Source organism: Ruegeria sp. TM1040, from assembly GCF_000014065.1.
In the GTDB taxonomy this organism is placed as follows: domain Bacteria; phylum Pseudomonadota; class Alphaproteobacteria; order Rhodobacterales; family Rhodobacteraceae; genus Epibacterium.
In genome coordinates, this window is the sequence record NC_008043.1 from 180,001 (window position 1) to 237,671 (window position 57,671).

49 protein-coding genes and 1 riboswitch (2 of these 50 only partly in view) are annotated in these 57,671 nt (G+C 58.1%); of the genes, 25 read left to right on the top strand and 24 right to left on the bottom strand.

Annotated elements, in window-relative coordinates:
* On the bottom strand, positions 1 to 438 hold the 5' end (the start) of the coding sequence (locus TM1040_RS01370; RefSeq protein WP_011536808.1) for a LysR family transcriptional regulator. It extends 438 nt beyond the left edge of the window; the window shows 438 of its 876 coding nt (coding positions 1-438); it begins with the start codon at positions 436 to 438; its stop codon lies beyond the left edge, outside the window.
* Between the two features lie 96 nt (positions 439 to 534).
* Between TM1040_RS01370 and TM1040_RS01375 the strand changes: the two genes are divergently transcribed.
* Positions 535 to 816, top strand: a complete 282-nt coding sequence (locus tag TM1040_RS01375; RefSeq protein ID WP_011536809.1) for a DUF1330 domain-containing protein — start codon at positions 535 to 537, stop codon at positions 814 to 816.
* Between the two features lie 266 nt (positions 817 to 1,082).
* Here TM1040_RS01375 and fdhF read toward each other — a convergent pair whose 3' ends face one another.
* The 3 genes from fdhF to TM1040_RS01390 form a co-directional block, all read right to left on the bottom strand.
* Positions 1,083 to 3,857, bottom strand: a complete 2,775-nt coding sequence (gene fdhF, locus TM1040_RS01380; protein WP_011536810.1) for a formate dehydrogenase subunit alpha — start codon at positions 3,855 to 3,857, stop codon at positions 1,083 to 1,085.
* Positions 3,858 to 3,860: 3 nt separating this feature from the next.
* Positions 3,861 to 5,549, bottom strand: coding sequence for an NAD(P)H-dependent oxidoreductase subunit E (locus TM1040_RS01385; protein WP_011536811.1), 1,689 nt, complete (start codon positions 5,547 to 5,549; stop codon positions 3,861 to 3,863).
* A 113-nt stretch (positions 5,550 to 5,662) separates the two neighbouring features.
* On the bottom strand, positions 5,663 to 6,550 hold the full coding sequence (locus tag TM1040_RS01390) for a LysR family transcriptional regulator (RefSeq protein ID WP_044026442.1): 888 nt from the start codon (positions 6,548 to 6,550) through the stop codon (positions 5,663 to 5,665).
* A gap of 314 nt (positions 6,551 to 6,864) precedes the next feature.
* Between TM1040_RS01390 and TM1040_RS01395 the strand changes: the two genes are divergently transcribed.
* From TM1040_RS01395 to TM1040_RS01435, 9 genes are all read left to right on the top strand, one after another.
* The gene (locus tag TM1040_RS01395; RefSeq protein ID WP_011536813.1) at positions 6,865 to 7,434 is read left to right on the top strand and encodes a PDC sensor domain-containing protein; all 570 of its coding nucleotides are present in this window, start codon (positions 6,865 to 6,867) and stop codon (positions 7,432 to 7,434) included.
* A 41-nt stretch (positions 7,435 to 7,475) separates the two neighbouring features.
* Positions 7,476 to 9,320 (top strand): methyl-accepting chemotaxis protein, encoded by a 1,845-nt coding sequence (locus TM1040_RS01400; protein ID WP_011536814.1) that lies wholly within the window; start codon positions 7,476 to 7,478, stop codon positions 9,318 to 9,320.
* A 746-nt stretch (positions 9,321 to 10,066) separates the two neighbouring features.
* A complete protein-coding gene (gene dctP, locus TM1040_RS01405) occupies positions 10,067 to 11,065 on the top strand; it encodes a TRAP transporter substrate-binding protein DctP (RefSeq protein ID WP_011536815.1) in 999 nt (332 codons plus the stop codon).
* 156 nt (positions 11,066 to 11,221) lie between these two features.
* Complete coding sequence (locus TM1040_RS01410; protein ID WP_011536816.1) at positions 11,222 to 11,779, top strand: TRAP transporter small permease; 558 nt, start codon at positions 11,222 to 11,224, stop codon at positions 11,777 to 11,779.
* A complete protein-coding gene (locus TM1040_RS01415; RefSeq protein ID WP_011536817.1) occupies positions 11,776 to 13,065 on the top strand; it encodes a TRAP transporter large permease in 1,290 nt (429 codons plus the stop codon). Before TM1040_RS01410 ends, TM1040_RS01415 begins: the two co-directional genes overlap by 4 nt.
* A 284-nt stretch (positions 13,066 to 13,349) precedes the next feature.
* Positions 13,350 to 14,309: a dihydrodipicolinate synthase family protein gene (locus TM1040_RS01420; protein ID WP_011536818.1), complete on the top strand. Its 960-nt coding sequence runs from the start codon at positions 13,350 to 13,352 to the stop codon at positions 14,307 to 14,309.
* On the top strand, positions 14,300 to 15,226 hold the full coding sequence (locus TM1040_RS01425; protein WP_011536819.1) for a proline racemase family protein: 927 nt from the start codon (positions 14,300 to 14,302) through the stop codon (positions 15,224 to 15,226). The genes TM1040_RS01420 and TM1040_RS01425 overlap by 10 nt, the downstream gene beginning before the upstream one ends.
* A gap of 65 nt (positions 15,227 to 15,291) precedes the next feature.
* Complete coding sequence (locus TM1040_RS01430) at positions 15,292 to 16,530, top strand: NAD(P)/FAD-dependent oxidoreductase (protein ID WP_044026443.1); 1,239 nt, start codon at positions 15,292 to 15,294, stop codon at positions 16,528 to 16,530.
* A gap of 15 nt (positions 16,531 to 16,545) precedes the next feature.
* Positions 16,546 to 17,571, top strand: coding sequence for a trans-3-hydroxy-L-proline dehydratase (locus TM1040_RS01435; protein WP_011536821.1), 1,026 nt, complete (start codon positions 16,546 to 16,548; stop codon positions 17,569 to 17,571).
* Positions 17,572 to 17,963: 392 nt separating this feature from the next.
* On the opposite strand, the gene TM1040_RS01440 is transcribed toward TM1040_RS01435, so the two are convergent.
* The 7 genes from TM1040_RS01440 to TM1040_RS01470 are packed head-to-tail and all read right to left on the bottom strand — an operon-like array spanning position 17,964 to position 22,846.
* A complete protein-coding gene (locus TM1040_RS01440) occupies positions 17,964 to 18,293 on the bottom strand; it encodes a hypothetical protein (protein WP_011536822.1) in 330 nt (109 codons plus the stop codon).
* A 1-nt stretch (position 18,294) separates the two neighbouring features.
* A complete protein-coding gene (locus tag TM1040_RS01445; RefSeq protein ID WP_011536823.1) occupies positions 18,295 to 18,681 on the bottom strand; it encodes a response regulator in 387 nt (128 codons plus the stop codon).
* A 43-nt stretch (positions 18,682 to 18,724) separates the two neighbouring features.
* Positions 18,725 to 19,582 carry a CheR family methyltransferase gene (locus tag TM1040_RS01450; RefSeq protein ID WP_011536824.1) on the bottom strand — a complete coding sequence of 286 codons (858 nt, stop codon included), beginning with the start codon at positions 19,580 to 19,582 and terminating at the stop codon, positions 18,725 to 18,727.
* Entirely contained in the window at positions 19,579 to 20,067 is a 489-nt protein-coding gene (locus TM1040_RS01455) for a chemotaxis protein CheW (protein ID WP_005612856.1), read from the bottom strand. Before TM1040_RS01455 ends, TM1040_RS01450 begins: the two co-directional genes overlap by 4 nt.
* Positions 20,051 to 22,186 carry a chemotaxis protein CheA gene (locus TM1040_RS01460; protein ID WP_011536825.1) on the bottom strand — a complete coding sequence of 712 codons (2,136 nt, stop codon included), beginning with the start codon at positions 22,184 to 22,186 and terminating at the stop codon, positions 20,051 to 20,053. Before TM1040_RS01460 ends, TM1040_RS01455 begins: the two co-directional genes overlap by 17 nt.
* 1 nt (position 22,187) lies before the next feature.
* A complete protein-coding gene (locus TM1040_RS01465) occupies positions 22,188 to 22,562 on the bottom strand; it encodes a response regulator (protein ID WP_005612860.1) in 375 nt (124 codons plus the stop codon).
* Positions 22,559 to 22,846 carry an STAS domain-containing protein gene (locus TM1040_RS01470; RefSeq protein ID WP_005612862.1) on the bottom strand — a complete coding sequence of 96 codons (288 nt, stop codon included), beginning with the start codon at positions 22,844 to 22,846 and terminating at the stop codon, positions 22,559 to 22,561. The genes TM1040_RS01465 and TM1040_RS01470 overlap by 4 nt, the downstream gene beginning before the upstream one ends.
* 344 nt (positions 22,847 to 23,190) lie before the next feature.
* Between TM1040_RS01470 and TM1040_RS01475 the strand changes: the two genes are divergently transcribed.
* The 5 genes from TM1040_RS01475 (at position 23,191) to TM1040_RS01495 (ending at position 29,620) form a co-directional block, all read left to right on the top strand.
* Positions 23,191 to 25,539, top strand: a complete 2,349-nt coding sequence (locus tag TM1040_RS01475; protein WP_011536827.1) for a methyl-accepting chemotaxis protein — start codon at positions 23,191 to 23,193, stop codon at positions 25,537 to 25,539.
* Between the two features lie 159 nt (positions 25,540 to 25,698).
* Positions 25,699 to 26,634, top strand: a complete 936-nt coding sequence (locus TM1040_RS01480) for a CheB methylesterase domain-containing protein (RefSeq protein WP_011536828.1) — start codon at positions 25,699 to 25,701, stop codon at positions 26,632 to 26,634.
* A 26-nt stretch (positions 26,635 to 26,660) separates the two neighbouring features.
* On the top strand, positions 26,661 to 27,224 hold the full coding sequence (locus TM1040_RS01485; RefSeq protein ID WP_011536829.1) for a chemoreceptor glutamine deamidase CheD: 564 nt from the start codon (positions 26,661 to 26,663) through the stop codon (positions 27,222 to 27,224).
* A gap of 155 nt (positions 27,225 to 27,379) precedes the next feature.
* Positions 27,380 to 28,021, top strand: a complete 642-nt coding sequence (locus tag TM1040_RS01490) for a TetR/AcrR family transcriptional regulator (protein ID WP_011536830.1) — start codon at positions 27,380 to 27,382, stop codon at positions 28,019 to 28,021.
* A 27-nt stretch (positions 28,022 to 28,048) separates the two neighbouring features.
* Positions 28,049 to 29,620: a 5-guanidino-2-oxopentanoate decarboxylase gene (locus tag TM1040_RS01495; RefSeq protein ID WP_011536831.1), complete on the top strand. Its 1,572-nt coding sequence runs from the start codon at positions 28,049 to 28,051 to the stop codon at positions 29,618 to 29,620.
* 8 nt (positions 29,621 to 29,628) lie between these two features.
* Here the strand turns inward: TM1040_RS01495 and TM1040_RS01500 are convergent, their stop codons facing one another.
* From TM1040_RS01500 to TM1040_RS01525, 6 genes are all read right to left on the bottom strand, one after another.
* Positions 29,629 to 30,435 (bottom strand): carbohydrate ABC transporter permease, encoded by an 807-nt coding sequence (locus TM1040_RS01500; RefSeq protein ID WP_011536832.1) that lies wholly within the window; start codon positions 30,433 to 30,435, stop codon positions 29,629 to 29,631.
* Positions 30,432 to 31,307: a carbohydrate ABC transporter permease gene (locus TM1040_RS01505; RefSeq protein ID WP_011536833.1), complete on the bottom strand. Its 876-nt coding sequence runs from the start codon at positions 31,305 to 31,307 to the stop codon at positions 30,432 to 30,434. Before TM1040_RS01505 ends, TM1040_RS01500 begins: the two co-directional genes overlap by 4 nt.
* Before the next feature lie 60 nt (positions 31,308 to 31,367).
* The gene (locus TM1040_RS01510) at positions 31,368 to 32,645 is read right to left on the bottom strand and encodes an ABC transporter substrate-binding protein (RefSeq protein WP_011536834.1); all 1,278 of its coding nucleotides are present in this window, start codon (positions 32,643 to 32,645) and stop codon (positions 31,368 to 31,370) included.
* A 118-nt stretch (positions 32,646 to 32,763) separates the two neighbouring features.
* Positions 32,764 to 33,834: an ABC transporter ATP-binding protein gene (locus tag TM1040_RS01515; RefSeq protein WP_011536835.1), complete on the bottom strand. Its 1,071-nt coding sequence runs from the start codon at positions 33,832 to 33,834 to the stop codon at positions 32,764 to 32,766.
* A 229-nt stretch (positions 33,835 to 34,063) separates the two neighbouring features.
* Positions 34,064 to 35,131 (bottom strand): hybrid-cluster NAD(P)-dependent oxidoreductase, encoded by a 1,068-nt coding sequence (locus tag TM1040_RS01520; protein ID WP_011536836.1) that lies wholly within the window; start codon positions 35,129 to 35,131, stop codon positions 34,064 to 34,066.
* A gap of 5 nt (positions 35,132 to 35,136) precedes the next feature.
* Complete coding sequence (locus tag TM1040_RS01525; RefSeq protein WP_011536837.1) at positions 35,137 to 36,363, bottom strand: aromatic ring-hydroxylating oxygenase subunit alpha; 1,227 nt, start codon at positions 36,361 to 36,363, stop codon at positions 35,137 to 35,139.
* A gap of 133 nt (positions 36,364 to 36,496) precedes the next feature.
* Positions 36,497 to 36,700, bottom strand: a riboswitch (cobalamin riboswitch).
* A gap of 263 nt (positions 36,701 to 36,963) precedes the next feature.
* Between TM1040_RS01525 and TM1040_RS01530 the strand changes: the two genes are divergently transcribed.
* From TM1040_RS01530 to TM1040_RS01540, 3 genes are all read left to right on the top strand, one after another.
* Positions 36,964 to 37,980, top strand: coding sequence for a C4-dicarboxylate TRAP transporter substrate-binding protein (locus tag TM1040_RS01530; protein WP_011536838.1), 1,017 nt, complete (start codon positions 36,964 to 36,966; stop codon positions 37,978 to 37,980).
* Positions 37,981 to 38,069: 89 nt separating this feature from the next.
* A complete protein-coding gene (locus TM1040_RS01535) occupies positions 38,070 to 38,747 on the top strand; it encodes a TRAP transporter small permease subunit (RefSeq protein WP_011536839.1) in 678 nt (225 codons plus the stop codon).
* The gene (locus TM1040_RS01540; protein ID WP_011536840.1) at positions 38,740 to 40,140 is read left to right on the top strand and encodes a TRAP transporter large permease; all 1,401 of its coding nucleotides are present in this window, start codon (positions 38,740 to 38,742) and stop codon (positions 40,138 to 40,140) included. Before TM1040_RS01535 ends, TM1040_RS01540 begins: the two co-directional genes overlap by 8 nt.
* Positions 40,141 to 40,724: 584 nt before the next feature.
* Here the strand turns inward: TM1040_RS01540 and TM1040_RS01545 are convergent.
* From TM1040_RS01545 to TM1040_RS01560, 4 genes are all read right to left on the bottom strand, one after another.
* The gene (locus TM1040_RS01545; RefSeq protein WP_011536841.1) at positions 40,725 to 41,492 is read right to left on the bottom strand and encodes a substrate-binding periplasmic protein; all 768 of its coding nucleotides are present in this window, start codon (positions 41,490 to 41,492) and stop codon (positions 40,725 to 40,727) included.
* A gap of 143 nt (positions 41,493 to 41,635) precedes the next feature.
* Entirely contained in the window at positions 41,636 to 42,574 is a 939-nt protein-coding gene (locus TM1040_RS01550; RefSeq protein WP_011536842.1) for a hypothetical protein, read from the bottom strand.
* 9 nt (positions 42,575 to 42,583) lie between these two features.
* A complete protein-coding gene (locus tag TM1040_RS01555; protein ID WP_011536843.1) occupies positions 42,584 to 44,017 on the bottom strand; it encodes a VWA domain-containing protein in 1,434 nt (477 codons plus the stop codon).
* A gap of 3 nt (positions 44,018 to 44,020) precedes the next feature.
* Entirely contained in the window at positions 44,021 to 44,833 is an 813-nt protein-coding gene (locus TM1040_RS01560; protein WP_011536844.1) for a hypothetical protein, read from the bottom strand.
* Positions 44,834 to 44,961: 128 nt separating this feature from the next.
* Between TM1040_RS01560 and TM1040_RS01565 the strand changes: the two genes are divergently transcribed.
* The gene (locus TM1040_RS01565; RefSeq protein WP_011536845.1) at positions 44,962 to 46,599 is read left to right on the top strand and encodes an alpha/beta fold hydrolase; all 1,638 of its coding nucleotides are present in this window, start codon (positions 44,962 to 44,964) and stop codon (positions 46,597 to 46,599) included.
* Positions 46,600 to 46,644: 45 nt separating this feature from the next.
* On the opposite strand, the gene TM1040_RS01570 is transcribed toward TM1040_RS01565, so the two are convergent.
* Positions 46,645 to 47,544 (bottom strand): AraC family transcriptional regulator, encoded by a 900-nt coding sequence (locus TM1040_RS01570; RefSeq protein ID WP_011536846.1) that lies wholly within the window; start codon positions 47,542 to 47,544, stop codon positions 46,645 to 46,647.
* 314 nt (positions 47,545 to 47,858) lie between these two features.
* Here TM1040_RS01570 and TM1040_RS01575 point away from each other — a divergent pair, with 314 nt between their 5' ends.
* Both TM1040_RS01575 and TM1040_RS01580 read left to right on the top strand, forming a co-directional pair.
* Positions 47,859 to 48,323 carry a (2Fe-2S)-binding protein gene (locus TM1040_RS01575; protein WP_011536847.1) on the top strand — a complete coding sequence of 155 codons (465 nt, stop codon included), beginning with the start codon at positions 47,859 to 47,861 and terminating at the stop codon, positions 48,321 to 48,323.
* 5 nt (positions 48,324 to 48,328) lie between these two features.
* Positions 48,329 to 50,506 carry a xanthine dehydrogenase family protein molybdopterin-binding subunit gene (locus TM1040_RS01580; RefSeq protein WP_011536848.1) on the top strand — a complete coding sequence of 726 codons (2,178 nt, stop codon included), beginning with the start codon at positions 48,329 to 48,331 and terminating at the stop codon, positions 50,504 to 50,506.
* 244 nt (positions 50,507 to 50,750) lie between these two features.
* Here TM1040_RS01580 and TM1040_RS01585 read toward each other — a convergent pair whose 3' ends face one another.
* Positions 50,751 to 53,225 (bottom strand): ATP-binding protein, encoded by a 2,475-nt coding sequence (locus TM1040_RS01585; protein WP_011536849.1) that lies wholly within the window; start codon positions 53,223 to 53,225, stop codon positions 50,751 to 50,753.
* Entirely contained in the window at positions 53,222 to 53,956 is a 735-nt protein-coding gene (locus tag TM1040_RS01590) for a winged helix-turn-helix domain-containing protein (RefSeq protein WP_011536850.1), read from the bottom strand. Before TM1040_RS01590 ends, TM1040_RS01585 begins: the two co-directional genes overlap by 4 nt.
* A 243-nt stretch (positions 53,957 to 54,199) precedes the next feature.
* Between TM1040_RS01590 and phnD the strand changes: the two genes are divergently transcribed.
* The 4 genes from phnD to phnE (TM1040_RS01610) form a co-directional block, all read left to right on the top strand.
* A complete protein-coding gene (gene phnD / locus TM1040_RS01595) occupies positions 54,200 to 55,180 on the top strand; it encodes a phosphate/phosphite/phosphonate ABC transporter substrate-binding protein (RefSeq protein WP_011536851.1) in 981 nt (326 codons plus the stop codon).
* Positions 55,181 to 55,286: 106 nt separating this feature from the next.
* Positions 55,287 to 56,060 carry a phosphonate ABC transporter ATP-binding protein gene (gene phnC, locus TM1040_RS01600; RefSeq protein ID WP_011536852.1) on the top strand — a complete coding sequence of 258 codons (774 nt, stop codon included), beginning with the start codon at positions 55,287 to 55,289 and terminating at the stop codon, positions 56,058 to 56,060.
* Positions 56,057 to 56,863: a phosphonate ABC transporter, permease protein PhnE gene (gene phnE, locus TM1040_RS01605; protein ID WP_011536853.1), complete on the top strand. Its 807-nt coding sequence runs from the start codon at positions 56,057 to 56,059 to the stop codon at positions 56,861 to 56,863. The genes phnC and phnE (TM1040_RS01605) overlap by 4 nt, the downstream gene beginning before the upstream one ends.
* On the top strand, positions 56,860 to 57,671 hold the 5' portion of the coding sequence (gene phnE / locus TM1040_RS01610; protein ID WP_011536854.1) for a phosphonate ABC transporter, permease protein PhnE. Its footprint extends 19 nt past the window's final position; the window shows 812 of its 831 coding nt (coding positions 1-812); it begins with the start codon at positions 56,860 to 56,862; its stop codon lies beyond the right edge, outside the window. The genes phnE (TM1040_RS01605) and phnE (TM1040_RS01610) overlap by 4 nt, the downstream gene beginning before the upstream one ends.

Genomic DNA, 57,671 nt, shown 5'->3' on the forward strand with positions numbered 1-57,671 from the left:
GATCCGGATCGCCAAATCTGCCTCTCGTCTGTTCAGATCCAAGAGATCATTGCTGGCCTTCACCACAAGTTCGACCTCGGGGTAGAGGTCAATGAAGCGCTTCAAGACCGGGGCAAGCTGTGCCTGTATCAGGAGTTGCGGTGCAGTCAGGGTGAGACGCCCCGAGAGGGTCTGGTCCTTTCCAGTGACGCGCCGCAGCAACTGGTGTTCTTCCCTCTCCATACTCTCCGCAGCCACGGCCAAATCGCGCGCGAGCGGCATCGGCACATAGCCTTCGGGGTGGCGTTCAAACAAGGGTTGGCCCAATGCCTTCTCGGCGCGTGTCACCCTACGGGCAACGGTGGTGTAGGTCACACCCAGAGCGTCCCCTGCAGCAGCGAGTGTGCCACAGCGCACCAGAGCGAGAACCGTGCGCATATCATCCCAGTTTAACTGCATGCATGCGTTTTCGCATGACTCGAGTGCGAAAGCACGTGTTTTCGCATTTGCTCCCACGCCCCATGTTCTCCGTGTTCTACAAACAAGGAGACCAAAATGGTTTACGCCTATGCAAATATTATTGTCGCTAATGCTGACAGCCTCGCATCCTATCGCGAGAAAGCCGGAGATGCGCTCGCAAAACATGGAGGGCGGGTGGCGCAGGCAACGCCGCAACAGACCATTCTGGAGGGCGCGCGGGATGAAACCGGGCTTGGAGCGATCCTCGTGTTTGAAACAGTCGAAGGCGCAAAAGCCTGGATCAACGATCCCGCGCTCTCTGACGTGCATGCGCTTCGACGCGGCGCTGGACAAAGCACCATTACCCTGATGGCATAAACGCGTCAGGGTTGCGCATGTCTTCGATGCAGGTTCTGCCCTTGGGGGCGACACAAGCAGACATGGGCCGCTGCTTCGACCTAAAGCTGCAACACTGCATATGTGAAGATCTACGTCACCATCGATGCATGTGGCGGTTTCACTTGGCCCCATGGGCCGGCCACCCCTGCGCCTCGCCCATGTGCGTCCGTGCATCCCCACCAGAAAAAGCGGGCGCGGAGCCATAAGGTCCGCGCCCGCCATCATCAAAGATAAAGGGTGCACCGTCACTCGGCTGCGATCTGCCCTTCTGCCTTCTCAACCCGCACAGCCGAGAACTTGAACTCGGGGATCTTGCCGTAGGGATCGATTGCCGGGTTGGTCAGGATATTGGCCGCTGCCTCGACATAGGCAAAGGGCACAAAGACCATGTCTTCGGCCACCGCGCGGTCCGCACGAGCCATGATCTCGATCGAGCCGCGACGCGTGGACAGTCGAACCATCTCGCCCGGCTCAACCCCAAGGGTGCGCAGGGTACGCGGATGCAACGAACAGTTTGCCTCCGGCTCAACCGCATCCAACACAAGCGAGCGCCGCGTCATGGAGCCCGTATGCCAATGTTCGAGCTGACGCCCCGTGGTCATGATCATCGGGAAGTCCGCATCCGGGGCCTCATCCGGCGGGATCACCGAGGCAGGCGTAAATCTCGCCCGCCCCTCGGGGCGCGGGAAGCCATCGCCAAACACAATCGCCTGACCCGGGTCGGTCTCATGCAGCGAGGGATAGGTGATGGTCTCCACCTCCAGACGTTCCCAGGTGATATTGTCGAGCGACTTCATATTGAGTTTCATCTCGGCAAAAACCTCTGAAACATCACTATAGGCCCAAGGCAAACCGATCCGCTGTGCCAATTCTACGGTGATCTTCCAATCCTCGCGCGCCTCACCCGGAGGGGTGACGGCAGGCCGCACGCGCTGCACCTGACGGTTGGTATTGGACACCGTGCCGTTCTTTTCATAAAGGGTCGAGGCGGGCAGGATGATGTCGGCGAAATTCGCCGTCTCGGTCAGGAAAATATCCTGCACGATCATCAGGTCGAGCTTGGCAAAGGCCTCGCGCGCGTGATCGGCGTCAGGGTCGGACATGGCAGGGTTCTCGCCCTGAATGTACATGCCTTTGATATTGCCCGCATAAACCTGATCCACGATTTCTGTCACGGTGAGGCCCTTCTCATTGGAGAAATCGCCCCCACCCCAGACATCTGTAAAGCTGCGACGGACATCGTCAGAGGTGACAGTCTGGTAGTCCGGCAGGAACATCGGAATGAGACCCGCATCCGACGCACCCTGCACATTGTTCTGACCCCGCAAGGGGTGCAGGCCCGCACCGGGTTTACCGACATTGCCTGTCATCAAGGCCAGCGAGATCAGGCACCGCGAGTTGTCAGTGCCGTGAATGTGCTGGCTGACGCCCATGCCCCAGAAGATCATCCCCGCCTCGGCACCTGCAAAGGTCCGGGCCACACGGCGCAGCTGCTCTGGCTCGATGCCGCAGATTTCCGACATCTTTTCTGGCGTGAACTGGCGCAGGTGCTCTTTTTCAGCCTCCCAGTTTTCGGTCCAGCGGTGGATATACTGGCTGTCATAGAGCTCTTCTTCCACGATCACGTTCATGATCGCATTGAGCATCGACACATCGGCACCTGGACGGAACTGGAGCATCTCGTCCGCATATCGGCGCATGCCGACACCGCGCGGATCCATCACAATCAGCTTGCCACCGCGTTTGGTGAACTGCTTGAAATAGGTCGCAGCAACAGGGTGGTTCTCAATCGGGTTGGCGCCGATGATGATCGCTACATCCGCGTTCTCGATCTCGTTGAAGGTTGCGGTCACAGCCCCCGAGCCCACGTTCTCGATCAGTGCCGCCACAGAAGAGGCATGACACAGGCGGGTGCAGTGATCGACGTTGTTGTGCTTGAAGCCCTGACGAATAAACTTCTGGAAGAGATAGGCTTCTTCATTGGTGCATTTTGCCGACCCAAAACCTGCGACAGATTTGGGGTCTGCGTCCCGCAGCTTGATCAGACCTTTCGCGGCCAGATCCATCGCCTCATCCCAGCTTGCCTCGCGGAAGTGAGTCATCAGGTTCCCGGGATCGACATTCAGCCCTTTGTCCGGTGCATCCTCGCGACGGATCAGTGGTTTGGTGAGGCGGTGCGGATGGTGGATATAGTCAAAGCCGAAACGACCTTTCACGCAGAGACGGCCTTCGTTCGCGGGGCCATTGATGCCCTCGACATATTTGACCTTACCATCTTTCACCTTGAGCGAGACTTTGCAGCCGACCCCGCAGAAGGGGCAGACGCTTTCGGTTTCTGAATCAAAGTCCTTGCGATCGCCCACCTGGTTTTCATCCACCACGGTCGCGGGCATCAGTGCGCCCGTCGGGCAGGCCTGCACGCATTCGCCGCAGGCCACGCAGGAGGACTCGCCCATCGGGTCGGCAATATCAAAGGTCGGATAGGCATTGTGCCCCCGGCCCGCCATACCAATCACGTCGTTCACCTGCACTTCACGGCAGGCGCGCACGCAGAGCCCGCAAGAGATACAGGCATCAAGGTTTACGCTCATGGCGACATGGCTGTCATCCAAAAGCGGGATGTGCCCCTCTTCGAGCTTGGGAAAGCGCGACTCCGAAACCCCGTTCAACTCTGCCATATCCCACATATGCGAGGACTTATCATGCGCAACCTCCTGCGCGGGCTGATCCGCAACCAGCAGCTCCATCACCATCTTTCGCGCGTTTTCGGCGCGTGCATTGTTGGTGGTGACAACCATGCCCTCACTGGGCTCGCGAATGCAGGAGGCCGCAAGCGTGCGCTCGCCCTCGATCTCGACCATGCACGCGCGGCAATTGCCGTCGGGGCGATAGCCGGGCTGCGGCTTGTGGCAGAGATGCGGGATCTTGAGGCCGCGGCCATTGGCGACTTCCCAGATGGTCATGCCAGCGTCGGCGGTGACTTGCGCGCCGTCGAGCGTAAAGGTGATTTTATCGGACATCTCTCAGATCTCCTCGGGGAAGTGTTTCATTGTGAGGCGGATCGGGTTGGGCGCGGCTTGGCCCAGACCGCAGATGGAGGCATCCACCATGGTCTGACTGAGTTCCTCAAGAAGCGACTGATCCCATTTTTCGGCCTGCATCAGTTTCACGGCCTTTTCACAGCCCACCCGGCAGGGGGTGCATTGGCCACAGCTTTCATCCTCAAAGAACCGAAGCATATTGAGCGCCGCATCCCGCGCGGAATCCTGATCGGACAACACCACCACAGCGGCAGAGCCGATGAATGATCCATGTGGTTGTAGCGTGTCAAAATCGAGCGGAATATCATTCATATGTGCAGGCAACAAACCCGAAGACGGCCCGCCCGGCTGGTAGGCCTTGAACAAGTGGCCCTCGAGCATGCCACCCGCGGCTTCGATCACATCAAGGATGGTGGAGCCAGCAGGCAGCAGATGCACGCCCGGGTTCTGGACGCGACCGGAGACGGAATAGGACCTCAGCCCCTTGCGCCCGTTCTTCTCAACCGCGTTCAGACACTCTGGCCCTTCGCGATTGATTTTCGCGATCCAATACAACGTCTCGACATTGTGCACGAGGGTCGGCCGCCCAAAGATCCCCACTTGCGCCACAAAGGGCGGGCGGTGGCGCGGCTCGCCGCGTTTGCCCTCGATGGATTCGATCATCGCGGATTCTTCGCCGCAGATATAGGCCCCTGCCCCGCGACGCAGATCGATATAGCCTGCCTCCACGATGCCCGCTTCCTCGAGCGCGCGAATCTCGCGGCGCAGGATCTCCAGAACGGCCGGGTATTCGTCCCGCATATAGATGAAGGACCTCTCCGCCTCCACCGCCCAAGCCGCAATTAACATCCCCTCAAGGAAGAGATGTGGCGTGCGCTCAAGATAGTAGCGATCCTTGAAAGTCCCCGGCTCGCCTTCATCGCCATTCACGGCGAGATAGCGCGGCCCCTCATTGGCACGCACAAAACCCCATTTCTTGCCGGACGGGAAGCCTGCACCCCCAAGACCCCGCAGCCCTGCCGACAGAACTTTTTCTTGGACCGCTTCCCAATCGCCGCTCTCGCGCAGATCTTGCAAAACCGCATAGCCGCCCTCTGCGGCATAAGACTCATAGGTCTCGTAATCGGGGATGTGGGCGTGGGTGTCATCGCTCGCGATCGCTGTCTCGACCTTTGCCAGGGTGGCGTGGTCGATGTGGTTATGACCGATCTCGAGCACCGGCGCGGTATCGCACCGCCCCATGCAGGGAGCGCGCAAAACGCGGACCTGCGCGGGGTTCATACCGTCTTCCAGCGCCTTTTTCAGTTGCTCGGCGCCCGCAAGTTCGCAGGACAATGAATCACAGACCCGGATCGTCAGAGCAGGCGGCGGTGTCTCGCCTTCTTTGACCACATCGAAATGCGCATAAAAGCTGGCGACCTCGTAGATCTCCGCCTGACCGACCCGCATTTCCTCAGAGAGCGCGCGGATATGCGCTGCGGAAATATGGCCGAATTTGTCCTGAACCAGATGCAGGAACTCGATCAACAGATCGCGATCGCGGGGACGCGCGCCCAGAAGATCCAGGATCTCGGTATGCGCCTGATCGTCTAGCTGACGACCTTTTGGGGTTTTGCGCCCCTTGCCGCGTCCGGATTTCCAAACGCCAGATGTATTGTCCAGAGGTGCCATGGGTGTCTCCCGGTTCAGGTGCCGTAGGCCCGGGATCACACCCTCTACTTATTTGGTCAAATTCGAATGCGCGAAGGCGCAATCAGCGTTGCTTATGATGCAAACGCAGCGACCTAGAGTGGCCCCGCTGCGATCACAGCCTTGAGTGCCCGGATGGTCGTCAGTTCAGGCTGACGCTCGACAGAGGCCAGGCAAATCGGCCACGAGGGCTCGGGATCGACCAACCGCAATGTGCGTGTCCCTTGAAGTGGCCCCAAGGCTTCGACCAGGGCCTGAGGAAGGATGGTGGCCACCGACCCGGCCCGCGCCATCACCAGTGACGCCATAAAGCCACTGGACTCCGAAACGATCTCTGGTCGCAGATCGAGATCGGCAAAAATCCGGTCCAGAATACGCCGGTTCTGCATTTGCGGCTCCAGCAAACTCAACGGCAGCTGTGCCGCATTGCGCCACGACATCTGCGTCTCGTGTCCCGACAGCATCTGTTCGGAGGCAAAGACAACATAGGCCTCGTCGTAGAGATCCGTGACGCTCATGTCGTCGCGACCGACGCTGTCGCTGTAGGTCACCCCCACATCCAGCGTCCCATCATAGAGCCGCTGCTGAATGCTGAGCGAGGTGGTGACTTCGAGGCGCACGAAGACCCGAGGATGCGCCTGATGCATCCGATCCACAAGCTGCGCCGCGTAAGAGGTCGCCGTTGGCACAACCCCGATCACCAAAGTCCCGGTCACTTCGCCACGGGCGGCAGCAATTTCCTGATCAAGCGCCTTTGCGTCGTCGAGAATCCCACGCGCGCGCTCCACGATCATCTGGCCTTCCGCCGTGAGTCCCTGAAACCGATTGCCACGGCGCACAATCGAGAGTCCCAGCTTATCCTCGAGGCTGCGAATGCGCATCGAGAACGCGGGTTGCGACATATGGCACGCCTCAGCCGCCCTCGCGAAATGCTGGTGGCGCGCCAGGGCTGTTAACAATTGCAGATCTTTAAGTTCAATCATCCGCGCTTACTGGCCCTGTTTTGACTCGCACTGGCGATTTCAGAGGTCATAAATCACTCAAAATGTCACGTAATTTCGCATCCATAGACGCGCACATTGGCGCAGAAAATGCGCAAAGGCACAACCGACCGCTCAGGACAAGGGTACGTATCTCGTTGATACTATAGGTTAATCCCAACTGCCATTCTATCCTCGCGCTGCGACTGCCGAAGTGAGGCGCGCGCTTACGGTCAATTAATTGGCTGGTAAACTCTCTGCTTTACCCCATTAAACCATAATCTTCGCGGATGTCCCCGATATGAAGGAGTTAAATCGTGCGTCTCGTAACCACAGTTGCGGCCCTGCTCTTGGCCGTCCCGGCGATCGCTTCAGATGAGTTCACCCCGGCCCTTGAGGCCTACATGAACGATGAAATCATGAACTGGGCCAATGCCCCAGAGATCGTCGCGGCGATCAAGGCGCAAAATGATGCACACGCCGGCCTTACCCAGACTCAGATCGAGGAAATGGACCAGGCCTGGCGTGGTACGGTCGCTACGCCTCAGAATGACCCCATCGCACCAGTGCTCGAAAATCCGGTCGCAGACGCATTGCGCGCCCGTATCGATGCCTCCATGGGCGCCATGACGGAAATTTTCATCATGGATGAACACGGACTGAACGTAGCTGCCTCCGATGTCACCTCGGACATGTGGCAAGGGGACGAAGCAAAATTCCAGGACACCTATGGTAAGGGCGCAGGCAGCGTTCACATCAGCGGGGTCGAGCTCGATGAGTCCACACAGCGCTATCAGGGCCAAATCTCGGTCACGATTGTTGATCCGGAAACCGGATCTCCGATTGGCGCGATTACCGTGGGCGTTGACGCGGAAAGCCTTCTCTAAAGTCCAAACCTGACGGGTGCACTGAACGGATATGCAACACCATGGCGACCACTGAAATCAAATCTTCCGCCCTTAAGGGATGGTCCATTTTCACCAAGCTCAGCTTGTTGTTGGCAGCGGCAACGCTGGTGATCGTAACCTTCATCACCGTCGCAAACAAATTGATCATTGACCAAACCGTCCGGGAAGGTGTGCGTACCCTTGGTCAGAATGTCACCTATTCAGTCGCCTCGCGCAGCGGCGGGGCGATCCGTTTTGGCGATCAGGACAAGCTGCTCGCAGATTTGTCTTTGGTCATCGAAATGTCCGAAGGGCGCTCGCTGAACGGGATTGCGGTCAACGGGGACGGCAACCTGATTGCCTCCGCTGGCGACGCAGGTGAAGCGCAACTTGACCTGCTCTCCGAACTCGCTCTTGCGGCATTTGAGAGCAACGAGATGCAAGTGAGCGCCAATGGTGAAGCCTTTGCCGCTCCCGCCACCACCTCCAAAGGTGTCCCCGTTGGGGCGATTGCCATGACTTGGTCAAGCAAAGCAGCCATGATCGGCGCTCTTCAGCAACAAATGATTGCCTATGGCGCCGGTGCTGTGCTGTTTTTTGCGATGATGTTCATTGCCTCCATGGTCCTGCGCCGGATCGTCAGCGCTCCTTTGAAGGATCTCGGCACCAGCATCGTCGACATTGCCGCAGGGCAGTATGACAAGCCTGTCGAGTATCTGGAACGAGCGGATGAGGTGGGGCGCATCGCCCGAAATGTTGAAAACCTCAAGCAGCAGCTGGCCCTGGCACACGCCAAGGAAACAGAACGCGAAACCGCACAAGCCCATCAGAAACACGTCGTCGATGCCCTGAACAACGCGCTGAAAAGCATGTCTGACGGCGACCTTACCCAGGCGATTGATGATCCTTTTGCCGAGGAATACGAAACCCTGCGCCGCAACTTCAATACGACGCGAGCCACCATGGTCAGCATCATCGACTCCGTCATAGAGAGCAGCGAGCGCATTCGCTCAAGTGCGGAACAGATCAGCGTCTCGTCTGCTGACTTGTCTCAGCGCACCGAAAGCCAGGCTGCCACGCTTGAGGAAACCGCGGCCGCGATGGAAGAGCTCAACGGCAGCGTGCGCTCCGCAGCCGGTGGCGCGCGTGAAGTCGAAGGCATCATGGAAGAAACCCGTGCCACTGCCGAACAGAGCAGCAAGGTGGTTTCAGATGCAGTGGAAGCCATGTCCAACATTGAGGCCTCCTCGGTCAAGATCTCCAAGATTCTGACCATGATCGACGACATTGCATTCCAGACGAACCTCCTCGCGCTCAACGCAGGCGTCGAAGCCGCGCGCGCCGGCGAAGCAGGCCGTGGCTTTGCGGTTGTGGCCTCTGAGGTCCGCGCCCTCGCGCAACGGTCATCGGATGCCGCGCAAGAGATTAAGCACCTGATCGTCGAGAGCACGGAACAGGTTGGTGAAGGGGTGCGCCTTGTAGGCCGTACGGGTGAGGAGCTCGACAAGATCATCGGTCGTGTCGGGACGATCTCCGGTCACGTCAGCGGCATCGCAACCGGGGCAGAGGAACAGTCGACCACTTTGAACGAGATCAACACCGGCGTTTCGCAACTGGATCAGGTGACGCAACACAACGCGGCCATGGTTGAGGAAACGACCGCTGCGAGCCAGGTGTTGCGCAATGATGCCACGCAACTCGCGCGTGTCGTGGCGATCTTCAAGACCGGTGACACCAAGCGCAAATCCCAATCAGAACCTGAAGCCCCCACTGTGGCACAGGCAGATGTGTCGCATGCCTACGCGGCAGAAGAATCCCCCCAAGAGGCGCCCGCGGCAGACGCGCAGATTCTGCAGAAGAAAGCGGTGGGGTGGGAGGACTTCTAACCAAGCTGTATTTTGGCGAGGCGCGCGGCAATTGCACGCGCGCCCGGCTTTCCAAAATACACTCAGGCTCATCCCATCAAACTCTGCAATGACGGTGGAACAGGACCTCAAAGCGCCCCCGCAAAGGGGGCTTTTGCGTTCTGGGGTTGTCCTTTATCGCGCCCGGCGCCTCGAAGCCAACAGTCAAGTAAAAAACCAGCTGAAGCAGGTCAATCCTCAAAGAACCCGACCCTATCGAGCTCACTAACGCCTTCACAAAAGATCGATGCGCTCAGAGGTCAGGCGAGTGGGGCGAATCGAATACTTGCGTATCCAGTTGCCCGCTGGAACGCGCAAACCATTGTCTTTGCGATGTTAATCCCTGCATCAGGCTCACGCACAATCCAACAGCTCCAGCGTAGCCCGCGCGACATTGTATCGAATGAACCACCTGGCTTTGCTTCTCCTGCTTGCATCCGCGCCCCCGCTTTGTGGAGTACGGACCAATGAAATCAAAGCCTTAGTTGAATTTTCACATTTCTGAATTCGAAATACTGGATTTTGGATACTTTATAAGTATAAGACAAGCGGATGCCGGGAGGGAGGAGGCCGGGCGCAATGAAGATCTGGTTCTCAAGTTCCAATGCCGCACTTCGCGCTGCCAATGCCTGCGGGATGCGCCCTGAGGACTACCTAGAACCTGCCAAACCACATCCCCACCCCGCCGGACTTAAAAACCAAAGACCTCACAACATGGAGAACGAGGAATGAACGTGTTTTTGAAAGCCGTGGCCGTCGGCACGATGGCCCTCCACCTTGCCACGCCGGCCTTCGCCGACGACATCAAGCTGCGCTTTGCAGGCGTGTTCCCCATCGACCATCAAGGCACAAAGATGATGGAACAGGTCGCTGCAGAGGTGAACGCAGCGAATGTTGGTCTCGACATGACGGTTTTTCCCGCCAGCCAGCTCGGCTCCGGTGAAGCCCTGTTCGAAGACGTTGCGCGCGGCAACATCGATTTTGCATCGGCTTTCATTTACTCCGATACGGATCCCCGTCTGGAATTCCTGAACATGCCGTTCCTTGTCAGCAGCTATGATGACATGGACCGCGTCCTGCGCGACATGGATTCAGATTACAATCGCATCCTGCAGGACATTACCGCCGAATATGGTGTGCGCGTGATGGCCGCGAACCCCGAGGGCTTTGTCGGCATCGTGGCCTCCAAGGAGCCCGACAACTGGAACACCTTCGACGACAAAGGCATGAACATCCGCGTCTGGTCGTCAAACGCTGTAAAGGCCACCGTCGAGTCCCTCGGCTATCGTGCGACCACAATGGCATGGGGTGACATCTTCCCGGCGCTTCAGTCCGGCATCGTCGACGGCGCGATCTGCTGCACAAAAACCGCGACATACTCGATCTTTGCTAAATCCGACGTCGGCAGCCACTTCATCGAGTATAACTCTTTGCTGGAACAGACATTCTACTATGGCTCCGAGCGCACCCTCGCCAAGCTGAACGACGAGCAGCGCGACGTCATTCAAGCTGCGATGAGCAAAGCCTCGGCCGACTTCTTCGCCTACAACCGCGAAAACGACGCAGCCTTCGGTCAAAAGCTGATCGACAGCGGCTACACCATTTTGAAGCTCAACGACGAGGATCAACAGGCGATGGCCGAGTATGTGCGCAAAACCATCTGGCCGACAATGGAAAGCGCAGTCGGCAAAGACGTCATCGATCGCGTGCTGGCGGCTGTTCAATAATCACTTAATTCCGGGGCAGCCATTGCGGCTGCCCCGCTCTGCGATCGTGCAGGAACCAGTCACATGGCGTGCTGAGACGTAGAGTGGGAGAGATGCCCGCCTGCTGCAATCCAGCTTTGGCACCAGTCAACTTGCACGCAACAAGAGGGAGGGGAAATGACGCGTATTACGGATGAGTTGCCACGTGTCATCGGAGTACCGATGAACTGGGCAATGGTCTTGATGAAGTTTCTCGTCGTATTTTCCGGCGCGATGATGGCCTTGACCTTTGGCTTGGTCGTGGTGGTGAGATATGGATTTGGCGGCGATCTCTTCGCATATGAAGAATGGTTGCTAGCGATCAGCATCGTGGGCTTTTTTGCTGGGGCAGTCCTGGCCTCGGAACGCAAGCTGCACATCAACGCTGATATCCTCGAAGTCGTATTCAAAAGCCCCCGGCTGATCTGGTGGCGCGGGTTTGCGGTTCTTCTGATCGAACTCTTGGTCACGCTCTTCATCGTTTACGCCTGCTATGCGTCACTGGCGGATGACTTCTCCTTTCCACGCCTGCGCGCGACGCCCGCGTTGCGCATCCCATTTGTCTCCTGGCGCATTGCCATCATGATCGCCTTTGGCTTCATGGCAATGTTTTCGGCGGCTTATCTCTATGTGCACATCCGTAAAGGCCTCGGCCTCCCGCTCAAATCAGACCGTCAGGAGGAGGCGCCGTCATGATCATAATCGGAAGTCTCGTCATCGTGTGCGCCATGCTCCTATTGGGAGTCAGTGTCTTTGTGGCCTTTGGCGCGGTGTTGATGTTCATCGCGGTCTTTGGCGATCAGTCCATCACCGGCTATCTTCCAACCGGGGCGACGGGTCTGCGGTCATTGGTGTTGCTCGCCATTCCGCTCTTTATGATTGCAGGCGGCGTGATGGAGCGCGGGCGGATCGCAGCCCCCCTCGTGGCCATCGCAGAGATGTTTGTCGGCCACCTCAAGGGCGGACTGAGCGCGGCCGCCGTCATGGCCTGTGGCATCTTCGGCTCCATCGCGGGCAGTGCCAACTCAACGCTGACCTGCATTGGTGGCATCATGCTGCCGCATCTGAAAAAGGCGAACTACCCCGAAGGCAAATCCGCAGCGCTCCTTGTGGCGGCAAGCCCACTGGGCCTTCTGATCCCGCCAAGTGCCAACCACATCCTCTATGGCTGGGTGGCGCAACAGCACGTTTTGAAATGCTTTTTGTCGACGGTCATCCCGGCCTTCATCCTGATCACGCTGCTGATCATCACCAACCATTTCATGTTGCGCAAACATGACGACATCAAGCTCTCTGCCCCACCCTCCCCGTTTTTCCCGGCGCTCAGGGCCCAGGGACGTGTCGCCGGCCCGGCGCTGATGATGCCGATCATCATTCTTGGCGGTATCTACGGCGGGATCATGACGCCGACCGAGGCTGCGGGCATCGCCGTTGTCTATGCGATCCCGGTTGCGATCTACTTCTATCGCGGCTTGACGTGGAAGGGTTTGATCGAAACGTTTCAGAAGTCGGGGATCACGATTGGCGTCGTTATGATCATGATCTTCATGGTCCTCATAGTCTCTGACAACCTCATTGCACAGGGCGCACCGCAGATTGCGCAGCAGATGGTCTACTCGGTCTCTGACAATCCCATTGTGATCTTGCTGATGATCAATGTGGTCATGATCCTGATCGGGATGCTGATGGACGATATTTCGGGACTGCTGCTGTCGACACCAATCCTGTTGCCAATCGCGCAAAGCGTGGGCATGGATCCGATCCATTTTGCGGCCGTGATCGGCGTTAATCTGGGTATGGCCAATATCACGCCGCCGACCGCACCGCTGTTGTATCTGGGCGCTCAGGTCTCGGAGACGCCGGTTGCAAAGATGCTCATACCCACGCTGATGTTCATCATCTTTGCTTGGTTGCCGACCCTGATGCTCACGACCTTTGTGCCCTCGGTTGCACTTTGGCTGCCGGAACTCCTACTGGGCTAAACACACCACTCCTTCAGATTGCCGTTTACCCGAGAGCCGACGATTTCTGTCGGCTCTCGGGTGGTGCCCGCTGCCAGAACTTGGACGATAGAGAAAATTCCACACGGAGTTACAAAACAGATTGGATTTTGGATACAAAATGCGGTAAGTCAATTGTGCAAGGGCGCGGGCATGGGTTCGCCACCTTCAGGATATTCACGAGAGTTCAGACACTTGCATCGGTTTGGACTGGATTCTCAGGAGGGCAGCACCCCGCTTGCCCGTCAAAGCAAACAGGAGCACGCATGTCTCAAACTATCTTCTCGGGCACGATGCCCGCCCTCATGACCCCGTGTAAAGAAGACCGCACACCCGACTTTGATGCCTTGGTGAAAAAAGGCAAAGAGATGATCGAGGCGGGCATGTCCGCAGTGGTCTACTGCGGCTCGATGGGTGATTGGCCCCTCCTGAGCGACGAAGACCGGATGACCGGCGTTGAACGCCTGATCGAAGCTGGTGTGCCAACGGTTGTTGGAACCGGCGCGATCAACTCCAAATCCGCCGTCGCATTGGCTGCGCATGCGCAGAAATTTGGCGCAGCCGGTCTTATGGTGATCCCGCGTGTGCTTTCGCGCGGCACCTCGGTGACAGCACAAAAGAATCATTTCAAGGCAATCCTCACGGCGGCGCCGGACGTGCCTGCTATCATCTACAACAGCCCGGTCTACGGGTTTGCGACGCGCGCGGATCTGTTTTTTGCGCTGCGTGCAGAGCACCCCAACCTGATCGGCTTCAAAGAGTTCGGCGGCAAGGACGATCTGCGCTACGCAGCTGAGCATATTACCAGCCAGGACGACCAGGTGACCTTGATGGTCGGCGTCGATACCGAAGTCTATCATGGCTTTGTGAACTGTGGCGCAACCGGCTCTATCACCGGGATCGGCACCGCACTCCCCAAAGAAGCACTGCTGCTGGCCGCATTGTCGCAAAAAGCGGCCCAAGGCCATGCAGAGGCACGGATGCGCGCGCGCGAACTGGAAGAAGCCTTTGGCGTGTTGGCGAGCTTTGACGAAGGCACCGATCTGGTTCTTTACTACAAATATCTGTTGGTTCTGAACGGGGAGGACGAATACCGTCTGCACTTCAACGAAACCGATGAACTGACCGACGCGCAGCGCAACTATTGTGAGCAACAGTACAGCCTGTTCCGCGCCTGGTTTGCGGATTGGTCCAAACAAGGCGGGATTATCGCCGAATGCATGTAATCGACAGCCATACCGGCGGGATGCCCACACGGGTCATCCTTGACGGCAGCCCCGATCTTGGATCGGGGCCGCTTTGTGTGCGGGCAGAAACACTGTCGCGCGCGCATTCAGAGTTTTGCGACTCGGTCCTGCTCGAGCCGCGTGGCCAACCGGGCATGGTTGCCGCCCTATTGGTTGAACCCGTGGACCCCGAGTGTGTCACCGGGGTGATATATTTCGATGCCGACGCCGTGTTGGGCATGTGTGGGCATGGCACCATTGGGCTTGCCGTGACGCTTGCGCATTTGGGCCGGATCGACGTTGGCACACATAAGATCGAAACGCCTGCAGGGATCGTGACGGTCGAACTGCACGATGCAAACACCGTCTCTGTAACCAACATTGAGAGCCGCCGCATTCACCACGCGGTCTCTGTCGAGGTCAAAGGACACGGCAGTTTTACCGGCGACTTGGCCTATGGCGGCAATTGGTTCTTTATCTGCGATGCACCGATCGAAGTGTCGACCGGCAATATTGCAACGCTCACCGAACTGTCGATCGCGATCAGAGAGGCCTGCGTGCAAAACGGCGTCTGCGGCCCGGATGGCGAAGCCGTGGATCATGTGATCCTGCGTGGCGCCAGCCCGAATGCCAGCAGCTTCAGCCGCAACTTTGTGCTCTGCCCCGACAACGAATATGACCGATCGCCATGTGGGACCGGCAGCTCCGGCTTTGTGGCCTGCCTTGCCGCGTCAGGCCAATTGGCGGAAGGCACGGAGATTGTGCTCGAAAGCGTCATCGGAAGCGCCTACACGCTCTCCTACAGGAATGGCCCGACGGGCGGGGTGATCCCGCGCATCACTGGCCAGGCCTATGTCATGGCGGAGGCAACATTGCTGTTTGCAACACAAGACCCCTTCAAAGCCGGGATCACCTGACCGCCTCATACAAAGTCATGGGGCCACCCGGCCCCTTATCTGTACCATTTCAGAGAGCCGTACCCATGTCGCAGGATATTGTTGTTATTGGCGCCGGTATTATTGGCATCAGCATTGCTGCTGAGTTGGTCCAGCAAGGGCATCGCGTCCGGGTTCTGGATCGCAGCGGTGTGGCTGCGGAAACCTCCAAGGGCAACGCGGGTGCCTTTGCCTTTACGGATGTGATGCCGCTGGCCACGCCCGGCATCATGCGCAAAGCGCCAAAATGGCTGCTCGATCCGCTTGGCCCATTGTCGATCCCGCCCCGCTACGCGTTGAAAATCGCGCCATGGATGCTCCGGTTCTGGCGCGCCAGTTGGCGTGACCGTTTTGAGACCTCTGTCGCGGCACAAAGTGCCCTCATGGACCTGTCCAGATCCGCGCTGGAGCGACAGATTGCAACGCATGGCGCCGAACATCTTATTCAGCGCGATGGACAATTGCAGCTCTTTGAGGGGGAGACCCAATTTCGCGACAGCCTGCCCGGCTGGGAACTGCGCGGCCAGTATGGGATCAAATATGACCTTCTGCGCAGCCCCGAGGAAATTGCCGAAATTCAGCCGGGACTTGATCGTCGATTTACCCATGCAGGATTCACCCCCGATTGGATCAACACGACCGATCCTCAGATCTGGACAGAGCATCTGGCCCAGAGCGTTGTGAACGCGGGGGGCGAGATTGTGGATTGCGATATACAGTCCATCTCAACTGTCGGCGACAGGGTCCAGCTGACGCACGACGGCGGATCCCTTACTGCAGACAAAGTCATCGTCGCGGCTGGCGCTTGGTCCCACCATCTGGCGCGCACGCTGGGGGACCGGATCCCGCTTGAGACCGAGCGCGGATACAACACCACATTGCCCGCTGGGGCCTTCGACGTGCGAACTCATCTGACATTTGGCGCCCACGGCTTTGTGGTCAGCCGGATCAACGGCGGCGTCCGTGTTGGAGGCGCTGTTGAACTTGGCGGGTTGAAACTGCCACCCAATTATCGACGCGCCAAGATCCTGCTGGAGAAAGCCAAGCGCTTTCTGCCCGGCTTGGACACCGCGGGCGGGCGCCAATGGATGGGGTACCGCCCCTCGATTCCGGACACTCTTCCGGTGATCAGTCGCTCTCCGAAGTCTGACAATGTGATTTATGCCTTTGGTCATGGGCATTTGGGGCTGACACAATCCGCCGCCACCGCCGAGCTTGTGCGGGATTTGATCAACAAAAACAGCAGCCCGATCTCGCTTGATCCCTATCGGGCCAGCCGGTTCTAAACTAGGAAATACCTCATGCGCAGTTCCAAAACCATTCATGTCATCTCCGCTCATGCAGAAGGTGAAGTCGGGGATGTCATTGTTGGTGGCGTGCTGCCACCTCCGGGTGAAACGCTGTGGGAACAGCGCAATTTCATCGCCAATGACGAAACCTTGCGCAATTTTGTCCTGAATGAGCCACGCGGCGGCGTGTTTCGCCATGTGAATCTTTTGGTTCCCCCCAAACACCCAGAAGCCGTGGCGGCCTGGATCATTATGGAACCTGAAGATACGCCACCGATGTCGGGTTCAAATTCCATATGCGTTTCAACGGTTTTGCTCGACGGTGGGCTTGTGCCCATGCAGGAACCGGAAACCCATATGGTTCTGGAAGCCCCCGGCGGCCTCGTCAGAGTCCGGGCCGAGTGTCACGATGGCAAGGCAAGGCGCATTTTCGTGCAGAACCTACCGAGTTTTGCCGACAAGATCCAAGTGCCGCTCGACGTCAAAGGGCTTGGGACCATTACCGTCGACACAGCCTACGGAGGCGACAGTTTTGTGATCGTTGATGCCGAGGCTCTCGGATTCGAGATCACAGAGGTCGAAGCCAAGGACATCGCCAATCTCGGTGTGCGTATCACTGACGCAGCCAACGAACAGCTTGGGTTCTGCCACCCCGAAAATCCGGAATGGGATCACATTTCCTTCTGCGCGTTCTGCGGCCCGCTTCGTGAAACTGAAACAGGTTTCACCAGCAAATCTGCCGTCGCCATTCAACCTGGCAAAGTCGATCGCTCCCCTACCGGCACGGCAGTGTCAGCACGAATGGCGTTGATGTCTGCGCGCGGTCAGATGACGGCGGGCCAGAGCTTTGAAGCGGTTTCTATCATCGGGTCGAGTTTTACGGGCCAGATCTTGGACGTCACGCAGGTTGGCACGAAGCCGGCGATCATTCCAGAAATCAGCGGCCGCGGTTGGGTTACCGGCATACACCAACATATGCTCGACCCCGAAGATCCCTGGCCCGAAGGCTACCGGCTGTCTGACACCTGGGGAGCCTGAGGGATCCGCAGCAGACGCTTAGTTGGGGCAAATCACCACCAATTCGGCTAGGTTATTGGGAAAAGCGCCAGTCGCGACACTCCGTGACTGCGCTAAAGCCAAGGCATTGCGCACCCTTCTACTCTCATAATTTTCAACATTAAGGTCAACGAAGTGGCGCCGCCACTGCTGGGAGCGATCTGGGCGAAGCAAACGCGACCCCCCAATTGCAGGTATCCAAGTGATATCCGCTGGTAAGCCACTCCGCGCGTCAACCGCCAGGGCTCGCGCACCGGTCAGCACGCAATTGCGCGACCGCACTCTCATGACCCATGCAAAGCAATCGGCCCTGCAGCATCCCCCTTGGTACAACCCGGAGCATGCTGCAAGGCCGAAGAATCGAGAGCCGGACGTCAGAGCTCAAAGAGCTCCTGACGTTCCCGGAGTCTGTCTCGCAAAAGCTGAAGGGTCACCCCTTCGGTTGCGCGTTCGATATCCGTGCAATCCTCGGTCCCAACTTGCTCACGCAGTTTGTCGAAGAAAACGGACATACCACCAAGCGTCTGCGAAATAAGATCGAAGTCTTGCAGCTCTCTGATTTCAGCGCTTGTGGGCGGGGTTCGACGCTCGACGATCGTCAGCACGGTATCTTCAAGCTGCTGAAGCTGTTTCTGCAACTGGCGCATTTCACGCGCCGAGTTTGCATAAACAGTATCGAGCGGTTTGGAAGAACTTGTGCCCATCTCACAAACGCCCCACAACTTGCTCGATTGCCTGACGCATCGACGCAACGGTGAACGGTTTACGAATGATGTTGTTCAAACCAAGCTTTTTGCCAACCTCAATGACCTCCGGTGTGGGTTTGCCTGTCACCAGGATGAACCCAACGCGTTGGGTTGCAGCATTGCCGCGCACCGCCTGCAAAAGCCCGAGGCCATCCATGCCGGGCATATTGTAGTCCGAAAGGACCAAGTGCACGGGATTCGTCGCAAGCTTCTGGAACGCGGATTGTCCGTTGTTTTCGACGAGATAGTTCTTAACGCCGAGTTCATCGAGACACTGAGTAAGAATGCCTCGGCTGGTCGACATGTCATCGACAACCATCACGCGCAGAGAGTCTTTCAAGCTCATCGTTTTTTCCTTGTGTTCTCGTCTTGGCTAACCGTGAGTGAAACTAGCCTGGGGTATTGACGTATGTTGTGATGCCGACCGTTTTAAGATGTTGAGCTGCCGGGCCGGACATTCGTTCTGAGTGACCTATGAAGAGGTACCCGCCTGGATTGAGTGTGCGCTGGAACGCCTGCCACACTTTTTGTTGGGTTGGATTGTCGAAGTAGATTGCGACATTGCGACAAAAGATTGCATCGAACTTCCCTTTGAATGGGAACGGCTCAATGAGATTCAGCACACCGTAAGTGACCTTTTGGCGCAGATGCTGCGGCACGCGGCCCGTGCCCTGCTTCGATCCCGGTTCGAGCTTCATCTTGTATTGCTTTGGGATGCCCTCAAAATCCTCGAGCGGGTATTGGCCCTGCTCGGCGGTCTTCACCACAACCGGATCGATATCAGTGCCGAGGATCTTGATGTCGTAGCGATCCGCATCTGGACACATGTCATGCAGCACCGCTGCAATCGTGTAAGGCTCCTGTCCGATCGAACACCCGGCCGACCAGATGCGTACACGCCCACCTTTTTTAGCCTTTTCAAGCAAAGGCGGCAGAACATCGTTGCGCAGTGTTTCAAAGTGATGCGGCTCGCGAAAGAACTGCGTCACATTTGTGGTCAGTAGAGAAAGAAGTTCGCTTCTCTCCTGATCCGCATTAGGCCCATCGAGTTGCTTCAGATACTCTTTGAACACCTTGATGTTCTGCTTTCTCAGCTTCCGCGACAAACGAGAAGAAACCAGAGGTTTCTTGCTCGCAGACATCGCCAAGCCAAAGTGCTTGTACGCGAACTGCGCGATGGCCTCAAAGTCCTGATCAGACAGGATAATGCCATCGTCAAAGGGTTCGATTGGACCAGCAATACTCACGACAGGCCTTGCTCCGGTGCAGAAATTACAGCGTCGAGATTGATGATGCGGACCATGGTGTCATCATGAGAGATGATCCCCTGAATATACTCCATGGTGTATCGGCTATCGACGGGCGGTGTGTCCTGGATCTCTTCAGGATTGATAGAGATGATCTCGGATACGGATTCCGCCAACAAACCAACAGGCTTGCCATGCACGGCGACCACGATCACCACATTGCGCTCGCTGGCCTCGGTCTGTTGCAGACCGAACCGTGCGGAAAGATCATAGATCGGGATCACGGCGCCGCGCAGGTTCATCACGCCCAGAACATCCATCGGTGCATGGGGCAGAATGGTCACCGGCGCCCAGCGACGGATTTCCCGGATTTGGGTGATTTTCAGGCAGAAAGCCTGACCAGCAACCGTGAAGCTTACAAACTCGCTCTGCTGAGCATGTTTGACCTCCTGGTCGCCAATTTTAACTTCAGCTTGCGATTGCATTGCTCATTCTCCGATCTGAATCAAAGGTGGCCGATGTCGGCGAGGCGGCGATGATACTTTCTGAGTCCAAGATCATGGCGATCTTGCCATCGCCCAGGATCGTCGCCGCCGCGACGCCCGGGATATTCCCACAGACGCCATCGAGGCTTTTAATCACGACCTGTCGTTGGTCGTGAATGTCATCAACGGCAAGGGCGCTGCGTTGCCCTGTCTCCGTTTCAACCAACAGGTAAACACCGGGCGGCTTGTCGCCTTCGGGCTTACGCAATCCAAGCGCGCCTGCCACGTCGCAGATGGGAACAAAATTTCCGCGAATGGACAGCAGCGTGCCATCCGCACCTAGGCTGTTGATCATGTCATCACTGCCGCGCATCGTCTCGATGATCGAGGTGATCGGAACTACCATGGTCTGATCTGCGACCGACACCACCATGCCGTCCATGACCGCCAAGGTAAGCGGCAGGATGATGGTGAATGTGGAGCCCTTGCCAGGTGTGGACGAGACATTGATCCGGCCGCCAAGTGCTGTCACCGCGTTCTTGACCACGTCCATACCGACGCCACGTCCAGATAAGTTCGAGACTTCTTTGGCCGTCGAAAACCCCGGCAGGAACAGAAGGTTGTCGATCTCTGCATCCGTCAGGTCAGCATTTTCGGGGATAAGGCCCTTTTCGATCGCGATCTGCTTCACACGCGGGCGATTGATCCCGGCACCATTGTCCTTGATTTCGATGCAGACACTGCCCGAGCGATGCGACGCCGAGAGGCGAATTTCGCCGGTACGATTTTTGCCCGCTGCTTCGCGATCTTCGGGTTTCTCGATCCCGTGATCGACCGCATTGCGCAGAATATGAGTCAACGGATCAGAAAGCCGTTCGATGACCGTCTTATCGACTTCAGTGTTCTCACCTTCCGTGATCAGCTTGGCAGATTTTTCTGTCGCCGAAGACGCTTCTCGGACGATCCGAGCCATGCGCTGGAACAAGGGCTTCACCGGTTGCGCGCGAATTGACATCACACCTTCTTGGATGTCGCGTGCGAGGTTTTTGAACCCCTCCAACTCGGTCTCCACATCCCGAAGATCAGCCACATCCAGATTTGCAATCTGCTGCGCGAGCATCGAATGGTTAATGATAAGTTCGCCAACCGCGTTGATCAGCCGGTCCACCCGCTCCAGATCAACACGCAGGGTCGGCTTTGGTCCGCGTTGTTCTGACTTGTTGCTCTCTGGCTTGACAGTTTCGACCTTTTGCGTCGTTTCAGATGTTGCCATGGGAGTCGCCTCTGCAGGTGCCGGCACGTCAAAAGGGGCTGGCGTCTCGGGCTCGGCACTATCTCCGGGGACACCAAATGCGGCGTTCAGCGCAGCCAGGGCAGCGGCATCCTCCTCTTCGTCCTTGTCAGACGTTATCGAGAGTTCACACAAGCCTTCGACAAACTCGAATACTGCTTCAACCGCAGATTTCGGTTCTGTCGTGGTCAGGGTCAGGTTCCATGCAAGATAGCTGTCGTCCATCGCCATTGCATCAAACCCGGGAAGTTCCGTGTCATCCAGAACAACCTCAAGCGGTCCAAGTTCCGAGAGAGCCTGAAACAGGAAGAACGGCTCGTTGCCTGTCCCAAACATTTCCTTGAGGGGCCGGAAACGGATCTCGTAGGTTTTTTCCTCTTCCATCGCCAGCGGCAATGGAACCGAAGGCCCACCAAGCCCCATGGGCTCAAAGGTGAGTTCCTCTTCTTCCTCATCCAGGTATTCTTCCAGACCCGCGATCAGGACATCGTTGTGTTCCTCGTCCACACTGCCGCCATCCCGCGACACGGAGACCAGGTCAGAGAGATGGTCGCTGCAGCGCAAGAGCAGCTGAATGAGCTTGGTGTCGAGTTGCAGCTTGTTGGACCGCACTTCGTCAAAGACGGTTTCGAACTTGTGTGCAAATGCAACCAGGTCATCGAGGCCAAACGCACCGGCACCACCTTTGATCGAATGCACAGCCCGGAAGACGGCATTGACAACTTCGGGATCGTGATCGCCTCCTTCGATAGCGGTCAGACCCTCATCCATTGCCTCAAGGAGCTCTTCGCACTCCTCAAAGAATGTATCTTGAATCGACCCCGACATCTTATGCGACCGCTCCTGTAACGCGCTTGAGCGCGAAGATCAGGGATTGGTCATCAAAGGGTTTGGTGATCCAACCGGTTGCGCCGGCATCACGGGCACGCGCTTTCATCTCGGGCGCGCTCTCGGTCGTCAGAACAAGGATCGGAACCTTGGAGTTGATACCGTCGCCGCGCAACTCCTCGATCACACCAAAGCCGTCGAGATTGGGCATGTTGATGTCTGTAATCACAACGTCGGGGGCAACGTCGTCGTACATGTCAACGCCCTCACGCCCATCTACCGCGCAGTGATATTCGAAACCGGCCTCTTCCAGCGTTGCTGCCAGCAGGTTTCGGATCGTCCGGGAGTCGTCGATTGCCAGAACTTTGGTTTTCATACTGTTTCCTCGTCTTCAAATCGGTTGGGTTCCAAACCCAGAAGGGTGAGGGATTTTCGGCACCCCTCGTTGACGTTAGTGACCGAGAAACCCAAGCCCTCGGAGCGCCACTGTTGTTCTGCTCCCAAAAGCAGTTGCAGGCAGCGTGACGGCATTACCGCAACCTTGCTGCAATCGACCTCAACAGCCTTGTCACGTGAGGCGTTGAGAAATGCGACCAGTGGGTCTAGATCCGCGAATGCATTGGGCAAATCCAGAGTATGCTTTTGCGTTTCGGTGGTCATTTTCGCGATTCGCACCCCCGTTTAAGGCGATTGATATTGGTTCGATGAGGGCAGTATTAGCTTCAGGGCCTTAACATTTGATTTCCGCCATTCAGCCGGACACACCAAATTTTGAAAAAGCCGCCAGCGCGCGAATTGAAGGGAATGTGCGCCCCTCTAGAGTCACAGTATGATAGCTGCGCGGATTGACCTCCTCGCGCGCTTCTAACGCTATAGGATCTGCCAAAGGCAAATCTGCTCGCATCAAATCTTCACGCGTAAGGGGCAAATTAACCCCTGATGAGAGAGACATATTCCCAAGTCTATTCGCGCATCAGGCTTGGTGCGTTCCTTTGGAGTTCCTTATGATCGCACTCTCTCAGCTAAAGATACGCTACAAATTACCCGCGTTTCTTGTGGGTTTCGCGCTGCTGGCCAGCGCGATTCTGGTGACGGTGAGCACCGTGAACTATCAACGCAACGCATGGATAACAGTAGAGAATCGCTTCGAATCGATCGCTGCGGATCGCGCTTCAGTTCTCGAGGCGCTTTTCCAGACCATGCGCGCGGATGTCGAAGTGCTTGCCGAGCTGCCCTCCACCGCAACCGCGGCACAGCGGATCTCTGCGGCGTGGAGCGGGGTGAGCGATTCTCCGGCTGAGACGCTGCGCCAGATGTACATTTCTGAAAACCCGCACCCCCCACATGAACGCTTCATGATGGAACGCGCGCAAAAGACGATTCCCTACAACATCCACCACGCGAACTTTCACCCCTCCTTCCGGTCGCTGCTGATTTCCAAGGGATACAGCGACGCCTATCTGGTGAATATCGCGGGGGACGTCATCTATAGCGTCGCCAAGCAGGACGACTATGGCAGCAACCTCTTGTCCGGCCCGCATCAGACCAGCAATCTCGCCGCGACATTTAAGCGGATCATGACCGCGGCACCCGAAGAGGTCCTCTTTTCGGATTTTGAGCACTTTGCGCCGCGAGATGACACGCCGATGGCGTTTGTCGGCACCCAGATCGTCGCCAGCAGTGGTCAGCTGGTTGGTGTCTTTATCCTACAGATCCCTGACACGCTCGTGAGCGAGATTATCTCGCCCGCAGAGGGCTTGGGAGTGAGTACCGAGGTGTTTGTTGTCGGAACAGACGGCAAGGCACGGTCGCAATCCAGATTCGACGACGGACACAACGTTCTGGAGGATCTGGCATTCTCTCTGCAAGAGCGGGCGGCGACCGAACCACAGATCTTTGACAGCAATGCCACAGGCATTCGCGGCAAACCCGTCGTTGCCATGGCACGTCAACTGCCGATTGAAGAAAAAGTGTGGATTCTCGCCGTCGAGCAGGACCGCGACGAGGTTCTGGCACCGGTTCGTGGAGACCGGATGCTCTTGATCCTGACATCGCTTGCAAGCGCTCTTGTTATGACAGGGATTGGCTGGTGGTTTGCCCGCAGTTTCCTCAAGCCTATCGACGGACTTTGCGCGCGCATGAGTGAGATCAGCGAAGGCCAACTTGATGCTCCTATTCCCGAAGCGGATCGCGCAGATGAATTTGGCCACATGGGGCAAATTCTGCGCACCATGCAGGGCGATCTACAGCGCGCCAAAGATGCCGATGCCCACAGGCAACACCTGCAAGAGCAACAAGCTGAAGTCGTGCGTCACATCAGTGAGGGGCTTGTGCAGGTTGCAAACGGAAATCTCGCACATCGCATCACCGAACCTTTTGATGCGGACTACGAAAAACTCAGATCAGACTTCAACTCCGCGCTAACGGAATTGAGCGACGTGGTCAGCCAGGTCACCGAGACGGCGGATGGAATTCGCTCCGGCGCTGACGAAATCAGTCAAGCATCAGATGACCTGTCGTCGCGCACGGAATCCCAGGCCGCGACCCTTGAAGAAACGGTTGCTGCTCTGGATGAGCTGACGGCAAGCGTGAAGTCAGCCGCTGAAGGCGCGCGAAACGTCGAAGACATCGTGAAGCAGGCGCGCGGCGAGGCTGAAAAGAGCGACGAGGTCGTGCGCAATGCCGTGGATGCGATGACGAAGATCGAGACATCTTCCGCCAAGATCTCCCAGATCATTTCGGTGATCGACGATATTTCCTTCCAGACGAACTTGCTTGCCCTGAACGCCGGTGTTGAAGCTGCACGGGCCGGAGAAGCAGGTCGCGGGTTTGCAGTGGTCGCGTCAGAAGTGCGCGGTCTTGCGCAGAGATCCTCTCAGGCCGCACTCGAAATCAAGAACCTGATTTCAGAGTCGACACAGCAAGTGGGCGAAGGCGTCGAACTCGTTGACGCGGCGGGAGACTCCCTGAGATCCATCGCGGAGCGGGTGTCGCATATCTCGAGCTTGGTTTCGGAAATCGCCCAAGGCGCGACAGATCAATCCGCCGGATTGAGCGAAATCAACGACGGTATGACCCAGCTTGACCAAGTGACGCAGAAAAATGCCGCCATGGTCGAAGAGTCAACAGCCGCCAGCCACCTCTTGAAATCAGATGCCAACAAACTGGCCGAGCTGGTTTCCCACTTTGAGACGGGCCAAGCCTCTGCGCCAAAGCGCGCGCAACCGGCCGATGACCGCAGGCCCGAAACGCCGCGAGCCTCGGCTCATGGCGAAGACATCGCCTTTGATCCTCCACCGCCCATTGCCACATCGACAGGGTCCGCTGCGCGAGACCTTTGGCAAGACTTTTGAATGAGCAGGCGAAAACGCAGCTCGCAGTAGAGTCTCTCCTCTTCGCCAAATACGAACTTCCCGGTCTTCCGGCACAAACAGACGGATAAGAAATTGTCTTCATTGAGCGTTTTGATAGTCACAACGGATCGCAACTTTGCTCGGACACTGCAGAGCCAGATGGAAGCTGCTTACCCGGGGTTGCAAGTGTTGTTGGCGAATAATCTGATGATGGCCTACAATCAGGCCGAGGCAGGCCAGCCGAGTTTTGCCTTTGTGGAAGATGGCTTTACCAAGCTGCCAGAGTTCGAGATGATGCTGGCGTTGTTTTCTGCACTCGACGTACGTTGGGTCTCGGTCATGGATGACCAAAACTCGACACCTGCACGCCGCTCTTCGCCGCTGTTGAATGTTGGCGCGGGTATCTTCGAACTGACAAAATCCGACAGCCCGCGCCAGTTCATCCAGTACTTTGACATGATGATCAAAGCACCGCGCCGCAACGCTCCAAGAGCAGCAGCAAACAAGCCTCCGGTCGGCAGAGATGACTTCAAGAAGGTCATCCTGATTGGATCCTCCACTGGCGGGGTTGAGGCGCTGCGGAATGTTCTGGTGGGGTTCCCGATAAACTGCCCACCGACCTTGATTGTCCAGCACACAGGGAAAAGCTTTGGCACCGGTCTGGTGTCGCTTCTGGATCGGATCTGTCCGGCCAAGGTGGTGGCGGCGGACGACAATATCACTTTGCAGAGTGGACACGTCTACATTGCGGCTGGCCAACCTCGACACATGGGCGTCACGCCGCGCAAACCTTTCAAAATTCGAATGAAAGAAGGGCCAAACATTTCGGGTCACACCCCATCGGTTGACGCGTTGTTTTCGTCCGCCGTGCCATTTGCGCGAGATGTTGTTGCCGCAATATTAACTGGTATGGGGCAAGATGGGGCCAAGGGCATGTTGGACCTGCGCAAAGCGGGGGCCACAACCTTCGCCCAAGACGAGAAAACCGCCGTGGTCTACGGAATGCCGCGGGTTGCCTGGGAAATTGGCGCTGCTCAAAAACAAGTTCCCCTGGCCAGGATGGCCAACGCAATTCTGCAAGCATCCAAGACTTAAGACGAGACATCTGGAAGGAAGCCGCTTTGTCGAACGTTTTTCAAAATACGAGTACTGTCACCGTTCTCCAGGGTGACTACAAGGTTACGACAGATCCAAAGGTGGTGTTCTCGACCGTTTTGGGCTCCTGTATTGCGGCTTGCATCTATGATGAACAGGTCGGTGTTGGGGGGATGAACCACTTCCTGCTGGCCTCTTCCGCAGGCTCAGGCGGGGTGAGCGCTAGATATGGTGTGCACGCCATGGAGCTGTTGATCAACGGCATCATGAAGAAAGGAGCTCTGCGCTCCAACCTCAAGGCCAAGGTTTTTGGCGGGGCCAAAATGTCCGCGAACCTCTCGGATATTGGGGCGAACAACGCAGATTTTGTGCAAAGGTTTTTGCGGGATGAAGGCATTCCCGTAATCTCGTCTTCGGTTGGCGGCACCTCGGCGAGACGCGTGCGCTTTCACGCCTGTTCTGGTGCTGCGCAGCAGACACATGTGGCAGATGACAGACGTCTGGGTGAAGAGGAGCGCGCAGCCGTTGCACGGACGCAGGCGGCTCCTGCACGCAAACCCGCAGCCGCAGACAATGTGACGCTGTTCTAACGCCGCCGCGCGCGATTGCGCAAACGACTTCAACCAGCCCCTTGGGTGCTTCGTCACCCAAGGGGTCTTTTGCGTCCGCTCTCTGGGCCCACATTCTGATTTCACTTGACCTACAACCAGTATTGTACAAGTGTACAGCAACGGAGTGAGAGCAGATGACGAAGACCGACCCCCAAAAACCCAAATTTCGCCGAGAGAACCCCGAACAGCGGCGCGAGCAGTTGATTGAGGCGACGCTTCGTGTGATCGCGCGCAAGGGTGTCATGGGGGCAACCGTGCGTGAAATCTCGGCCGAAGCCGGTGTAGCCTTCAGCCTGATCCGCCATCACTTCAACACAAAAGAAGATCTCATGTATGCCGCATATGCGCATCACATGCAGCGGATGGCTCAACTATCGCTTGCGTCAGCCGGAGATTCCGATCGCTCGCCCATCGACAGGATGCGCCAGTGTATCCACGACACGTTGTCTTTGCCTGTCACCAAAAGCGAGAGCCTCCAGATCTGGGCTGGTTTCATTCAGATGGTGCCCCATGACGCGCGCATGAAGCAGATCCACATCGACACTTATCTGGGGTTTCGGGCCACGTTGGAGACCCTAATCAAAGACGCGCTGCAGGCGGCGGACTCGCATTCAACACCCGACCAGATCGAGGCCAAGGCGATTGCCTGCAACGCGGTTCTGGACGGCCTCTGGCTCGAAGGCTCGATGCTCCCCGACATGTTGCCCCCCGCACAACTGATCGAAATCGCCGAGACAACGATCATGGGCATTATCGGCCCGCATTCAGACACTTAAACACACTCTTAAAATCAGGACGCCCCTATGCGAACAGTCGGACACGCCTTGGCACAAACCCTTGTTGAGCAGGGCACCGAGATCATCTTTGGCATCCCCGGCGTGCACACCATCGAGCTCTATCGTGGCATCGAAGGCGCAGGTATCCGTCATATCACACCGCGTCATGAACAGGGTGCGGGATTTATGGCAGACGGATATGCCCGTATCGCTGGCAAGCCCGGCGTTGTCTTCGTGATCACCGGACCGGGTTTGATCAACACGTTGACCCCGATGGCGCAGGCCCGCGCGGACAGCATTCCAATGATCGTGGTCACCGGCGTCAACCGGCGCGACAGTCTTGGCAAGGGTCTCGGCCTCTTGCATGAGTTGCCAGATCAACTGGGTCTGTCGCAAACGATATCCAAACATGCCGAGCAAGTCGAAGACGCATCGGCGCTCGAAGGGGTGATGGCCCGCGTGTTTGGCGCTCTTCAAGGGCGCCCTGCCCCGGTCCACGTCGAAGTGCCGACGGACGTCATGACCCTACCGGCGTCCGAAACGGTGACGATCCCGGATCCAGAGCCAAAGGCTGCAAGCGATCTGACTCCGATCCTGGATGCCCTGGCCCGATGCGAGAGTCCTGTGATCCTCGCGGGGGGCGGCTGCCGCACGCAGAACCTTGCGCTCTTGAAACTGGCACAAAGGCTCGATGCGCCCGTCGTCCAGACCGTGAATGCGCGTGGCCTGATGCATGCACATCCCCTGACGGTTCCAGCCAGTCCGTCCCTTCAATCGGTGCGAGATCTCATTGCGGAAGCGGATTGTGTTCTGGCTCTTGGAACCGAAATGGGGCCAACCGACTACGACATGTATGCGACCGGGACCTATCCGGAGATGAGCAACCTTCTGCGGATCGACATTTGTGACGATCAACTCTCGCGCCATGAGGCTGCCTGCAGGCTCACCGGGGATCTGAACGAAATTCTACCCGTTCTGGCCGAACAATCCCCGGGAAAATCAAATGCGCGTGGATCTGAGCGTGCAGAAAAGGCGCGCCTTGCGGCGCGCGCCGAAATCGAAGCGCTGACACCCGGGTATGCGCGTTTCGTATCGCAGATCGAGACGCTGAGGGATGCTTGTCCAGACGCTATTTTTGTCGGGGATTCCACGCAAGCGGTCTATGCGGCCAACCTCTATTATGACCACAACCGCCCCGGAGGCTGGTTCAACGGCGCGACTGGTTTTGGGGCCCTCGGCTACGCAATCCCCGCCGCGATTGGCGCCGCTCTTGCCGATCCATCGGCACCGGTGGTCGCGCTGATGGGCGACGGCGGTGCGCAGTTCACGCTGCCAGAGCTTGGCGTTGCCCGCGATGAAAACCTGCCCATCCTGTTTGTCGTCTGGAACAACAATGCGTTCCTGGAAATCTCGAACGCAATGGAGGCCGCAGGAATCTCTCCGACAGGCTGCCACCCTTCTGCACCTGATTTTGAGGCAGCTGCCGCCGCATACCGGCTCGATTTTCGGCGGATCGCACCAGAGCAACTTCAGAACGCGTTGTCCGAGATCCTCCCACTCAATGGTCCGATGCTGCTCGAGATCGATATGACGGGCTAGGCCGCGCCCTACTTGATCCCGGCGCGCATGAAGCTTTGCACAAATTGGCGCTGAAAAAGCAAAAACGCGAGGAGAAGCGGGCCTGACGTCATGAGCGTGGCCGCGTTGATGACGCTCCATTCCACACCGGAGTCGATGGCGGAAAAGATGCTCAATCCCACGGTCACTGGCCGGGTCTCAACCGAGTTCGTAATTATGAGCGGCCAGAGGAAGTTGTTCCAATGGTGGCTCACCGACACCAGGCCATAGGCAAGATAAGTCGGGATCGCCAAGGGCATATAGACCTTGATCAGGATCCCCAGCGTGGACATCCCCTCGATCTGCGCCGCTTCTTCCAGCTCTTTTGGGACAGACATAAAAGTCTGGCGAAGAAGGAAAATACCAAATCCCGAGGCGATGTATGGCAGGGCAATCGCGGGGATCGTATCGACAAGATCGAGAAACCGGATCGCCTTGTAATTCTCCACGATGAGAATATCGGGCATGATCAGAAGCTGCATCAGCACAAGCGCAAACAAGACATTGCGGCCCGGAAACTGATAGCGGGCAAAGGCATAGGCGGCCAAGGTACACAGAACGATCTGCCCAAATAGGATGACCGTCACCAACACGAAGGTGTTGAGAAAATAGCGCCCAAAGGGAGCAGCATTCCAGGCTTTGGCGAAATTTTCCAACGAGAGGGGCGCAAAGAGATCAAAGCGTGCTTCATAAGCCGCCGGATGGATTGCAGTCCAAACCGCATAGGCAAGCGGCAAGATCCAGACCAAGGCCAGAAGCCAGGCTCCAAGCGTGTTTAGCAAACGATCTGCGCTCATCTGTAGTGAACCTTGCGATCAAAGAGAAAGAACTGCCCAATCGCAAGCACGATCAGGAACACCAGCAACACCACCGTGAGCGTCGCAGCATAGGCCGTGTCCCAGAACCGAAAGGCGACCTCATAGATGTAAAACAGCAAGAGCGAGGAGGCATTGTCCGGCCCGCCCCCGGTGAGGATGAAAATATGGTCCACCATCCGAAAGGAGTTCACCACCGCGTTGATCGACACAAACAGCGTGGTCGGCATCAGAAGCGGCAACGTGATGCGACGAAAAATCGTCCAGCTTCCGGCGCCCTCGACCCGAGCGGCCTCGACCAATGTGGTGGGGATGGTTTGCAGTGCCGCAAGGTAGAAAATCATGAAGAACCCGGCTTCTTTCCAGATGGTGACAACCATCACTCCCCAAAGCGCTGAATTTGCCGAGCCGAGAATATTGGTCTGCGCAAAGCCAAAGGCGCCACCGATCTGGTCAATGAGGCCAAAACCGGGGGTGTAGAAGAACATCCAGATATTTGCGACGGCAATCATGGGCAGCACGGTCGGAGTAAAATAGGCCATCCGCACAAAGCCCCGTCCGACCATCTGCCGATTGACCCAAAGCGCCATTAGAAGCGCTATCACCACCGACAGCGGGATCGTTCCAGCAGCATAAATCGCGTTATTCCAAAGGACTTTCCAGAAAACTGGATCGGCGATCAGCGTCTCGTAGTTTTCAAGCCCTGCCCATTTGGCCGGGCGCCGCCCGCGAGGCGTCGTGAAAAAACTGCTCCACAAGGTAGTGAGCGCAGGCAGATGGGTAAAGGCAATGAGAAACACAAGCCCCGGAAACAGCAGGAGCCATGCATGTATCCAGCTTCTTGTTTGCAGCATCAGGGCGTCTCCAGAAATGAGGCGCGCCACCCGAGGTGGGGCCGCGCGCCGATCGTAAACTTAACGGTAGTCCTGAAGGATCGCGTCTGCCTTCGCCTGCGCTTCTTTCAAGGCTTCTTCGGCGGTTTTCTGACCGGTGATCGCAGCGGCAAGCGCATCGTTGAAAATGCGGGTCACACGCTGATTTTCATAGGTCGAAAGCTCCGCAACCGCGTGCTCAAGCTGATCACGAGCAACGAGAACCGGGGGAAATTCAGCAGCGTAGGCTTTCATCGCTTCGCTCTCCCAGGTTTCGGGACGCGGGGCGACATAGCCCGTGGCGATGGTCCATTTGGCCGACTGTTCCGGGGCGGAGATCCATTTGACAAAATCAAATGCGGCCTTTGCCTGGGCGTCCGATGCGCCTTTGAAGAGGTAGAAATTGCCACCGCCGGTCGGCGCTCCGCGACGTTTGTTGGCGGGCAGCATCGCGACACCAAAGTCAAAAGGCGCATTGTTGCGAACATTCGTCAGGTTGCCAGTCGAGGTCCACATCATCGCGGTCTGGCCTTCAAAGAACGCTTTGGGCGTTGCGCCCCATTCGATGATGCCGGGGGCCATCACTTCATGCGTTTTGGACAGATCCACCAGATAGTCGAGCGCTTCCACAACCTTGGGATCATCGAAATTCACCTCATTGCCATCGGCATTGGCAAGGATGGCGTCATTCTCGGTGGTCAGCCCCTGGAACAACCAATACGGAAACCCCGAAGATGGGATGCGCACACCCCATTGGGTCACATTGCCCGCGTCGTCTTTGAGCGTAAGCTTCTTACCCATCTCGACCATCTCGTCCCAGGTCGCCGGGGGCGTTTCAGGATCGAGACCGGCGGCTTCAAAGGCCTCTTTGTTCCAATAGAGAACAGGAGTCGAGCGTTGGAACGGAATACCGTAAGTCTTTCCACCAGTTTGGGAATTTTCCATAAACGCGGGGTAGAAGGAGTCGAGCCAGGCCTTGTCCTCTGCGCTGGTGGCAAAGTCATCGAACGGCAGGATGAGGTCTTCGTCCAGGAGGGTGAACATATCAACCGACAGGATCACCGACAGCTGCGGCGCGTTTCCGCCCCGCGCAGCGGTCAGAGCCTTGGCGACCGTGTCCTGATAGGAACCCGCGTAGATCGCTTCGATGTTCACACCCTCGTTCTCGGCCACATATTGCGCGGTCAGCTCTTCGATGGTGTCGGCCGCAGCTCCGCCAACGGCCACCGGGAAATAGAATTCCAGGTCCACATCCGCTGCGGCCGGGGCCGCAGCAAAGGCAAGGGCAGCAGCGGCCGCCTTGAATTTCGTCATCAGCATGGTGTTTCTCCGTCGCTATCACAGCCAGCTTTGTACCGGCATTGAACGCTCCTCTGGAAAAGTCGGGAGCCAATAGTAAGCCGCGCCAGCGCGGGGGATCCGCACATCGGACCACGGCTCATGAGTGAATCTCCTGCAGACGCGCGATCAGGCCTGGATCTTCCAGACGCGCGTTCCGTGTCAGGTCAAAGGCATGGATCTGCTCGGGCGGAACCGCCAATCTCAGCGTCTCGCCGGGGGTAAGACCGCGTGTGCCGGGCAGCTTGGCCAAAATGTCGCCGCCTGCGCAGGTCAGCTCTACCAGAGTGTCCGCGCCGAGGAATTCCGCACCTTTGACCTCCGCGAGGATCGGGCCTTGGGCGGATTCCGTGAGTGCTTCGGGTCGCACCCCGATCCGAAGACTCTCGGGCGCGGCCTCAAGCGCCGCCCCAAAGGCTGCAGGAGACAGAAGATTCATCGGCGGGTTACCGATAAACCGCGCCGCAAAGGGCGTCGCGGGACGGTTGTAGATCTCTTCCGGGGCGGCGACTTGCTCAATCTGGCCTTTGTTCATCAAGACCACGCGATCAGCCATGGTGATCGCCTCGGTCTGATCGTGGGTCACATAGACCATCGTGAAACCGAGCGCGAGCTGCAGACGGCGGATTTCACGCCGCATCTCGTCGCGCAATCGGGCGTCCAGATTGGAGAGAGGCTCATCCATCAGGCAAACCGGGCGCTGCGAGATCACAGCCCGCCCCAGGGCCACCCGTTGCTGCTGGCCTCCTGAAAGCGCCGCAGGTTTACGTCCGAGATAGGGGCCAAGTTCGAGAAGGTCGGCCACATCCTTCAGACGGCGCTGACGCTCGCGTCGCGGCAGCCCTGCAACTTTCAGACCAAAAACAATGTTTTCCGCAACGGTAAGGTGGGGAAACAAGGCATAGGACTGAAACACCATGGAAATGCCACGCTGCGCAGGGCTCATCTGGGTCACATCGCGGTTCCCGATCCGAACCTGCCCCGTCGTCACCGCCTCAAGGCCTGCTATGATGCGAAGCGTCGTGGATTTGCCACATCCCGACGGACCCAGCACCGCAGTGAATGATCCCGCAGGAACGTCAAGGCTGAGACCTTCGAGCAAGACAGTCTCGCCCCAAACCTTGCGCACCTGCTCGAGTGCGATGGCCTGCCCCTGTGCAGTCGCAGTCATGGGCGACCTCCTGCATGACGAACGCCAGGCATATGGGCGTCAGAAGAGCAAAATACTCCGAGGTGTCTCTGGCGAATGGATGAATCGTTTAGTTTCATATGAACCTGATAAGCACTTCATATGAATGTAATGCGACAACTCGTCCAGGATCTCATACGCGCCCGACACAATGGAAAACGCCGCGCCCAACATGGGACGCGGCGTTTTGCCTCGTGCCTTGCGCGAGGCCTTATATGTCGACTGCGACTTTGCCGATCGGGTTGGAGCAGCAGGCGAGGATATAGCCCGCATCGATGTCATCATCCGAGATGCCCCCGTTGTGGACCATATGCACCTCGCCCGATGTTTTCTTCACCTTGCAGGTGCCACAGACACCAAAAGTGCAGCCTGAGGGGATATTGAGCCCATTTGCGCGCGCCGCCGCCAAAATGGTGTCGGTCTCCGCGACCTTTGCGGTCACGCCCGAGGCTGCAAAGGTTACCTCCGCCTTGGTGTCATCATCAGGCACCACGTCGTCAAAGTCCGGCTGTTCGGCAGAGGTTTCGACCGGCGCATGGAAGCTCTCCTGATGGTAGTTATCCATGTCAAAGCCAAGACCCGCCAGTGCGTCGCGCACCGCCTGCATGAAAGGCTCCGGCCCGCAGCAATAGACCTCGCGCTCCAGATAGTCAGGCGCCATGAGGCCCAGCATCAGCTGGTTGAACATGCCCTGATAGCCGGTCCAGGGGCGATAGGGATCCGGTTCCTCGACCACGAACTTCAGATCCAACCCTTCGGAACGGCTCGCCATTTGCTCGAGCCGCTGGCGGAATATGATCTCGGAGGGCCGTTTGGCGCAGTTCACAAACACAATATCAAGATTGTCGCCATCATCCCACATATTCGTGGTCATCGACATCATCGGCGTGATGCCAGAGCCCGCCGAGATAAACAGGAATTTCTTCGCCATGCTTCCTGCGTTGGTGAAGAGTCCCGCAGGGCCAAGCGCCTTGATGCGGCTGCCAGGGCGCAGGTTGTCCAGCATCCAGCGGGTGCCGATGCTGTCGGCTTGCGCCTTGGCGGTAATGGTGATCGTCCGCGGCCGCGAGGGCGAAGAGGAGATCGTGTAGGTTCGGTGCAATGGCCCACCTGGCACCGGAATTTCCAAGGTCATGAACTGGCCTGCGTCATACTCAAACAGGGCCCCCGAGGGCGCCTTGAAGGTAAAAGATGCCGTGTTGTCCATTTCGGGAATGATGGAGACGCATTCCAGCATCTCCGCATCAGTCCAGACGGTACGTTCGCTGTTTCTGGGCATCAGGGTCACTCCGCTGCGACGGCGTGTGGGCCGCTGTTGCGTTTGAGGGTAGAGAGATACCACTCCACAAATTGCAGGACGCCGCTCTCTTGGGTCGGGGAATAGGGCCCCGGTTCATAGGCCGGCGAGTTGATCCCCATCTGGTTGAACTCCACAACCTCGCGGTCTTCGTCATTGGTGGCAATCCAAACCTCGGTGAGCCGCTGTAGATCGTAATCCACACCTTCAACCGCGTCTTTGTGAACCAGCCATTTTGTCGTCACCTCGGTTTCCGTGGGGCTGATGGGCGTGACCCGGAACACGATCGAATGGTCCGACAGGAAGTGGTTCCAAGTGGTCGGGTAGTGGAACTTGAGCAACGAGCCCGCATCCGCAAAGGCTGCACGGCCCAGCCAGCGACGCACGGCGGTCTTGCCGTCCATCGTGTAGCTCTCAGCGCCTTCTTTCAGGGGCATGCGCGCGACACGGAACTGGCCATCACCGCTGAGGTGGAACCCCGAAGGCATCCCAGCCTGCTCACAGCGGTCGAAATGAGCCTGCAAATTGCTCGGGGTCTCGCCACCTTCGATGCCCGTCACGGAGGGATCATCCGGGAAGGTCCGGCAGAGCGCGGGGTGATTGCCGCCGCAGTGGTAGCACTCGCGGTTGTTCTCCCAGACCAGCTTCCAGTTGCCGCGCTCCACGATGGAGCTTTCATGGGCGACCTTGGCGTTCGAGAGGTCATGAACCTCCAGATAGGGGCGGGCGACCTCGGCAAACCGTTCAAAATCCGGGGCCTCATCGGCGAGACAAATATAGATCAACCCAGCAAGCTCACGGCAGTGGACCGTCTTGAGCCCATGTCTGCTCGGCTCGAAATCAGGCCCCATATCACGCGCCCACAGCAGACGACCGTCCAGTTCATAAGTCCACTGGTGATAGGGGCAGACGAGCTTAGGGTTGTTGCCTTTCTTCGCCTTGCAGATCACCGAGCCACGGTGACGACAAGCATTGTGGAAAGCCCGAATGACATTGTCTGCACCGCGCACGATGATCACATTGTAGTTGCCAACCTGATGGGTGACGTAGCTCCCTGGCTTGTCCAGCTCGCAGGCGGGAATGGCAAAAAGCCATTCTTTGTAAAAGATCTCCTGAAGATCGGTCTGAAACACCTCGGCATCGGTATAAAACGCCTGATCAAGTGCATGTCCTGCGCGGTGGTTAGCGATCAGCGTGTTGATATTGCTGTGCATTTCCTGGCTCCGTGACAAAGTTCACACGTGTGAACCTTCGCCCTGTTGGTAGAGTGCAAACGGCAATGGGATCCCGTGAGGCCGCGAGGGAGGTGCCCGCGTCCTTTTCAAGATGCCCAAACCGCCGCCCGCGGTTGACGATATCTGCCGAGGCTGGTTTCCGGGCTCTGGGGGTGACCTGCTGGTCGGAGCGCAACGCCTTCCCGGGTCCTCCTCCCAGTGGCAGATGTTACGCCCGCGAATCCCATGACCGTTGCGGGGGCAGCGCCGGAATCGCACCGGCTTCCCAATTCTCCGTCCGGAAAGCCCGGACAGCACCTCGTAGGGCAGAGTTGTATCGAGATTTGCCGCGCCCGATCTCCAATTTGCGACGTTGTTTATTGAGTTCGAGACAAGCCCGCCTCACATCCGCAAAAACATGCATGGATTGCGCAGCCTCTTGAACCTTTGGCCCATCGACGCATTTCTAAGACGCAGGCCGGAGCGCGCTCATCGGAGCTTTGCCAAACCAGCGCGAAGTTTGGGGTTGGCAAATCCACTCAATTTGGTGATCCTGCCGCACATAAACAAATACGGTAAAATCCGACTGGGGAGGAAAATATGAAAAAATTCTTGGGACTTACCGCTGTTGCATCCGTGAGCTTTGCCTTTGCGGCAGAAGCCATGGCCACAGAGTGGAATGTCTCGGTTTGGGGCAAACGCCGCGCCTTTACCGAGCACGTCGAAAAGCTCGCTGAACTGGTGTCCGAGAAAACCGACGGCGAATTCACCATGAACATCAGCTATGGTGGACTGTCCAAAAACCGCGAGAACCTCGACGGGATCTCGATTGGCGCGTTTGAGATGGCGCAGTTCTGCGCCGGCTATCACCGCGACAAAAACCGCGTGATTACCGTTCTTGAATTGCCCTTCCTGGGCATTTCCAACCTCGAAGAGGAGGTTGCGGTCTCTAGCGCGGTCTACAACCACCCGGCCGCAGCCGAGGAAATGGCGCAGTGGAACGCAAAGCTGCTCATGACCTCGCCGATGCCGCAATACAATATCGTCGGCACCGGTGATGTGCGTGATGATCTGGCGGAATTTGAAGGCATGCGCGTGCGGGCAACCGGCGGTATCGGCGAAGCCTTCAAGGCTGTTGGCGCCGTTCCGACCTCCGTCACCGCGACCGAGGCCTATCAGGCGATGGAATCCGGTGTGGTCGACACCGTAGCGTTCGCACAACATGCGCATCTGAGCTTTGGCACCATCAACCGCGCTGACTGGTGGACCGCTAACCTCAACCCCGGCACCGTGAACTGCCCGGTTGTGGTCAATATTGACGCTTACGAAAGCCTCTCTGACGCCGAGCGCGAAGCGCTGGACAGCTCGGTTGCCGAAGCGCTGGATCACTACCTGGCGAACTACGGCGAGCTGCTGAAGAAGTGGGATAGTGTTCTCGAGGAAAAAGGCGTCGAAAAGGTCGAGATTTCGGAAGAGGTGCTCGCAGAATTCCGCTCTACTGCGGCTGAGCCGATCCGCGACGCTTGGATCAAGGATATGGAAGCACAGGGCCTGCCGGGTCAGGAGCTCTATGATCTAGTTCAGAAAACGCTCGCAGATCACCGCAACGGCAGCTGATCTGAACGCAATGGCCTATGGCCTATGGCCCGGACCAATTGGTCCGGGCTTCTGCGTATCTCACCAATAATCACATATCGGGGAAAGCTATGGCAGGTTCATCAACCGTGCTCAGCGATGCCAGCATTTTGTCAAAGCTGGATCGGGCCCTTTTGCCTATTGAGCGCGTCACAGCAATTCTGAGCGGTCTTGCGGCCTTTTCACTCATGTTCCTGGCCGCATATTCCGTGGCCGGCCGTCAGTTGGATCGGACATTTCTGGCGCCATTTTTCGACAAGATCGGCCTGATGGACGGCCCCCTGCCCGGCTATGTGGATTATATCGAAGCACTGATGCCCTTGATCGCCATCTTGGGCGTCTCCTATGTGCAACGCGAAGGTTCCCACATCCGCATGGACATCCTCGTGGGGCGGCTAAAGGGTCGCGCGCTTTGGCTTTTTGAATTCATCACCGTGTTCTGCATGCTGGTGCTGGTGATCGCCTTGGTCTGGGGCTCCTGGGCCCATTTCGACCGTTCGTTTGATTGCGCCCGCCCGCTGTGTTCGCGCGACAGCTCGATCGACATCGGCCTGCCGATCTGGCCATCCAAGCTGGTGGTGCCGGTTGCCTTGGCCGTGCTTTCAGCGCGGCTCCTGCTGCAGATGACGGCTTATGCCCGCGCCTTCGTTCTGGGACTCCAGAGCCCTGCGGCCGTACCGCTCATCCAATCCGTCGCCGAGCAAGCCGCTGCTGAGGCGGAGCAACTCAAGGAGGTCGGCAATGACTGATATCGAAATCGGCCTCTGGGTCACCGCCGGAATGATGGTGCTTGTTGTGCTGGGCATGCGGGTTGCGTTTGCCGCCGGACTTGCGGGCTTTGTGGGTCTTGTGTGGCTTCGGTGGAACGGCTTTGACTATAACCCGGAGCGTTTCTGGAAAGCTGTTGAAATCAGTGTAAAAATTGCGGGCCAAGTACCGCACTCCAAGGTTTCGAGTCAGGCGCTCAGCCTCATCCCGACCTTTATTTTAATTGGATACCTCGCCTACTACGCCCGCCTCACCACGGCACTGTTTGAGGCCGCAAAGCGCTGGGTTGCCTGGGTGCCCGGGGGCCTTGCGGTATCCACCGTTTTTGCCACCGCAGGGTTTGCCGCCGTTTCGGGCGCATCGGTTGCAACCGCTGCGGTCTTTGCCCGGATCGGCATCCCGGAAATGCTGGCGGTTGGCTACAACAAGCGTTTTGCAGCCGGGGTGGTCGCCGCAGGCGGCACCCTCGCCTCTCTGATCCCGCCCTCCGCCATTCTCGTGATCTATGCAATCATTGTGGAGCAGGACGTGGGCAAGCTCTTGCTGGCCGGCTTTGTGCCCGGTGCGTTTTCGGCCGTGGTCTATGCGGGCTTGATCATCGCCATCGCGATGATCTTCAAGACGGTCGGCCCACCAGTCACGGGCTTCACCTGGCGCGAACGCCTGGTGTCCTTGCCACCTGCCCTGCCGATTTTTGCGGTTGTCGTGATCATCATCTTCTTTGTCTACAACCCGTTTGGCGAAGCCTGGGGGACACCAACCGAGGGCGGTGCTGTCGGCGCCTTCATCGTCTTTCTCGTCGCGCTAATGCGCGGGATGCGGATGCGCGAACTGCTGGATGCGCTGCTTGAGACTGCCAAACTCACGATTATGATCTTCACCATCATCTGGGGTGTTTTGATCTACGTGCGCTTTCTGGGCTTTGCAGATTTGCCTTCGGCCTTCGCCGACTGGATCTCGACCCTCTCGGCCTCGCCCATGCTGATCCTAATCTGTATTCTGCTTGCCTATGCGGTTCTTGGGATGTTCATGGACGCCATCGGCATGCTTCTTCTGACGCTGCCTGTTGTCTACCCGGCCGTCATGGCGTTGAACGGAGGCGAGATGGTCTCGGCAGCGGATTCTGCCTTCGGCATGTCCGGCCCAATGTGCGCGATCTGGTTTGGCATCCTGGTGGTCAAGATGGCGGAGTTCTGTCTGATCACGCCCCCAATCGGGCTGAATTGCTTTGTTGTAGCGGGGGTACGAGACGATTTGTCAGTACAAGACGTGTTCCGCGGCGTGATCCCGTTCTTCATCGCAGACGCTGTGACAATCGCGCTCTTGGTGGCCTTTCCTACCATTGTCTTGTGGCTCCCAAGCTTGGCAGGCTAGGGACTAGGTCCCACTACAGGCAAATAATCTGCGCCCTCAGTGCGAAAACGGATGGAGTGTCCTTTGCACTGGGGGCGCGGCAGATTTGACCCGACGCCATTCAGGATGCGAGGTCCGTTCCGGTCGTCGTGTAAAACCCGGTTTCGACGTCAGGCGACAATATGAACTATTTTCGCATTGCCCTTGCGCGATGCTCACCGCCCGCCGACGCGATCATCAGGATAGATAAAAGACCCTTCATCGATGTGTCTTCGATTGCACCCACCCGGATGGAGCCAATGATATAGCGTGAAGCGCTCAACGAATTCTGACTGCGCGATGCGCAGCAGGATTTACGGCCACTTTCCTTGGGCAAGAGTAGCTTCTGCACACATGAGAACAAATTTAGATACTAGCAGCAAGTAGACCCTGCGGCAGGAAGAACTGCCACCACGGCGTGCATTCGAACTTCACGATTTTATACGTCGCCCAAGGCTATATCCGCTGCACGCACCAAGTCGAAGCGTCTTAAGAAAGGCACCAGGGCACAACGCAATGCTGTGATCAAACGGGGTAGAGAGTATCACTCCCTACCCCAATTGAGATCAGTTCGCAGGAATGCCTGCCTCTGAATTCAGGGCGGTTTTGACTGCTTCCAGCTCGCCAGAAGCTTGCAACGCGTCGTAGGCAGCCTGCAATCTCGCGGCGATATCGGCGCCTCCTTCAATCTCTGAGGAGACTTGCAGATAGGCCAGTGTCTCGGTCACGGGCATCTCGCTCGCGGCAAACTGTGAGACGTCTTCCGGCGAGAAATTCTGGTTCAGCATGTCCCAGCCAACCAACTCATCAATGACAAACGCATCAATGCGACCGCCGAGGAGCTTCTTGAAGTTCGAGATGTCATTTGGCGCGGTTTGGATGTTGTAGGTTCCGTTCTCACCCAAGGCCCAAAACTCTTCGGAATAGGGATAGCCCAGCGTGGCGCCAAAGGTTCGGCCCGCCAAATCGCCAAGGCTGGTCCATTCCGGCAATGGCTTGTCCTTGCGATAGAAGAACACGATCCGCTCGCTGGAGACCGGCCCCACTTCGATCAGGCCGCTCTGATCCGCCAGATCGCTCCAATAACTTGCGGCGTGGCGCTGGCCCGCGCGGGTAAGCTCGAGACCGCGGTTCCACGGCATGTACTCAAACGCGATTTCGATCCCGGCATCTTCTGCCAGACGTGCGACCAACCCGTTGACCACGCCCCCATTGGGCAGGGCTTCTCCAGTCATTGGCGCATATTCGCCCGTGGCGATTCGGATCGGGTCGGCGAACCCTGCAGGCGCGAGAGCCATGAGAACAAAAGAGAGGGCGGTGAGCGTGCGTTTCATCAGGCTACTCCATAAGACAAGGTCGATAGGAGGGAACCGTTGCATTGAAAATCCGAAATTTGCGTTTACGCGCTGCCAGTTGGATCTGGTCTTTTTCAGTGCATTTGAATCGAGCCCTACGCCGTTAGACTCGGCAGTTGGGCTTAGGAGGAGGCATCCTTTCCCTCTTGCAACATCCGCGCCAGTGCGGGGAGCTTGTCGTCTGGGACTTCGTCCTTATGCACGACAAACAGATAGAGACTTGTAAAGTATAGGCTTTTGGCCAAGACCGTTGCCGAAGCGATCACGGCAGACAGAATAAAACTCAGTGCCAGCAGCGACAATGTGGGCAGCGTATTGACCGGGATCTCGCCAAAATGTGCCAGAAACGCATCCGGCAGGCTGGTCGCGAATTGATAGCCCACGGCACCACCGCCAAAGAGCCCCAGTACGACGCCCCCCGCAAACAGGGATTGCGCAACGCCGCCAGCGAGATCAATGCCAATCACACCAACAAGCGTCTCAGGCACATGACTGCGCAGCTCTTTCAACCGTGCGACCAAGGTTTTGACGCCCGCTCGTTCCACAACGATGGCGGAGATACCGAAATTGGACACCAAATCCCAGACTTCGGCCACCACAAAGACGACTATCGCCACCAGAAAACCGAGAAACCCACTCTGCTTGCTCTCTGATGCACGGCGCAAAAGATAAGAGACAAAACCGATGAACAGCAGGGAAAAAAGATTTCCCAAGAGCGTTTTGACGATGGCAAATCTGTTGATGTGGCCCTCAATCAGCGTATCTCGCGCCATCTGACTCATGGCCGCTTGCAAAAATGTCTGGAGTATCATTTCCACCGGCAAATAGATGATGAACACCAGCATCAACGGAAAGAGCCTCTCCCAATCCTGGGTCACAAACCCGAGATAAAGGATCACCAGCGCCAGAAGTCCACGTCCAGCCTTGAGAACGAACAGACATAGAAACGGAACAAACACCTGCAAATCGGACCCCAGTACCGACAATGACGCCCGTATCATCGCACCAATACGCCCTGTTCTCGCCCCGAAGAGGGCGAGGATTTTGCTTATGAATTTCATGGTGTCCCCTCAGTCGACGATGATCGGCTGAGCGGTCACGATGCGGTCGCCTTCGGCATAGAAGAAGCGCAACTCATAGGCACCGGCCTCCTCTGGCGCGGTCAGGCGGGTCAGGTGGCTTTCGGTATGCGCATAGCTGACGAGATGCGGCAGGTCGTCTCCGGCCCTGGCAAGCGCGATATAATCCGCAGGGTTTGGCGCGATCCCGTTCCACAACACGGCAAAGTCCTGGCCTGCAGCCACTTGACTTGGCGCTTTCAGCGACAAATCCGGATCTGACAATGTGATCGAGGTGCGATCAAGCACGGTCCATGGATCGGTCGTGGCAACAAAAACGATCTCGTAGTCGCCCGGCTGCGATGGCAGGCGCAAAGCCTGCTGTTCTGGTCCAGTGGTCTCGAAATAGAAGGTGGTCGCCGGGAAACCCTCGGCCTTTGGGGCGATGCCGATAAAGTCTTTCTCTGATCCGCGCCCTTGCCATGTGACCGTCACAGTCCCCCCCGTGAGACCCGTAGATGGCGCTGTGACCGACGCGACCATGGGCGTTACTTCAAGCGGCGCGCGCGCAAGGACGGCTCCGGTTTCGGCGCGCACATAGACGATCTCGTAGGTGCCCGCCTGCGGCGGGGTTGGCATCGGCGCAGGGTTGCCGTGCTCGACCCCAATGCGTGAGGAAAATGCACCGACATCGGCGCCGGGGGCCAAGGTCCCGATCCAGTCGCCTTCCTCGCCAGGGCCCTGCCAGATGATGTCGATGGTCCGACCCGCCTGTGCCGTAGCAGGCCCTACCAAAGTAGCCGATGCCGGGTCGGGCGTGGATGTGGTCACCGCTACCTGTGCCAAAGCCGCCGTCAATTCAGATGCGCTCGACGCGTCCCGGTAGAAACCTCCGGTGTTCTCAGCCAAGCACTGCAACTGCGCGCGCGCTGCGTCATCCGCGATGCCGAAGCCAATCGCATGCAGGGTAAAGTCCACACCGCGCGCTTCGAGTTCTGCGCCAACTGCGCAAGGATCAAGCCCACAGGTTTCCTCGCCATCCGAGATGAGGATGACGGTTGCTTTCTCCTCACTGGATCGCAAAGCGTCAGCGGCTTGCATCACCGCCGCAGAGAGCGGTGTCTTGCCTTTTGGACTGATCTGCGTGACCGCCTGTGAAATGGCCTGCCGAGATCCTGCGGCAGGGGCGATCAACTGTTCGATATCGTTGCAATCGCCTTTGCGCCGATGTCCATAGGCCATCAGGCCGAGCTCTTGGTTCTCTGGGAGTGTCTTTAGAAGGTGCTGCATCACGTCCTGAGCGATGGTGATCTTGGCAACACCGTCAATCTGTCCCCACATCGACCCAGAGGCATCCAACACCAAAGTACTGCGGGTCAGGTCTTGCGCAGCAACAGGCGCGGCGAGTGCGGCACAGATGGCGGCTGTCATGATTTTATGTTGCATGGCTCAGTCTCCCACCCGGATCCAATGGCCGGTCGAAATTGCGGCGCAATGATCGGTCTTGAACGCGGCGACCGCTTCGGGAGGCATGACAACATAGAGTTCCGAACGGTGCGAGATACGGCTCGTGTCATGAACCGTGAGCGTCCATTCCATGTAGGATCGCTTGCCGCCGTAAGCAGGTGATTGGGAAAACACATCCTCCATCGCGCGGGTGACCCACTGATTGGGTCCGGTCGACCTCCAGCTGGAGGCGTATTGCTGCATCCGAAGCTGGCTGGGATGAAACGGTGTCTGAAATGTCAGGTGCTGCGGCGTTGTGGCCTCTGCAGGGAGCGCGGCCATACCGCCCGCCATGCTTTGGCCAATCACATCTGGACAGCCCTCAAACTGCACTGGTGTGGCTTCGAGTTTCCAGAGCCCCGATTGCGGCTGAAGACCTGATGCGGCCACGGGCGCGCTATCCTCGGTTGGTGCACTCTCCGCGTCCAGTGGGTCCAGTGGCAGGTCTGTCGGGGCGCAATGGTCTGGGCCACGATAGCGGAAACTCTCGGCGCTTGTGCCCAAAACGACCTGCGCAGCATCCAACTCGGTGCGCGGCACCCAGTAGCCCTCGTCTTCATGGGTCACAAGCACATGATCCGCTCGTGGCGCAGCGCCATGGGTTTGGGCCCGCAGGGCTGCCTCATCAGCGTCTGGCACGAAATATTCTGCCGGACCATCTGCTGGGAAATGTACGGAGGCTGGCAAACACTCAGCTGCAAAAACCGAAGCTGGCAAGAGCGCCAGCCCCGCAGTGAAACCCAAAACGCACTGCATTTTTTTCTAAAATCCTTGGACCATTGTCAGGCTTGATGCGCTCCGACTTATCGCGTTTGTTGAACCCGCTCATGACCAGTTTTGGTTATAAGTGCCAAAAGAGTTTAGATGCGGTGCCAGCTCGGGCCATGGAACACCAAGACGATATTACTTCGCTGATCGGTTCGATCTACGCTACCGCCGTCGACACGGAGGGGTTTGCCGCGCTCCTAGAGCTGGCTGACACGCGGCTCAACAACGATACACATCGGCGTCGGTTCGAAGCCTTGCGCAGCAACTTCGAAACCCACGTTGTGCGGGCGGAGGCGATTATTGGCGCGCTTCCCCAAACGGGGCTGACTCAGGAGAACCCCAACGATCCGTGCCCGAGGTTTGATCTTGACCGCCGACTTCATGTCATTTCGCCTAACCCCGCAGCGCAGGACCTGTTGGGGCTCTGCGATGGCGCTCCCTTGGACACGCTCGAGCTGACAACAGATACGCTCCGCGCGATCAAGAGCTTTGCCACGGGTCAGAGCGACCACGCGCCTGTGCTCCGGCTCACGCGTAAAGACACTGGCAAACCGATGCTGCTTCGCTGTCAAACGCGGGGAGGCCGCGAGACGGTGCAGTGCTTTGGCGTCGACATTCCATGGCATGATGGCGCAAGCAGCGCGATGCGCGCGCTCTATGAACTCACTGCATCAGAGAACGAAGTACTGGGTCTGCTGGTCGAAGGGCACAGCCCACAGGAGGTGGCCGAGGTACGCGATCGGTCCATTGAAACCATTCGCCAGCAAATCAAGGCGATGTTTCGCAAAACGGGCACGACGGGCACGCTTGAACTGCTCCACCTCGGCCGTGTTGTTTGCGTGTCGAGCGCGCAGATAGAAGACTCCACGCGCGCGCAGGATCAAAACCACGCCCTGCGCCTGCCGGATGGTCGGAGCATGAGTTATAGCGACATCGGCTCCCCATCCGGGCGGCCCATTATCTTCTTACACGGCTGTCTAGGAGGCAACCGCCTCCCCAAGGCCGCCGAAGCCAAACTTGGCAGGCTCGGTCTGCGCTGGATTGCGCCTGCACGTCCTTGGCATGGCAGTTCAGATGGATGGCCCGCGCTTGTCTCTGATCCCTCTCGTTATGGCGAAGATCTCCGCACCTTGGCAGATCGCCTTGATCTTAAGGACATCACGCTGGTTGGCTATGATGCTGGCGCCGCACTTGCCTGCTGCGCGGCGGGCGGGCTCGGTGCGCGGTTGCGCAGAGTGATTGCCCTTGCGATTACCCCGCCCATGCAGAGCATGCGCGACTTTGCCGCCGCCCCGACACAACAACGCATTCTGGCTCTGGCCGCAAAGACCTCCGTCCCGTTTCTGCGCTACCTCTCGATTGTTGGCGATCGAAAGCTGCGTCTTGAGGGGCGGGAGGCCTTTGCTGACACTGTATTCCGGAATGCGCCCGCTGATTTGCGTGCCTGCTGCGATCCAGAGGTCCTGGACCTGATGTGGGAAGGGCACTTTTTTCATGTGGCCCAGGGCAATGACAGCTTCATCAATGATTGTCGGCTGATCGCATCAGATTGGAGCGCCAAGGCAAAGCTGATGTGCGCTCCGTTACACCTCGTACATGGCGGGGCCGACCAAATTGTACCGCTCTCCCGCGCGCGAAGCTTTGCACAGAGCTTTGGCGCAAGCCTCACCGTGATTGAGCACGCAGGCCACAGCCTTCCTTTTAGTCACTGGCTTGATGTGCTGCACGCCGTGACCGAGGACGGGCCTGAGTAGGCTTTCAGATCCGAGATCGAACACCTCTCATCCCGGCGCTCGCGATCAAGTTGTCGGGGCGGGGACCAGCGGGGCGGCTGGCTTGTGCATGCTTGGCGGCATTCCAAACTTGCGCGAAAATTCCCGGCTGAACTGCGTAGGGCTTTCGTAACCCACCTCATAGGCGGCAGACGCGACAGAGCGGTTTTCCGTAACCAAGAGCCTGCGCGCCTCCAACAAACGCAGATCCTTTTGATATTGCAGGGGCGTTGTCGCTGTCACGGAGCGGAAATGCTCGTGAAAAGCCGAAAGGCTCATGCCACATTCCGATGCAAGATCTGCAACCGGCAGGTTTGATTTGAAGTTCTCCCGCATGGTCGCGATAACCTGCGCAATGCGGCTCGCGGGGCTGTCCTGGTTCAGGAGTTGTCTCAGCATGCCGCCATGTTGTGCACGCAAGAGCCGGAAGTGGATTTCACGCAGGATGAGTGGCGCCAGCGTACGGGCTTCGACGGGGTCTTTGGACACGTTAAACAAACGGTGCGTGGCATCGATCAACGCGGCATCGGAGGCCGCAGCGTTCAACGAGTGGGCATTGGCGCTATCGTCACGTTCACCAATTTCGTCATTCATGCTGCGTGCCATCGCGAGGTCCAAACGCAATGCAAGCGCTGTGTAAGGTGCATCCGGGCTTGCTTGCATGACAGCGGACTCCACCGGAATGGCGTGGCTGACGATAAGTGTATCCCCGGCGCTGTATCGCACGACACGTCCGTTCAAATAAGCCTCCTTGGCGCCTTGCAACACAAGACACATGATCGGCTCGTAAAACGCGGCCGCGCATTCGGTGGTCTTGGTCTGCGCAAAGGCAAACAGCCCATCGACACCCGTAGCGCATCCTTCGCCAAGTGTTCCGGTTCTCTCGACCAGATCAAACACATCTGAGATCAGATTTTTAGGTACCATTGAGCGGCCTCCCTTGCCTTGTGAACATAGGCGTTTCGCAAGCGGCTGGCAGTCCCAAAGAGGCCGGTCTGGAGAATTGGGCAGATTATTTGGAGGATCAGGCAAGGCAATCCAACCCCGGCGCGCTAGGTTAAACACCGAAGACCGGAGGTCCTTGGCGTGCCAAGGACCTGAAGTGTTGCTCGCTGAATATTGCGTGGCAACGGGTTTGACGCCGCAATCGATCCAAACGGGCCGAGATTGGAACCGAGGCAGCAGTGAGACAAAGGCTGCCTAAAAAGCGATTTTCGTAGCCAACAGGGAGACCTAAAGCCATGGCAATTTCACTAAAGTTGAACGGGGAGACCCACACGGTTGAGGCCGAGCCAGGTACACCGCTTTTGTGGGTGATCCGGGATGAGCTGAAGCTCACCGGCACCAAATTCGGATGTGGGGTTGCGTCGTGCGGCGCCTGCACCGTTCATATGGATGGCGCACCGATCCGGTCTTGCCAGACCTATATCGAGGATGTGGAAGGTGCAGAGATCACCACGATCGAGAAAATGGAAGACGACAAGGTTGGTGCCGCGGTCCAGCAAGCCTGGCGCGAGCTCGACGTGGTTCAATGCGGCTATTGTCAGTCTGGTCAGATCATGAGCGCGGTGGGCCTGTTACGCGAAAACGCAAAGCCCACGGCAGAGGATGTTGACAACTACATGTACGGGAACGCCTGCCGCTGTGCGACTTATCAACGTATCCGCGCAGGTGTCTTGCGCGCTGCGGAAATTCTGGAGGCTTGAGAGAAATGACTGCCAATATTTCCCGTCGTGGGTTTCTGAAAACCGCAGCCGCCGCGGGCGCGGTGCTTTATGTTGGGGCCACAGCTGACGGCGCTGCCGCTGCAGGGTCGTCGGATGCGATGCTGAATCCTTTTGTGAAGATCGACAGCGATGGCAACATCATTGCGATCATCAAGCATTTTGAAAAAGGACAAGGACCCGCCACCGGCCTCTCCACGCTGATTGCCGAAGAACTTGGCGTGACCATGGAGCAGATTGGCTACGAATTCGCCCCCTCCGACCCGCAGGTTTACAACAACCTTTTGTTTGGTCCTTTTCAGGGTACTGGCGGCTCAACCGCCATGGCCAATTCCTGGATGCAGTACCGCACAGCTGGTGCGATTGCACGTGAGATGCTGATCAAGGCGGCAGCGCAGGCTTGGGGCTTGGACACCGCAGATTTGGACATCCAAGACGGCATGGTGACTGGCGGTGGAAAGTCCGCGCCACTTGGAGACTTTGTCGCGGCAGCGGCAGAGATCGCTCCATCTGAAACGCCACGTTTGCGGGACCAATCCGAGTGGAAGATCATCGGAAAAGAGAGCACACGACGCCTGGATAGCGCGATCAAAGTCAATGGTCAGGCGCAGTTTGGCATGGATCTGCACCTGCCGAACCAAATGGTCGTCATGATCAAACGCACGCCACAGCGTGGCGGCGTGGTGGCCGGATTTGATGACAGCGCAGCCAAGGACGTTAAAGGGTTCATCATGGCAATGCCGCTCCCGACCAAACATGGTGTTGCGGTTTACGCCGAAAACACCTGGACCGCGATGCAGGCGCGGGCAGCGGTCGAAGTCGACTGGGATATGTCTGCTGCCGAAACGCGTTCCTCGCAGGAAATCCGCGACGAAATCATGGCCGCGTTGGATGCCGCGCCAGTGTACAATGTGAACAAGGCCGATACAAACGCCGTCGCTTTGGCGGTCGATGAGGCAGCGCAAGTCTTGGAAAAGACATTCTATTTCCCGCTTCTTGCCCATGCGCCGATGGAGCCGATGAACTGCACCATTGAACAAACAGCGGATGGCGACATCGTCCTGCATGATGGGGCGCAGATGCCAACCGGCCCGCATATGGCCTATCAGCAGATCTTTGGTCTCCCCGCCGAGAAAATCCACATCAACACGATGCTGGCGGGCGGCTCCTTCGGGCGACGGGCAACGCCGGATGCTGATTACCAGGTGGAAGCGGGTCTGGCGTTTGCGATGACCGATCGCTCTCGCCCGGTGAAGCTGGTCTGGGATCGGGAAGACGACATTCGTGGTGGCTACTACCGTCCGGCGACGGGGCATAAGGTGCGGATCGGGCTCGACGCAGACGGCAAGATTACTGGATGGGAGCATCAGGTCGCAGGTCAGTCGATCATGAAAGGCACAGCCTTTGAAGCGATGGCCGTCAAGGATGGCATTGACCACTCCACCGTCGAAGGTCTGGCCGACAACCCTTATGTGATCCCAAACATGGCCGTTGGTCTGACAGACACCGAAAAGGCCACCTCCGTGCTGTGGTGGCGCTCGGTTGGGCACACGCACACCGCGTATGTGATGGAGGTCATGATGGATATGGCCGCCAAGGCCGCTGGGCGTGATCCGGTCGAGTTCCGCTTGGCCTACCTTGAGGGCGGCAACAAAGATGCGCAGCGCAAAGCTGGCGTTCTGAAGCTCGCGGCCGAGAAAGGGAACTGGGGCAACCCTGCGGCAGGCAATGTCCAAGGTATCGCGGTGCACAAGTCGTTTGGGTCGTTTGTCGCTGAGGTCGTCGAAGTGTCGGGCACACCCGACGATGGCATCCAGATCGAAAAGGTCACGGCTGCCGTCGATTGCGGCATTGCAGTAAACCCGGATGTCATCCGGGCCCAGACCGAAGGCGCCATCGGGTATGGCATCGGTCATGCGATGCGGGACCAGATCACACTCGATGGTGGCGAGGTGGAGCAATACAACTTCCCGGACTACGAGCCACTTCGGATCTCTGACATCAAGGCGATCGAGACGCATATTGTGGCGTCTGCTGAAGCACCGACCGGCATTGGGGAACCGGGTACTCCGCCCTCGGCCCCAGCGTTGGCGAATGCGATCGCACAGTTGGATGTTCGCGTTGCAGAGCTCCCGATGAGCGAAAACGGCGTGTCCTTCGCCTAAGTCACAGATGCACCGCAATCATCCAAGTTGCGGTGCATCTTTCACGCCCACCGGCTCAAACGCATCGCAGAATTTGGCCTCACCCGTTGCGGTAGAGGTTTGGCTGGCCGACAACAACACGGCATACAGATGCCGGCGATGTGTGTGTCTTTCGCCGCTGTCCCAAACCCAAGTTATGGTTCGCGCGCGCGCAACACGCAGCCTGTTTACGGGGCGTAGCAAATCTCTCCCGTCGCGCAGGACCTCAGATTTCGCGCAATGTCTCTTTGCTGACGGGTTTTTCGACAAAAACAACATCTCGGGGCAAATCCGTCGGGGCACCGCGCGTGGACATAAGCGCGCAACGGCATTCGGGAAAACACTCTTGAGCCCGTCTAATCAGATCCCGACCGCTAAACCCATCATCAAGCCAGAGATCGGTCAAGATCGCGTCAAGATGGTCAAGCCCCTCTAAGGCTTTGACCGCCTCTGCATATGTGGCGCAGCGCAAAGTTTGCGCGCCCAGTTCCTGCAGGAGACGGCAGGATCGCTCTAGCGATACCGGATCATCATCGATGACCAAAGCCATCCACGGACCACCAGAAGAGTTTTCTTCGCTGTTGTACACCTGATGCGGGAAAGACAGGGTAACTATCGTTCCCCGCATTGGGCCCTGCGTGCTCGTTTGAATGTCGAGCCGACCGCCGGACTGATGTGCGAACCCATCCACCATGGACAACCCCAGTCCGGTGCCACCGCCGTCGGGTTTGCGTGTAAAAAACGGATCGGTCGCGTGGCGCAGCACCTCTTCGGACATGCCGCAGCCATCGTCGCTGACGGCGACCTCGACTCTCTCACCAGCGGTCACTGACACGACAATCCGCCCAGTATCCGAACCTGTCGCTGAAATGGCCTGCCCGGCATTGATGCACAAATTGAGGATCGCACTTTCAAGCTGACCAGGGTCAACGAGACAGGTCGCCGGGGCCTTTGAGACCTCGACTTGCAAAGAGACATGTTTGGGAATGGCGATTTCGAGGAGATCGGCCATCCCCGACACCAGTTCGGACACATTCGTCACCTGTGGTGCAAGATGTTGCTTGCGGGCAAAGGCCAAAAGGCGCTCGGTGAGGCTCGCCCCAAGGTCAAGCGCTGCCCCAAGCCGTTCATGCAGATCGCGTCGTTGCTCCGGTTCTGCATGCTCCAGGAGGTGGAGATTTCCCGAGATGCTCGACAGGATATTCCCGAAATCATGGGCCACCTCGCCAGAGACCTTGCCCAAGGCCTCGACCCTGCGGATGGCCTCCAATCGGGCCTCCATGCGCTTGCGCTCCGTTGTCTCTGAGATCAGCCAAACTTGACCCCCATCCGGCAGTGGCGAGAGGTGGATCTCGATCACGTTGCCATCAGGGTCGTTATATTCGTCAAAACCGCCGCGCTCGTCTCCGCCGGCATTGCGGCAAAAGGGCGAGACCGCAATTAGCGCGCTCATGTGATCGCTGGTTCCATCTGGATCAGGCGGTAGACGCAGCAAACGGCGCAGGTTGTCGTTCTCGGCGATGATGCGCCCGTCCGCCGCTTCGACTGCAACGCCGTCCTTGATGTTTTGAAAGACCCGCGAAAAGAGCGCATTCTGATGCCGCATCTGCGCTGTGCGCCGGTCCAATTTGCGAGCGTTGTCGCGAAACACGCCGAAGGCCGTAAACAGCTGGCCGATCTCATCGCGCGCGGTGGGTGGCGCGGGCAGGTCCACCCGCAGGTTTCCCGACGCCAGCCGCCGCATCGCACCCGAAATGCGTTCGAGATTGCGTGCAACGTGGCGCGACACATAGACCGAGGAGGTCACAGCGACGATCAAACTCGCGATACTCAGTGCGAGAAAGGCATTGCGCGCATAGGCCAGCGTATCTGATGTCTCGGCGCGCGCGCGAGACAAGCGGTCCTCGGCCTGGGCCACCTTGGTCTCGGCAAAGGCGCTGACACGCCGCGTTTCCTGGCGAATACGAAACAGCGCATTCTCGGCGTCTAGGCGCGCCGAGAGGTTCCCATGCTTGAGGACAAACAGCCCGCCCCCCCGCTGCACGACGTTTCGAATCTCGTCATAGGTCTCGCGCGGCGCCTGTCGTGACAAGGATTGAAGCTGCCCGCTCAGGCGTTGAAAATCGCGCGCAAATCCGCCCAGTTCGATCAATTCCTCTGCCCGCGCGGCGCCCAACGCCACAGATGTCAACTGTTGGAGACCGCCCCAATCCTGCTGGGCCTCCAACGGCAACAAATCATCCTGTGACATCCGCCTGCTGCGGGCATTCAGCCGCACCAGCGCCCGGTCGATTGCCTTGAGCTCTGCCTGTCGGGCACTTTGTGGTAAAAGTGCTTGCGCCAGATCTTCGATAGCTAGACCCAACCGTGCCAGCGGCAGATCCAGTTCTGGATCGTTCCCCGAGGATTGACGCACCCGTTCGAGGTTCTCCATCACGGCTGCAACCTCTTGTTCGAGCTGATACGGCGCAAAAAGCGCAAAGAGGAACGGTGCAGAGGTCGCAAGCTCGGACACATCGCGCGAAAGGTCCATCGCCGCTTCGACTTCGGTCAGCGTGTCCCGGTGCAGCACGTTCATCCAGACCTCGGTGCGATCAAGCACCCGCAACCCGATTCCGCTCACCAAGACCATCAGCCCAAACATCACCGCCAGCGCAGCAGACAGGCGGACCCGCACACCAAGGTCGCGAAACCAGCTCATTCGGTGCCCAGGTGGAATACATAGCCCCGCGCGCGGCGGGTCTGCAGGTGTACAGGTTTGGCAGGTACCGGTTCGATCTTGCGGCGCAGACGCAGGATCAACACGTCCACTGTGCGATCAACATAACGCTGGGTATCCGCCCCCAAGGCCTCCAGAAGCTCCTCACGAGGGACCACCCGTTCGGGGTTGCGGGCGAGAAACTCCAAAAGCCGGTATTCGGCGTTTGTCAAAGGCACCTCTTCGCCCGCGCTGTCCAGAAGTCGTCGCGCATCGAGGTCGATCCGCTTTTCGCCAAAGGTGATCTGCCGTTTGCCAGATGTCACAGTGCGTGCCGAGGCGTGACCATATCGACGCAAGACAGCGCGGATCCGCGCGACCAGTTCGCGCGGATTGAAGGGCTTGATCAGATAATCATCCGCGCCGGTTTCCAAGCCGATGATCTTGTCGATTTCGTCTCCGACGCCTGTGAGCATCACGATGGGGATTTCGTGTCGCTCCCGCAGGTGGATGGCGAGCGTCAAACCGGATTCGCCGCGCAGACGCAGATCGATCAGGGCAAGGTCTACGGGCGGCGGATCCCCCAACGCGTGAAAGGTCTCAATGTCGGGGCAGCACACGGACTCAAACCCGCTCTCATGCATCAGCGCCGACAGGGTTTCGCGCACCTGAGCGTCGTCATCGACGATTGCGATGACGGGTCCGGCCTCGGGCTTTGGACTGACAGCCTGCATGCAACGCTCCTCCTGCGACGTGCTGGCACACGACCGCCTCCTCGACGATCAGGCCCAAGGCCTAGCGCACTTCAGTCGCAAACTTAAGGGTTGGTCGCAGCTTTGTAACACTGTTAACAATTCAAGTGACCGCCGGTAGTTTCATTAACAGCTCGCGTCTCGCCAAGGCCTACCCCGCGCCCCTAGCCTGAACGCGTTGAAGCAGGTGCGGCCCGGCCCTCCTGCTCTCTAAGGGAGGAAACCATGACACCATTCATCACCCGTGCGATTGGCGCACTGGGCATTCTGACGTGCTCCACCATCGCCGCTCAGGCGCAAGACTGCGCGGAGCGTGGCGCGCTTGATCTGCAGTATTGCGACGTCAACGGCGATCTCGTCGCCGACACGCCGACCGATCCGGCAGAGCTGAGCGATCCGGATACGCTCGTTTTTGCCTACACCCCGGTCGAGGATCCGGCGGTCTATGCTGACATTTGGGAGCCGTTCATCGAGCATCTCGCTGACGTCACCGGCAAGGACGTACAGTTCTTTGCAGTGCAGTCGAACTCCGCCGAGGTTGAGGCGATGCGCTCTGGCCGTCTGCATGTGGCAGGTTTTTCGACCGGACCGACGCCTTTCGCCGTGAACCTTGCAGGCGCCGTGCCGTTTGCAATCATGGGTGCCGAGGATGGCCAGTTTGGCTATAAGCTGCAGGTCTTCACCCAGGCCGACAGCGACATCAAGGACGTCTCTGACCTTGCAGGCAAGCGCGTCGCGCATACCTCGCCCACTTCGAACTCTGGCAACCAGGCACCGCGCGCACTGTTCCCGGGCTTGGGCGTCGAGCCTGACAAAGACTACGAAGTTGTCTATTCCGGCTCGCACGACCAATCCATGCTCGGCGTAGTTGCCGGGGATTACGACGCAGCCCCGGTTGCATCCGAGGTTGTGGAACGCATGGCGGAACGCGGGCTTTATGATCCGGCAGACGTGCGCATGATCTGGGAAAGCGATCCGTTCCCAACCACGTCTTTCACCATGGCGCATAACCTTGATCCCGCGCTGGCCGAAAAAGTCAAAGAGGCGTTCTTCACCTTTGATTTTGCTGGCACCGCGCTTGGCGAGGAATTTGATGGCGTGTCGAAATTCGTGCCCATCACCTACAAGGACCAGTGGGCCGTGATCCGTCAGATCCAGGCTTCCAACGGCGTGGAATACACGCCCCAGGGTCTCGCCGGGAACTAATCCCCTTCCACATGGCCAGTCCGGTGCGCCAGCGCGCGCCGGGCACTCTACACTGCCCGACCCCCGTGGTCAGGGCGCTGGCCGCGCCATTCCAAAGAGGCATTCCATGCTGAAGATCACAAACCTGACCAAGCGCTACGGCAGCGGCGACCCCGTCCTGAAAGAGCTGAACCTGACCGTTGAGGGCGAACAGCTGACCTCCGTGATCGGCTCTTCGGGCGCTGGCAAATCCACGCTTTTGCGCTGCATCAACCGTCTCGTAGAGCCGACCTCCGGTTCAGTCGAATTGAACGGCACCGAATTCACTACCTTGTCCCGCCGCGAGCTGCGCAGCGCGCGCCGCCGCATCGGCATGGTGTTTCAGGGCTTCAACCTGATCGACCGGCTCACGGTGATGGAGAACGTACAGGCCGGGCGGCTTGGGTACATTTCCACCTGGGCTGCGCTGACCCGCCGCTACCCCAAGGACGACATTCGCCGGGCCTTCGAACTCATGGAGCGTGTGGGCATCGCCCATTACGCGGACAAACGTGCCGATGAGCTCTCGGGCGGGGAACGTCAGCGGGTGGGGGTTGTGCGCGCCCTGATGCAACGGCCGGAGATCCTGCTCGCGGACGAGCCCACAGCGTCGCTCGATCCCAAGACCTCTGAGCAGATCATGTCCCTGCTGCGCGATCTGGCGCAGGAGCTGAACCTGCCTGTGATCATCAACATTCACAACGTGACCGAAGCCAAGGAATACTCCGACCGGATCGTCGGGATGCGCTATGGACGGATCATCTTTGACGACAAACCCGCCGCGCTGACCCGTGACGAGATGGATACGATCTATGCCGGCGTGCCCGCGCAGGACCGCGCCGAAGTGGGAGCCGTTGCATGAGCACGCGCCCCGATAACTTGCCAGAGAGCTGGCGCAAGCCACCCTTCATCGCCAATGCCGCTCTGCGGTATGTGCTGTATCTCGGCGTCGCGGTCTATATCATCTTCACCCTCGCCACGCTCCCGATTGACTGGGATCGTGTGGCTGATGGGATGACCCGCGCTCAGCGGATCTTCAACGGGGCATTCCCGCCCAGTTTCGATCGCGCGGGGCTGTTGTTTGATGGCTTCATGGAAAGCCTGAAGATCGCCATTCTCGCCACCGTCGGTGGTATCCTGATCTCGGTCCCGCTTGCTTTTATGGCAGCCGCAAATATCGCGCCGAAACCGATCTATTTGCTGGGGCGCGGGCTGATCATCATCGCGCGCAGTTTCCACCCGGTGATCGTGGCGATCATCTTTGTCAAAGCCGTAGGCTTTGGTCCCTTTGCGGGCGCCCTGACACTGGTGGTCTATTCCGTGGGCTTCGTCGCCAAGCTGCTGGCCGAGCGCATTGAAGAGATCGATTTTGGGCAGGTGGAAGCCATGCGCTCCGCCGGGGCCGGGTTCCTAACAACGCAGGTCTATGCGGTGCTGCCACAGATCATGCCACGCCTCGTGGGGCTCGGTATATATCAGCTCGACAGCAATCTCAGAGCCTCTGCCGTGGTCGGTATCGTTGGCGCAGGCGGCATCGGGGCAACCCTCGCCAATGCCTTTGGCCGCTACGACTATGATTTTGCCCTCGCCATCACCATGGTTATCGTCGGTGTCATCCTCATTTCTGAGGCTGTGAGCGGCGTCATCCGAAAGCGTATCACATGAAAAGTCTCTCCGAACCGCATTCCCTCTCCGAGGCGCTGGAGGCCCGGGATGACTGGGCACGTTTCACGCCGAAGCAACGCCTGATCCGCTACGCGGGGTTCGCCGCCGCAGCCGCAGTCGTAGCTTGGGCATTGGGCAGCATCGACGTGATCTGGGCCTGGGTCTGGGACTCGCCAGCGCAGATGGCGGACCTTTTTGGACGCATGATGCCGCCGGACCCCTCCAACCTGCCCAGCATCCTGACGGCCATCTGGCAGACCGTGAATATTGCCACATTGGCCACCTTGATCGCGGTCTTTGTCTCGCTGCCTGTGGCCTATATCGCGGCGCAAAACACCACGCCGAACCGCGCCTGCCTCTGGTTGGGCCGTTTCATCCTTGTGTCTTCCCGGTCGGTGAACACGATCATCTGGGCGCTTCTCTTTGTGGCCATCTTCGGCCCCGGCATCGTTGCAGGGATCGTTGCGATCATGTTCCGGTCTATTGGCTTTTTGGGCAAATTGCTTGGCGAAGCGATCGAGGAAATCGACCGCAAACCGGTCGAAGCGCTCGAGGCCTGCGGAGCATCGCAATTCAAGATCGTGCTCTACGCTATCGTGCCTCAAGTCATGCCCGCATTCTTTGCGGTTTCGATCCTACGCTGGGATATCAACCTGCGTGAAAGCACCGTACTGGGGCTCGTGGGTGCGGGCGGCATCGGGATGATCCTGCAGGGCGCGATTGACACATTCAACTGGCCAGAGGTGTCGATGGTTTTGCTCACGATCCTGGCGCTGGTCATCTTTGGAGAGATGGTATCGTCTTTCCT

Bases quoted from the DNA above. Each gene is read 5' to 3' on its own strand.
- TM1040_RS01375 (WP_011536809.1), top strand. From the start codon at position 535: ATGGTTTACGCCTATGCAAATATTATTGTCGCTAATGCTGACAGCCTC.
- fdhF (WP_011536810.1), bottom strand. From the start codon at position 3,857: ATGTCCGATAAAATCACCTTTACGCTCGACGGCGCGCAAGTCACCGCC.
- TM1040_RS01385 (WP_011536811.1), bottom strand. From the start codon at position 5,549: ATGGCACCTCTGGACAATACATCTGGCGTTTGGAAATCCGGACGCGGC.
- TM1040_RS01390 (WP_044026442.1), bottom strand. From the start codon at position 6,550: ATGATTGAACTTAAAGATCTGCAATTGTTAACAGCCCTGGCGCGCCAC.
- TM1040_RS01400 (WP_011536814.1), top strand. From the start codon at position 7,476: ATGGCGACCACTGAAATCAAATCTTCCGCCCTTAAGGGATGGTCCATT.
- dctP (WP_011536815.1), top strand. From the start codon at position 10,067: ATGAACGTGTTTTTGAAAGCCGTGGCCGTCGGCACGATGGCCCTCCAC.
- TM1040_RS01410 (WP_011536816.1), top strand. From the start codon at position 11,222: ATGACGCGTATTACGGATGAGTTGCCACGTGTCATCGGAGTACCGATG.
- TM1040_RS01415 (WP_011536817.1), top strand. From the start codon at position 11,776: ATGATCATAATCGGAAGTCTCGTCATCGTGTGCGCCATGCTCCTATTG.
- TM1040_RS01420 (WP_011536818.1), top strand. From the start codon at position 13,350: ATGTCTCAAACTATCTTCTCGGGCACGATGCCCGCCCTCATGACCCCG.
- TM1040_RS01425 (WP_011536819.1), top strand. From the start codon at position 14,300: ATGCATGTAATCGACAGCCATACCGGCGGGATGCCCACACGGGTCATC.
- TM1040_RS01430 (WP_044026443.1), top strand. From the start codon at position 15,292: ATGTCGCAGGATATTGTTGTTATTGGCGCCGGTATTATTGGCATCAGC.
- TM1040_RS01435 (WP_011536821.1), top strand. From the start codon at position 16,546: ATGCGCAGTTCCAAAACCATTCATGTCATCTCCGCTCATGCAGAAGGT.
- TM1040_RS01440 (WP_011536822.1), bottom strand. From the start codon at position 18,293: ATGGGCACAAGTTCTTCCAAACCGCTCGATACTGTTTATGCAAACTCG.
- TM1040_RS01445 (WP_011536823.1), bottom strand. From the start codon at position 18,681: ATGAGCTTGAAAGACTCTCTGCGCGTGATGGTTGTCGATGACATGTCG.
- TM1040_RS01455 (WP_005612856.1), bottom strand. From the start codon at position 20,067: ATGCAATCGCAAGCTGAAGTTAAAATTGGCGACCAGGAGGTCAAACAT.
- TM1040_RS01460 (WP_011536825.1), bottom strand. From the start codon at position 22,186: ATGTCGGGGTCGATTCAAGATACATTCTTTGAGGAGTGCGAAGAGCTC.
- TM1040_RS01465 (WP_005612860.1), bottom strand. From the start codon at position 22,562: ATGAAAACCAAAGTTCTGGCAATCGACGACTCCCGGACGATCCGAAAC.
- TM1040_RS01470 (WP_005612862.1), bottom strand. From the start codon at position 22,846: ATGACCACCGAAACGCAAAAGCATACTCTGGATTTGCCCAATGCATTC.
- TM1040_RS01475 (WP_011536827.1), top strand. From the start codon at position 23,191: ATGATCGCACTCTCTCAGCTAAAGATACGCTACAAATTACCCGCGTTT.
- TM1040_RS01480 (WP_011536828.1), top strand. From the start codon at position 25,699: ATGGAAGCTGCTTACCCGGGGTTGCAAGTGTTGTTGGCGAATAATCTG.
- TM1040_RS01490 (WP_011536830.1), top strand. From the start codon at position 27,380: ATGACGAAGACCGACCCCCAAAAACCCAAATTTCGCCGAGAGAACCCC.
- TM1040_RS01495 (WP_011536831.1), top strand. From the start codon at position 28,049: ATGCGAACAGTCGGACACGCCTTGGCACAAACCCTTGTTGAGCAGGGC.
- TM1040_RS01500 (WP_011536832.1), bottom strand. From the start codon at position 30,435: ATGAGCGCAGATCGTTTGCTAAACACGCTTGGAGCCTGGCTTCTGGCC.
- TM1040_RS01505 (WP_011536833.1), bottom strand. From the start codon at position 31,307: ATGCTGCAAACAAGAAGCTGGATACATGCATGGCTCCTGCTGTTTCCG.
- TM1040_RS01510 (WP_011536834.1), bottom strand. From the start codon at position 32,645: ATGCTGATGACGAAATTCAAGGCGGCCGCTGCTGCCCTTGCCTTTGCT.
- TM1040_RS01515 (WP_011536835.1), bottom strand. From the start codon at position 33,834: ATGACTGCGACTGCACAGGGGCAGGCCATCGCACTCGAGCAGGTGCGC.
- TM1040_RS01520 (WP_011536836.1), bottom strand. From the start codon at position 35,131: ATGCCCAGAAACAGCGAACGTACCGTCTGGACTGATGCGGAGATGCTG.
- TM1040_RS01525 (WP_011536837.1), bottom strand. From the start codon at position 36,363: ATGCACAGCAATATCAACACGCTGATCGCTAACCACCGCGCAGGACAT.
- TM1040_RS01530 (WP_011536838.1), top strand. From the start codon at position 36,964: ATGAAAAAATTCTTGGGACTTACCGCTGTTGCATCCGTGAGCTTTGCC.
- TM1040_RS01535 (WP_011536839.1), top strand. From the start codon at position 38,070: ATGGCAGGTTCATCAACCGTGCTCAGCGATGCCAGCATTTTGTCAAAG.
- TM1040_RS01540 (WP_011536840.1), top strand. From the start codon at position 38,740: ATGACTGATATCGAAATCGGCCTCTGGGTCACCGCCGGAATGATGGTG.
- TM1040_RS01545 (WP_011536841.1), bottom strand. From the start codon at position 41,492: ATGAAACGCACGCTCACCGCCCTCTCTTTTGTTCTCATGGCTCTCGCG.
- TM1040_RS01550 (WP_011536842.1), bottom strand. From the start codon at position 42,574: ATGAAATTCATAAGCAAAATCCTCGCCCTCTTCGGGGCGAGAACAGGG.
- TM1040_RS01555 (WP_011536843.1), bottom strand. From the start codon at position 44,017: ATGCAACATAAAATCATGACAGCCGCCATCTGTGCCGCACTCGCCGCG.
- TM1040_RS01560 (WP_011536844.1), bottom strand. From the start codon at position 44,833: ATGCAGTGCGTTTTGGGTTTCACTGCGGGGCTGGCGCTCTTGCCAGCT.
- TM1040_RS01565 (WP_011536845.1), top strand. From the start codon at position 44,962: ATGGAACACCAAGACGATATTACTTCGCTGATCGGTTCGATCTACGCT.
- TM1040_RS01570 (WP_011536846.1), bottom strand. From the start codon at position 47,544: ATGGTACCTAAAAATCTGATCTCAGATGTGTTTGATCTGGTCGAGAGA.
- TM1040_RS01575 (WP_011536847.1), top strand. From the start codon at position 47,859: ATGGCAATTTCACTAAAGTTGAACGGGGAGACCCACACGGTTGAGGCC.
- TM1040_RS01580 (WP_011536848.1), top strand. From the start codon at position 48,329: ATGACTGCCAATATTTCCCGTCGTGGGTTTCTGAAAACCGCAGCCGCC.
- TM1040_RS01585 (WP_011536849.1), bottom strand. From the start codon at position 53,225: ATGAGCTGGTTTCGCGACCTTGGTGTGCGGGTCCGCCTGTCTGCTGCG.
- TM1040_RS01590 (WP_011536850.1), bottom strand. From the start codon at position 53,956: ATGCAGGCTGTCAGTCCAAAGCCCGAGGCCGGACCCGTCATCGCAATC.
- phnD (WP_011536851.1), top strand. From the start codon at position 54,200: ATGACACCATTCATCACCCGTGCGATTGGCGCACTGGGCATTCTGACG.
- phnC (WP_011536852.1), top strand. From the start codon at position 55,287: ATGCTGAAGATCACAAACCTGACCAAGCGCTACGGCAGCGGCGACCCC.
- phnE (WP_011536853.1), top strand. From the start codon at position 56,057: ATGAGCACGCGCCCCGATAACTTGCCAGAGAGCTGGCGCAAGCCACCC.